This window comes from Streptosporangium nanhuense (assembly GCF_059358815.1).
The window spans coordinates 227,803-281,066 of sequence record NZ_JCADBG010000007.1; the positions used below are offsets into that span (position 1 = coordinate 227,803).

Consider the following 53,264-nt stretch of genomic DNA (forward strand, 5'->3'; position numbering starts at 1 on the left):
CGTGACGGAGAAGGAACTCGGCGGTCTGGAAGCCCTTGGGCAGCCGCTGGCGGATGGTCTGCTCGATCACCCGCGCCCCGGCGAAGCCCATGCGCGCGCCGGGCTCGGCGATCACGATGTCCGTCAGGGTGGCGAACGACGCCGCGACCCCGCCGAACGTCGGATCCGTCACCAGGGTGAGCGTCAGGACGCCCGCCTCGTCCAGCGCCGCCAGTGCCTGGCTGGTCTTGGCCATCTGCATGAGGGCCAGTACGCCCTCCTGCATCCGCGCGCCTCCGGAGGCGGTCACCAGCAGCAGCGGCACGCGGTCGGCCAGGGCCGCCTCCGCGGCCTGGACGATCAGGTCGCCCACGGCCGAGCCGAGGCTGCCGCCCATGAACCGGAAGTCCATGGCCGCGACGACCAGCTCCCGCCCCTCGATGGTCCCGCGGGCGCACACCACCGCCTCGTCCAGGCCGGTCCGCTCGCGTGCCTCGGCGAGCCGGGTCAGGTACGGCTTCGCGTCGGCGAACTCCAGCGGGTCGGCCGGCGGCGGCGAGACGCCCAGCGGCACCCGCGAACCGGGGTCGAGCAACATGTCCAGGCGTTCGTCGGCGGTGAGCCGCTCGTGGTGCCCGCAGTCCGCGCACACCTGGAGATCCCGCTGGAACCGGCGGCTGTAGATCAGGTTCTTGCAACGGCCGCAGGTGCCCCAGGCACTCTCCGCTCCCGCCGCACTATCAGTGATCACGGTCATGCTGGGATCTCCTTTTCTTCCCTTTCCTTTGTGGTCCTGCCGGTCGGCCGACGAGTGGTCTTCGAACAGCCACTGGCTCAGTTCGACGGGAGCGAAGGGGTAGGTGCAGAAAGCCATCAGCGAGAGCGGCTTCCACACCCCGCTCATCGCGACCCGTCTGCAGAACCGCTCCACCTGATCTCGTTTCGTCATCGCAGGACTTCCCTCTCAGACCAGGAATCCGACCGCGACCACGTTGAGCACCAGCCCCACCATGGCGAGGGAGGTGCGGACCAGGTTCCAGTTGCGCCAGCGAACCCGAGGGTCGAGCCGCTCCCAGTCGTCGGGCAGCTCGCGCGGATCCAGGCTGTAGATCCACTTGTTGATCGGGACGTTCTTCAGCACCGAGACGGCCACGGTCGCCACGTAGAGCGCGGCCGCCAGGCCGAACAGCACGGGTGGCGTCCCGGCCGGTGCCACGACGGCCAGCACGACGTCCAGGACGAGCGCGCCGCACAGGCACAGTGGCATGAAGGGGTCGAAGCGCCGGACGAGGAACTGGTGCACGGGCACGTACTCGTTGGTCGGCAGCGCCAGCAGGAGCGGGGCCCCGCCGAGCGCGGACACCATCAGTCCGCCGGCCGCGAGCCCTGAGCAGAGCAGTGCCAACGGCACCAACACCGCGATCATTTCGTCCTTCCCATCCTTCGCCTCCCCGTCCCCCTCCCACCGCGCCGGGGGAGGGGGACGAGATACCTACCGTTGTTCGATGACCGCCTTGATGTGGCTCATCTCCGTCGCGGTCTGCCGGTTGAGGTGCTCCTCGGCGCCGGCGTTGTCGACCGGCGCGTCCGGGCGTACCTCGAACTCCTGGATCCAGCGCAGCCGGGTGCCCTCGGGCACCTCCTCGTACTCCCAGCGCAGGTTCATGTACTGCAGGAACGGCCCGGTCTCCACCCGCCTGGCCAGCACCACCCGGGTCTCGGGGTCGGGGGTGCGCTCGGAGACCCAGCTGTACACCTTCCCGTCCTCGTCCGGGTGGGTGGCCAGCCGGAACCGTACGGTGTTCCCGTCCCGCTCCAGGATCTCGGCCGAGGCGTACTCGGTGAACAGCCGCGGCCATGACTCGATGTCGTTGGTGATCTCCCAGACGGTCTCGAGAGGGGCCGAGATGATCACCGAGTTGTCCGTGTGGCCGGCCACCTCAGGCCGCCGCCTTCCGGTCCACGTAGTTCAGCACGGCCCGGGGAGTGGTCATCTCCGCCACGTCGTCGTCGGGGATGCGCACCCCGATCTCCTGCTGGATGCGCGTGGCGAGCTCCAGGACCGCCAGGGAGTCGAAGTCGAGGTCCTTGAAGGTCACGTCGAGGATGTCCTGCGAGAGGTCGACCTGGTTGCCGTCCTCGTCCGCGCAGCTCTGCATGATCTTCTGTAGGTTCTCAACCGTGAACGTGCTCATGTGATGCCACCTCCGGGCTTTGTCATGACATGGCGCGGACGACGATCGCCGCGTGGAAACCTCCGAACCCGCGCGCGACCACCAGGGCGGTGCGCACGGGCGCGTCCCTGGGCTCGCCCAGGACGAGGTCGAGTTCGTAGTCGGCGACGGGGTCGACCACGTTGACGGTGGGCGGGATCACCTGGTCGCGGATGGACAGCAGCGCCGCCGCCACGTCGAGGGGCCCTCCCCCCGCGTACAGCCGGCCGACCATCGTCTTCGGCGCGGTCACCGGCACGCCCCGCGGGCCGAACAGCGTCTTCAGGGTGTCCGCCTCGTCGCGGTCGGCGTCGGGCATGCCGAGCGCGTCGGCGAAGACCACGTCGACGTCACCGGGACCGACGTCCGCGTCGGCGAGTGCCTGCAGGATGACGCGGCCCAGCACGCCTCCACGGCCGGAGTCGAATCCCGACGCGTAGCCGGCGATCTCGCCGTAGAGGCGCCGCGCGCCGCGCGCCACGGCCGACTCCAGCGGTTCCAGGATGAGCATGGCCCCGCCCTGGCCGGGCACGTAGCCCGCGGCGGCGCCGTCGAAGGGCAGGTAGGCCCGGAGCGGGTCGCTCGACTGGCTCAGCATCCGGGTGCTGATCTGGGCGGTGAGTCCCGCGGGGGAGAGCGACGCGTCCGTGCCCCCGCTCACGACGAGCTGGAGCCCTTCCTTGCGCATCTGGCGCCTGGCGTGCCCGAGGGCGTCCAGGCCGCCCGCCTGCTCGGCGGCCAGCACCCCGCACGGGCCGCGCATCTTGTGCTGGATGGAGATCTGCCCGGTGGTCGCCGCGTAGAACCACGCCACCGCCATGTAGGCGCCGACGTGCTCGGGCCCCTTGCGCCAGAGCTTCTCCAGCTCCTTCTGGCCGAAGACGGTCCCGCCCGAGGAGTTGGCGGTGATGACCCCCATCTCGTACTCCCCGACCGTCGCCAGGTCCACCTCCGCGTCCACCAGCGCGGCGTCGGTGGCGGCCAGTGCCAGGTGGGTCATGTGGTCGGTCTGCGCCCTCAGCTTCCCGGCGATGTGGTTCTCGGCCGCGAAGCCGGGCACCTCCCCGGCCAGCCTGCAGGGGTAGCCGCTGGCGTCGTAGAGCGAGATCGGGCCGATGCCGCTCTTGCCTGCCAGCGTGCTGGACCAGTAGTCGTCGGTGCCGTTGCCGTTGGGGGCGAGCACGCCGAGACCGGTCACGACGATGCGGCTCACGCGGCCACCGCCTCGTCGGCCCCGATCACGACCGCGGTCTGGAACCCGCCGAACCCGCTGCCGACGCTGAGCACCACGTCCACGTTGGTCTCCCGCGCCGTGTTGGGCACGTAGTCCAGGTCGCACTCGGGGTCGAGGTTCTCGAGGTTGGCCGTCGGAGGCACCACGTTGTGCTCGATGGCCAGGATGCTCGCGGCGACCTCGATCGCGCCGATCGCGCCGAGCGAGTGGCCGATCATCGACTTGATCGAGCTCATCGGCACCTCGTAGGCGCGGTCGCCGAAGCTGCGCTTCACCGCGGAGGTCTCGTGCCTGTCGTTCTGCCGGGTGCCCGACCCGTGCGCGTTGATGTAGTCGACGCGCGAGGTGTCGATGCGGGCCCCGTGCAGAGCGGTGTCGATGGCGGCCGACAGCTCCCGGCCGTCCTCCTTCAGACCGGTCATGTGGTAGGCGTTCGCCCTGCTGGCGTAGCCCATGATGGCGGCGCGCACCCTGGCTCCGCGGCGGCGCGCGTGCTCCCGCTCCTCCATGACGAACATGGCCGAGCCCTCACCGAGGACGATGCCGTTGCGCTTCTGGTCGAAGGGCCGGCAGGCGTGCCCGGGGTCGGCGTTGTTCGGCGTGGTGGCGCGGAGCGCGTCGAAACAGGCCATGGTGATGGGGGAGATGGGGGCGTCGGCCGCTCCGCCGATGACCACGTCGGCGCTGCCCTCCTCGATGAGCTGCGCCGCGTAGCCCACCGCGTCGAGCCCCGACGTGCAGCCGGTGGATATCAGGGACACCGGCCCCTCGGCGCCGGCGATGGTCGCCACCTCGCAGGCCAGCGAGCTGGGGATCATGTAGTTGTAGCTGTACGGGACCGCGTACTCCCAGTCGGTCAGCCATTTGCGGCCGCCGTCGCTGACCACCGAGTACTCCCGCTCCATCATGATCGTGTTGCCGACGGCGTTGCCGACCGTCACCGCGACCCGGTCGGGCTGGACGCTTCCCAGGTCCAGGCCGCTGTCCGCGAGAGCCTCGTGCGTGGCGACCACCGCCATCTGGGCCACCCGGTCCATGCGCCGCACCTCCTGCGGCGTGAGGCCGAGCGCCACCGGGTCGAAGTCGCACTCCGCCGCCACCTGGCAGCGGAACCCCTCCGGCTTGAAGAGCGTGACCGTGCGGGTGGCGGTGCGACCGGACGACATGAGGTCCCAGAAGGGGGTGACGCCGAGTCCGCCCGGCGCCACCACCCCCATCCCCGTGACCACGGGGACGCGCCTGCCGGCTCTGCTCATCTGGCTCCTCCCACCTGGGGGTCGCCCTCGTCGGTCAGGGGCTCCTCCAGGTCGACGTGGCCGAGCTCGGGCCTCGGTGCGAGGGGGCTGCTGTGGAAGACCACCCGCGCGGGCACGTCTCCACGGTTGATCAGCCGGTGCGCGGCACCCTTCGGGATCATGCAGGCCTCGCCCGGCCCGACGACGATCTCCTGCCCCGCGACGTCCAGGGTCAGTACACCGTCGACGACGTAGACGAACTCCTCCGAGTAGGGGTGGTAGTGCTCGATCACGCGCTCACCGGGATCGAGTGTTCCCACTCCGCCGAACCCCGAAGTGGCCTCGACCGATCGGGGGCTCAGCACGACTCGGATGTCACCGCCCCTTTTCCGGTTGGGCGGCACGTCATCCACGGCTATCTTCTTGACAGGGCCGGATGGAACGACCGGGGACTGCGACATGGTGGGTCTCCTCTCCTACTCCGGCTGCCACGTGTAGAAAGGCGTGGCCATCGAGTCCTTCGGTTCGCGCCAGTTCGGGTCGTACGGCGTCATGTAACGCGCGAGCTTCTTGTTGATGTCGTCGTAGAGCTCGTGGTCCCGCGCCGAGTACAGGCGTGGAGTGATTTCCTCATCCGCCTCGACGAGGTGGAAGTAGAGATCGTGAAAGCGAAATAGGGTTCGCCTTGTAACGCCTATCATTTTGGGCAGTTCTGTGGCGTCGGACTCTGCGAAAATGTCGGCGACCGCCGGCGCATCCGCCGGTTTCATATGCGCGACGATTAGAGTTCTGTGCATCTCATCTCCACGACTCGGCTTGTACGGAGTCTCACCGGGGGTCCTCAAGGACTGCTTGAGAAACGCTGGACCGAAAAAGCCTGCCGCATTCTTGGAAGACGAAATATCATGCGAACTGTTTCCCGTCGCCCAAGTGAGTGGATGAAATGTACGACGTCGTTGTGATCGGGGCCGGACCTGCCGGCCTGACGCTGGCGGTGGGCCTCGGACACCGGGGGCTCTCCTGCCTCGTGGTGGAGCGCGGCGAACACCCCGCGACCGGCACCCGCTGCGCGGTCGTGCAGGAGGAGCCCCTGGAGGCGCTCGCCGCGCTCGGCGTCCACCTGACGGATCCTCGGTGGAGCTTCCCGCTGCGCAACCGGGTCTTCCACGTGGGCCGGCACGCCGAGACGCGCCCGGTCTCCCGGAGGGCGCTGGTGCTGAGCCAGGAGCGCACCGAGCTGCTGCTGGAGGAGGCGGCCCGCCGGTACGGCGTGCCCGTCGAGCGGGGCGTCGAGGCGGTCGGCGTCCGCCAGGGCGCGGATCACGTCGACGTGGACGTGCGCCACTCCGGCGGCTCCGCCGTGCTGCGCGCCCGCTGGCTCGTCATGTGCACCGGCGCGGACGGGCGACTGCCGGCCGCCGCGGGCCTCGGCTGGACCGCCGAGCGGCCGAGATCCCTGTGGTGGACGGCCGTGGACGCCACGGTGACCGGCCTGCCCGGCCTGGAGGACGGCGAGGAGCACATCTTCCACGGCCCGCACGCCAACCTCGGGCTGCTGCCCCTGCCCTCGGGCGGGTGCCGGATCTTCTCCGCCTCCGCCGTGGAGCCGACGCACGACGCGGGCGGGATGGAGGCGTTCGCACGGCGGATCACCGGCACCCGGGCCGGGCTGTCCCTGGAGGGCGAGCCGTGGCTGACCCGGCCCGCCTCGGGCCGCGGCCGACGGGCGCGCGACGGCCGCTGCCTCGTGCTCGGTGAGGCGGCGCGGCGGCTGCCGATGCCCGTGCAGAGCGTGAACACCGCGATCGAGGAGGCCGCCGAGCTCGCCGGCGAGCTGGCGGCCGTCGCGCTGGGGCGATCGCGGCCCGGCGCCCTCGACGCGTACGCGGCCCGGCGGGCCGAGGCCGCCGACCGGCTGATCGCCGACGGCTGGAACATGTTGGACCGCGGGACCACGCCCGATCCGGAACGGTGGCTCGTCGGGCCACGGAGAGGCACGGCATGAGGCTCTACCTGCTCAGAACCGGGACGATCCGCGCGATCAAGGCTCCCGTCCCCGTCTACCTGATCCGCACGGAGGAGGGCGACGTGCTGGTGGACACCGGCTACGCCCCCGTTCCCGGTGGCCGCATCGACGTGGCGCCGGAGGAGGAGCTGCTGCCCCAGCTCGCGACGCTCGGCGTCGACCCCGGCCAGATCGCCTACGTCGTGTGCACGCATCTGGACCCCGACCACTGCGGCAACCACCGGGCCTTTCCCTCGGCCCGGTTCGTCATCCAGCGTGTCCACCACGAACTGGCGATGTCCGGCTCGCTCGCCCGGATCGAGGAGTGCCGCGAGAACTGGGACCTCCCGGCCGACCGCTACCTGCTGGTCGACGGTGACACGCGGCTGCTGCCGGGCATCGAGCTCATCGAGACCGGCGGGCACGTGCCCGGCCACCAGTCCGTCCTCGTCCGGCTCCCCGAGACCGGGCCGGTGATCCTGGCCGGTGACGCCGTTCCCATGGAGATCGCGCTCGATCCCGAACGGCGGCCGATCTTCCCCTTCGACACCGACGCCGAGGAGACCAGGAAGTCCACCGGCCGCCTGGTGGAACTCGCCCGCCACGAGGACGCCCTCCTCGTGTGCGGGCACGACGGCCGGCAGTGGGCGCGGCTGCGCACCGCCCCCGACCACTACCGCTGAGCCTTGGGTTGAGTGCTGGTGCGGCTCTGGGACACTTCCGGCCACTACTGCTGAGCCTTGGGTTGAGTGCTGGTGCGGCTCTGGGACATTTCCGGCCACTATCGCTGAGCCTTGGGTTGAGTGCTGGTGCGGCTCTGGGACACTTCCGGCCACTACCGCTGAACCCTGGGGCGGCTCTGGAACACCCAGCCGCGCATGAGGACGAACCTCAGCGCGGTGCCCACCAGCGCGGCCCCGAGGAGCACGAGCGTCTCGGAGACCACCCCGCTCTCCGGGTGCAGCCGCTGCCAGACCAGCGCGCTGAGCGTGGTGAGCAGGTAGTACAGCCCGAAGACGACCAGTCCCCTGAAGTGGATCCGCAGCCTCCTGCGCCCACCGGCCGGACGGCGGAAGGTCCACCTGCGGTTGGCCTCGGTGTTGGCCAGCGTGCACAGCACCAGCGCCGCCAGGTTGGCCGTCATGACAGGCCACCACTCCCGGAACAGCAGGTAGAGCAGGCCGTGCGCGACCGTGGAGACCACCCCGATCGCGCAGAACATCAGCACCTGCCAGACCAGCTCGACACGCCCGAGACCCGGGCGGGCGTCGGGGTGGACGGAGACGGGCTCGGCCCGTTCGCGCACCACCACGTCGGCCCCGCCGCTGATCCGCGCGTAGGCGACCCTGACCAGGCCCTTGATGTCGTCCCAGGCCGTACCGGCGATGGCGACCCTGGTGTCGACGTCCTCGACCCAGTCGACGGGCACCTCGTACAGCCTCAGCCCGTTGTGGTGGGCGAGCAGCAGGAGTTCGGTGTCGAAGAACCAGCCGTCGTCCTCGACCTTGTCCAGCAGGGGCAGGATCGAGTCGCGCCTGGCGGCCTTGAACCCGCACTGCATGTCGGTGTGACGCACGCCGTGGGTCATCCGGACGAGCACGTTGTAGGCGCGTGAGACGAGCTCGCGCTTGTGCCCGCGTATCGTGCGCGCCCCCTCGGCCAGGCGCGAGCCGACCGCTATGTCGGAGTGATCGCTGATGAGCGGCGCCACCAGCGGCAGGACGGCCTCCAGCCCGGTGGACAGGTCGACGTCCATGTACGCCAGGACGTCGGCGTCGCTGGAGGACCACGCCGCGCGCAGCGCTCTGCCCCGGCCCTTCTCCTCCAGCCTCATGATGCGGAGTCCGGGCATCTCGGCCGCCAGCTCCTGGGCCACGTCCCAGGTGCGGTCGATGCTCGCGTTGTCGACGACGGCCAGGTTCCACTCGTAGGGGAGGTTCTCCTCCAGGTAGGCGCGAAGGGTGCGGACGCATCCGGCGAGCGTCCGCTCCTCGTTGTAGACCGGGATGACGATTTCCACCCGCGCGCCGCGCAGTGTCGGCGCGATCGCGCCACTCGCGCTGTCGGGTGTCCCGGCGCTGCTGTCCAGCATGGCCGCTCCAGAGGGGTCAGAGGGTGAGGGACCGGTTGAGCCGGGCGCCGCCGACCATCAGGCAGATCGCGGCCAGCGCCACCGACGCCATGAGCGCGCCGAAGAAGACGGAACCGGGCAGGACGGTCCACAACCGGGCCACCTGCGCGCCGAACGCGGCGCCGAGCGCCGCCGAGAGCCAGAAAAGGCCCATCATCCGGCCCACGGCCCGCTCGGGGGCGAACTGGGCGCTGGCACTCAGGCCCACCGGGCCCAGGACGATCTCACCGCAGGCCAGCAGGAAGAACGACAGCACCAGCCAGAGCGGTGACACCGGCGCGGGAGTCACCGACGCCACCGCCATGACCAGCAGCGAGGCGGCCATCGCCATCAACGCGAGGGCGTACTTGCGGGGCACGTCGACCCGGTCGCCCAGCCGTAGCCAGAGCCAGGCGACCCCCGGCGCGAGCAGCAGGATGAACAGCGGGCTCAGCGACTGGAACCAGCTCGCGGGGACGACCATCCCGAAGAGCACGCGGTCGGTGAGGCGGTCGGCGAACAGGGCGTAGACCGAGCCCGACTGCGCGAAGCACATCCAGAACAACGCGGAGGAGGCGAACAGCCACCGGTAGGCGCGCAGGCGGGTCCGTTCCGCCGCCGTCAGCCCCTCCTGGCGCAGGAACGCCCTGAAGTACAGGATCGGCACCACGATCACGCACAGGCCGACGGCGGCCAGGATGTGCTCGATCGTGAACCACCCCGCCGCCACGTCCACGGCCAGCAGCAGGACCACGGCCGCCGTGGCCGCGCCCACTCTCCGGCGCAGCGTGCGCACGAGTTCCGGGGGCGCCGGGGCCTCGGGGTACCTGCCCAGGTCGCCGAAGCGCCGGCGGCCGATCATGTACTGCAGCACGCCGAGGGTCATGCCGAACGCGGCCGCGCCGAACCCGAGGTGCCAGTGGACGCGCTCGCCGAGGAACCCGGTGATCAGCGGCGCGAGCAGCGCGCTGAGCTGCACGCTCATATAGAAGATGGAGAAGGCGGATTCGCGCTTCCCCTCCTCCCCGGGACCGTAGAACCGGCCGAGGATGGCCGCCATGTTGGGCTTCAGCAGCCCCGTCCCCACCGCGACGAGAAGCAGGCCCAGGTAAGACGTCACGTCGGTCGGGATCATGAGGCTGTAGTGACCGAGCGCGATGACCAGCGCCCCCCACAATGTCGCCCGCTGGGCGCCGAGCACCCGGTCGCCCAGCCACCCGCCGGGCAGCGGGAGCACGAAGGCCAGCGCCATGTAGGTCCCGAACAGCGCCGCGGCCGCTCCCGCCTCCAGCCCGAGCCCTCCCTCCGAGCGGGGCGCCGCCGCGTAGATCACGAGCAACGCCTGCATGCCGTAGAAGCTGAACCGCTCCCACATGTCGGTGAGGAAGAGCGTGACGAACCAGCGGGGGTAGCCGAAGAAGCTCCGTTCCCCGGCCTCCGGCGCGGAGACGGCGGCCGGACCGGTCACGTCTCCTCCCAGGTGACCGGCAGCGCGTCGAGCGTGCGGTGGGTCTGCCCGCCCGCCCACGTCAGCTCCGACTCCGGTACGGCCAGCCGCATGCCGGGCAGCCTGCGCAGCACCGCGCCGATCGCCACCCCCAGCTCCAGCCGGGCCAGCGGCGCGCCCAGGCAGTGGTGGATCCCGTGGCCGAACGTCAGGTGCGGGTGGTGCGGGCACCGCCTGGCCAGGTCCAGTTCGTCCGGGTCGTCGTAGACCTCGATGTCCCGGTTGGCCGCGACGATGCCGGGAAGCACGCCCTCCCCCGCGCGGATCCACACCCCGGACAGTTCGATGTCCTCGGTGGCGATCCGCATGAGCCCGCCGTTGGCGGCGGGCACGGCGTAGCGCAGCAGTTCCTCGACCGCGGTGGGCAGCCGCCCGGGTTCCTCGCGCAGCGCCCGCGCCTGGGCGGGGTGGCGCAGCAGGGTCAGCAGGCTCGCCGCCATCTGGCCCGCGGTGGTGTGGTGACCGGCCGTCAGCAGCGTGTTCCCGAAGGTGACCAGCTCCCGGTCGCTGAGCACGTCGTCTCGCTCCTGGACCGCGATCAGCGCGCTCAGCAGGTCGTCGCCGGGTTCCTTCCGCTTGCGCGTGACGAGTTCGGCGAGGTAGGCGCTGAGCTCGATGCTGGCCTGCCGCACCTGCTCGCGGCCGTGGGCGGTCATGGTGAGAATGCGTTCGGTCCACTCGCGGAAGCGCTCGCGGTCCTCGTACGGCACGCCGAGCAGGTCGCAAATGATGATCATCGGCAACGGCTGGGTGAGTCCCGCCACGAGGTCCGCGGGAGGACCGGTGCGCACGACCTCGTCGAGCAGCTCCTCCGTCACGGCCGTTATGCGCGGCCTGAGCGCCTCCATGCTGCGCGGCGTGAACGCCTTGACCACCAGCCGCCGCAGCCGGGTGTGGTCGGGCGGGTCCAGGGAGAACAGGGACGCGTCGGCGTCGGGCCTGGCGGGACGGATCCGCGGCGCGTCGGGGGCGTTCGCCAGCTGCCGGCTGAACCTGCGGTCCGACAGCACCCGGCGGACGTCCTCATAACCGGTGACCAGCCAGGCCGTGTCGCCGGTGGGCAGGCTGACCCGCGTCACGGGCCCCTGCCGGGCCAGGGCCATGAACCCGGCGGGCGGCTCGACGGGATCGGACGCGGGGAAGGGGAACGGCGTGGTCATGGCAGCCTGACCACCTGACTGGCGTAGACGACACCGGACCCGAACCCGATCAGCAGGGCCAGGTCGCCCGTGGAGACCTCGCCCTTGCTCAGCAGCGTGTCCATGGCCAGCGGGATGGACGCGGAGGAGGTGTTGCCGCTCGTCTCGACGTCGTAGGCGACCGCGACCTCCGGCGGCAGCTCCAGCGCCTTGACCATCGAGTCGGTGATCAGCCGGTTCGCCTGGTGGGGGATGAAGGCGGACAGGTCGGCGGCGGTGACCCCCGCGGCGTCGAGCGCGCGGGAGCACACCTCGGAGAGGTCCTCCACGGCCCACCGGTAGACCTTCCAGCCGATCATCCCGAGCACCGGCCATTTCCTCTCCGGGTCCTCGCGGAGTTCGGGCACCCAGAACCCCGTCATGCCCACCGCGTCGGCGCGCTCCGCGTCCGAGCCCCAGACCACGGGGCCGATGCCCGGGGTGGACGAGGGGCCGATCACCACGGCGCCGGCGCCGTCGGCGAAGAGGAACGCCGTGGCGGGGTCCTGGTGGTCGAGGATGTCGGTGATCCGCTCCGCCCCGATGACCAGGACGTGGTCGGCCGTCCCCGCCCGCACCATGTCGCTGCCCACCGCGAGCCCGTAGGTGAACCCGGCGCAGGCGGCCAGGATGTCCAGGGAGCCCGCCCGGGTCGCCCCGATCCGGTGGGCGACCCCGCTGGCCAGCGACGGCATCTGGGTCAGGTGGGTCGTCGTCGCGACCAGCACGAACCCGATCCTCGCGGCGTCGACACCCGCGTGCGCCAGCGCCTTCTCGGCCGCGGCGACCGCCATCGCGGTGAGGGTCTCCTCCGGGCCCGCGTAGCGTCTCGACCGCACGCCGGAGCGCCGCTCGATCCACTTCTCCGCCAGCCCGAGCCCTCCGGCGATCTCGGAGTTGGGCACCGACCGCGCGGGCCGGTACACGCCCAGCCCGATGATCTGACTGTGACGGGGCTCGTTGCTAGTCCTGATGCTGGGTGCCATCTGAGCGGTCTCCTCGCTGGTGATCGGTCTCTCCCCACGTGATCGGCAAAGCTGTCAGCGTGCGCAGGATCCCGCCGCTGCTCCACTGCAGCTCCTCCTGCGGCACGGCGAACCGGATCCCGGGGAACCGGTCGATCAGCGCGCCGAACGCGACGGTCAGTTCCATCCGGGCGAGCACCCGCCCGAGGCAGTAGTGGATGCCCGGCCCGAAGGCGACGTGCGGGTTGTCGGTCCGCGTCACGTCGAAGTCGTCGGGGGCCGGGAAGACGGCGGCGTCACGGTTGGCCGAGGTGGTCGACGGGATGACCGCCTCACCCGGGCGGATGGTGACCCCGCCCAGCTCCACCTCCTGGAGCGCCACCCTGATGGTGCCGCCGCTGGCCGGCCCCGGCGTGTAGCGCAGCAGTTCCTCCACCGCGCCGGGCAGCAGCGACGGGCGCTCCCTCAGCAGGGCGATCTGCCCGGGATGGCGCAGCAGCGTGGCCGCGCCGTTCGCGACGGCCGTGGCGACGGTCTGGCACCCGGCCGTCAGCAGGGTGGAGGCCATCGCCAGCAGTTCCTCCTCGCTCAGGCGGTCGCCCTCGTCGTGCGCGGAGACCAGGGCGCCGAGCACGTCGGAGGACGGTGCCGCGCGCTTGAGCTCCACCAGTTCGCGGAAGTACTCGCGCAGGTCCGCGCGCGCCCGCTCGACCCGCTCGCGGTCGCCCGGCGAGACGCTCAGCGCCACCTCCAGCCAGCCGCCGAACCGCGCCCTGTCCTCGAACGGCACGCCGAGCAGCTCGCACATCACCTGGACGGGCAGCGGGCGGGCGAGCCCCTGGACCAGATCGGCCGGCGGACCGCCGGCGGCCATCGCGCCGATCAGGTCCTCGGTGATCCGGACGACGCTCGGACGCATGGCCTCCAGGCGCTGCGCCGAGAAGGCGGGCATGACGAGCCTGCGCAGCCGGGTGTGTTCCGGCGGGTCCATCGTGGTGATCGCGGAGGGTTCGGGGCGGGCGGGCCCCAGGCGTGGCGCCCCCGGCGCGGTGGCGGCCGTCCGGCTGAAACGCGAGTCGGCCAGGACCTGGCGCACCTGCTCGTGCGCGGTGACGAGCCACGCGGTGTCGCCGCTCGGCAGCCGGACCTTGGCCACGGGAGAGTTCTGCCGCAGGTGGGCGAACTGTGGTGGTGGTTCGAACAGTGAAGGGGTGTCGAACGGAAACGAGATGTCTTCTCGTACCTGGTCGATCGCCATCGGCGGTGCTCCTCAGCGTATGCCCGTGCGGCCGGATGGGCGTCACGGCCGGTACGACGCTGACAAGCGCGGCTTGAGCGCTGATCGAAGAACGCTCGAACACCGAAGGGAGGCGATGCTCTCGAATGGTTCTCCAGTGGATTTCGAGCAGCGTGGGCGATGCTCCGAACCAATGCCCTGAAATCGGAGAAGGGATGTCAGAGGTGGATCTTCGCCTCAACGGAAAGCGTGCGCTGGTCACAGGAGGCACACGGGGAGCCGGACGCGCGATAGCCCTCGCCCTGGCGGAAGCCGGTGCGACGGTCGCGGTCTGCCACCGGAGCGACGGCGACTCCGCCGCGACGATGGTGAAGGACCTGGACGAGTACGGGCCGGGGCACCGCGTCGTGCGGGCCGACGTGGTCGACCCGGTGGACGTGGCCGAGCTGCGCCGTCGCTGCGAGAGCGACCTGGGCGGGCTGGACATCGTGGTGAACGCGGTGGGCGGCTTCGGCCTGAGCTCGATCGGCGACCTCGACCCCAAGACCTGGCACACCCTGCTGGACTCGAATCTCACCTCCGTCTTCCTCGTGCTGCGCGAGATGCTGCCGCTGCTGTCCGACGGCGCCTCGGTGGTCAACGTGGGCGGCGCGGTGGCCATGCGTGGCCTGCCCGGCGGAGGCGCCTACACGGCGGGCAAGGCCGGTCTCGCCGGACTGGGCCGCTCCCTGGCCAGAGAGCTGGGCGGACGCGGGATCAGGGTCAACACGGTGGATCCCGGCGTGATCGAGAGCGACGCCCGGCAGCGGCTTCCCGCGTCGTTCAGGAAGAAGCTCGTTTCTCTCACCTGCCTCGGCAGGTTGACCTCGGAAGAGGATGTGGCCGCGGCCGTACTGTTCTTCGCCGCGGACCTGTCGCGTTCCATTACCGGCGCGACGCTGACCGTAGATTCCGGTTTCTAAGGAGACGCCATGCCTTACGCCGCCATCACCTACAGGGTCAAGCCCGGCTATGAAAAGGAGATCACCGAGATCTTCGCCGACTACAAGAGGCCGAAATCCCCCTTCCTTCGCGACGAGAGCGGCCGGCAAATCGGGATCTTGCTCGGCACCGCGCTTTTCGTCAAGGACGAGATCGTCGTTCGCGTGATCCACTATGACGGCGGGACGACCGACGACGTGGCCAGGCACATGTCCACGCAGGAGGGGATGCGGGAGGCCGAGCGCAGGATGGCCCCCTACCTGGTCGGTCAGCGCGACACGCAGACCCCGGAGGGCTTCCGGGAGCACTTCGCCCAGAGCACGATGACCTGCGTTTCGACGCACTATGTACCGACGGAGTTCCTCCCCAAAACGGACAAGAGATGACAAGTGCTGATATAGGGTCAAGAAATGCTAGATGGCCCTTACGGTCCGAAAAGTGACCTCTTGACATGTTTTGATGTTATTTATTATTGTCCGATGTGACGGGGAATTATGAACCATCTGTACGGGACCACAGAAGGCGCTGGGAATTAGTTAATTAGGGGGAGACAGTTGGATTTCATGATCTTGGGCCCACTGGAAATAATCGACGGCGAACGTCGAATCGCGCTATCGGCGCCGAAGCCCAGCCGCATCCTCTCTCTCCTCCTCCTCAACCACGGCCAGGTCGTCGCGACCCGCACGCTTATGAAAGAGCTGTGGGGCGACAATCCTCCTATCAGCGCCTCCACCACCCTCCAGACGTACATTTATCAGTTAAGAAAACTCCTCGTAACATCACGTTCACATGATTCGCAGGTGCTGCAGACGCACAGCTCCGGATACTGCCTCCAAATCGCGTCGGGCTCCTTCGACCTGGACGCCTTCACGAAGCTGGTGAGCCAGGGACAGCGCGAGCTGACGCGCGGCGAGCACGCCAAGGCGCGGACCAGCCTCACCGAGGCGCTGAAACTGTGGCGGGGACAGGCGCTGGCGGGCCTGGAGCTGGGACCACAACTCCAGGCCAGGGTCACCGGGCTGGAGGAGCTTCGCCAGCGAGCGCTGGAGATGCGCATCGAGGCGAGCCTGGCCGCCGGCCTGCACCAGGAGACCATCGGGGAACTGCGCCTGCTCACCACCGCCGAACCATACCGGGAGGGCCTGGCGGCGCAGCTCATGCTCGCCCTGTACCGCAGCGAACGGCGCAGCGAGGCCCTGGAGGTGTACCGGCGGCTGCGCATGCTCCTCATCGACGAACTCGGCATCGAGCCCTCGCCCAGGGTCCGCAAGCTGCACGAGGCCATCCTCAACAACGACGCGTCGATCGACTTCCAGCCCCAGCCCCAGGCCGCTTCGGTGCCCGCGCGGCCGGAAACGTCCATCAAGCCCGCTCAGCTGCCTCCGGACACCCCCGACTTCGCCGGCCGTACCAAGGAGGTCGCGCACGTCATCTCGGCCCTCCTCCCCAGCAGCGCCTCCACCAGGTACGCGCCTCCCCGGGTGATCATCACGGGGATGGCGGGGGTGGGAAAGAGCGCCCTGGCCGTACACGCGGCACACGCGCTCAGATCGCACTATCCCGACGGCCAGCTCTACGTCCAGCTGCGCCGCAGGAGCGGGCCGGTGTCGCCCGAGGCCGCGCTGGCCGCGATGCTCCAGGCGGTCGGGGTGCCGCACGACAGCATCCCCATGGACCTGGAGGGACGCAGCCAGCTGTTCCGCTCGTGGGTGGCGGACCGCAGGCTGCTCGTGCTGATCGACAACGCGACGAGCGTCGACCAGGTACGCCCGATGCTTCCCACCGGCCCCCACAGCGCGGTCCTCATCACGAGCCAGATGTCCATCGGCGGGCTCGGCGGAGCCGAGACGATCACGTTGTCCCCGATGAACATGGAGGAGGGAAAGCACCTCCTCACCCTGCTGGTCGGCGACTGCAAGGCCGCCATGGAACCCGACGTGGCCAGGGCCCTCGTCCAGATATGCGGCGGCCTTCCCCTGGCGATCCGCGTCTGCGCCGCCCGGCTCACCAGGCGCGGCTGGTCACTCGGGCAGATGCTCGTCAGGCTGGCCGACGAGAACGAGCGCCTCAACGAGCTGTGCACCGACGGGCTCGACGTGCGCAGCTCCCTGGAACGCGGTCTCAGTCTCCTGACGCGCGAGGAGTCCCTCGCCTTCCAGCGACTCGGAACGATGAAGGCCGACACCTTCACCACCACCTACGCCGCGTGCGAGCTCATGTCCAGCGTGCGCGACACCGAACGTCTCCTCGACCGCATGCACGAGGCCAGCCTGATCCAGTTGCTCGGAGAGGACAGGGGCGGTGAGCCGCTCTGGCACTTCCACCCCCTGCTGTGTGTCTACGCCGCCGAGATGGAGCGCGGCCAGTACGTCGACGTGCGCTGCTCGGTCGCCTGATCGGAGGATCTTCTGTGAACGCCAATGAGGAAACCGACGTGCTGATCGTGGGCGGGGGTCTCGCCGGTCTGGCCACCGCTCTCTTCCTGGCCTGGCACGGGGTGGACTGCCTGATGGTCGAGAGGCACGGTGGCACCTCGACGCACCCCAGGGCACGAGGCATCAACCCGCGCACGATGGAACTCCTGCGCTCGGTGGGCGTCGAGGACCAGGTGCGTTCCACCGTCTCCGCGCGCGCGCTGGCCGGCAACGCCGGGGTGATGGCGGTGGAGACCCTGAACGGCAAGGAACTCGGCCGGCTCCAGCAGGCGTACCACATGGACCCCGGCGCCGACTTCAGCGCGCTGACCCCGACGCCGTGGTGCATGTGCCACCAGGACGAGTTCGAACCCGTGCTCCGGGCGCGTGCCGAGGAACTCGGCGCCAGGATCGTGTACGACACCCGGGTGCGCGACATCCACGACACCGGTGACGAGGTCGGGGCCGTGCTCCACGGGCCGTCCGGCACCCGGGAGGTGCGGGCCCGCTACCTCGTGGCGGCCGACGGCGCGTCGAGCCCGATCCGCTCCTCCCTGGGAATCCCCTTCGAGGGGATCGGGACCCTCGGCCACTACATGAACATCCATTTCGAGGCCGACCTCCGCGCCGAACTGGGCGACCGGCGCTTCGTGCTCTGCTACACGATCAATCCCCAGGTCAGGGGCGCTCTCCTGCCGATCGACAACGCCCATCGCTGGCTGCTGCACGTGCCCTTCGACGCCGAGCGGCCCGGTGACGCGGACTTCGGCGACGAACGGTGCGTGAAGCTGGTCAGAGCCGCCGTCGGACGCGACGACCTCGACGTCAAGCTGCTGGGCGCGCTGGGCTGGGAGTCGGCGGGACGCACCGCCGGCAGGTTCCGGGAGGGACGGACCTTCCTGGTGGGGGACGCGGCGCACGTCATGCCTCCCAGCGGCGCCTACGGTTCCAACGTCGGCATCCAGGACGCGCACAACCTCGCGTGGAAACTGGCCGCGGTCCTGAACGGCCATGCCGACGACAGCCTGCTCGACAGCTACGACACCGAGCGGCGCCCGGTCGCGGCCGCCACGGTCGAACAGGCGGTGCTGCGTTCCAAGGACCGTCCCCGGCTCGCGCAGGGAAGGCCCGCGCCTCCCAACCCCGCGATCATGCCGGACCCGGTGGTCATGTTCGGCGGCAGGTACGACGCCGAGTCCGTCTGGGAGCCCCGGCCGAGCGGCCGTCCCGGGACACGCGCCCCCCACCTGCCGACGAAGGAGGGCTCCCTCCTCGACCTCTACGGGAAGACGATGGTGCTGGTGGCCGGCACCGACGGAGCCGGCTGGGGGGAGAGGGCGGGCAGGGCCGCCAGGGAACTCGGGGTGCCCCTCACCTGCCACCGGGTGGGCAGCGGGCCCCTGGCAGGACTGGGGAGCGAGTGGGCCTCCGCGCACGGTACCGGCGATAGCGGCGTGGTCCTCGTACGGCCGGACGGCTACGTGGCGTGGCGGTCACCGAACGACGCCGGCCCCGAGGCGGGGGAACAGATCAAGCACGCCCTCCGGGAGACGCTCGCGCCTTCGGCGGCGCTCTCCTGAAACTCGCTCTCGTGAAGGTCGCTTCTCCTGAAGGTCGCTTCTCCGAAAGGAGTGTGGTGGCGTCTCCGCCCGGGAAATCCGGTTCCACGAGAACACCTCGTGCGAGGTGAAGCTCCGGACATCCGGATCGACAAAGGCGTCGGAACGGGCGGGACGCGGGCGCATGCGCCGGCTGGTGTGGTGACCCGCGATCCAGGGCGATCACCCGATCGGGGTGAACCGGGCGTTCCGCGTATGTTCCGGATCTCGTTGACGAGTCTTGTTGACGAGGGACCTACGGCCGTTGGAGGCATCCAGGTCTTGCCTGCGCAGGCTCGACCGCGCCCAAGCAGGCGAGGCAACCGATTCGATTGTCAGGCCGGCGCTGGAAAGGTGCCTTCGGGGCTTTCGTAGTAGCGGGCGATGGAGGCGCGGTGAGGCAGGGCGCCTGACTGGAGGTGGCGGGGTTCCAGCCGGACGCCGGTGCGTCGTTCGGCGAGCGCCAGAGCACCCTCGATGTAAGGCGGGAAGACCTCGCGTTCCGGGTCGAAATCCCAGATCATCCCCAGTTCTTCGAGGTCCTCCTTCAGTCGTTCGGGGGCGGTGCTGTCGCTCCAGTCGGCGTACATCGGGTCCAGCCGCGCGACGACGTGGCCGTCGACGGCGTGGACGAAGTGGGAGCGGTGATTGACATCGCGCTCAACGCCGGCGATCGACGTACCGGGCGAAAGGTCGCGCACCACGTCGCGCAGAATCCCGGCATGGCCGTACTCCACCATGATCGATCCACCGGCGGCGCGGCCGATCTCGACGGTGGCGAAACCCTGCTGTTCGGGGTCCTCGGTCAGTCCCAGCCGGCGTAGCACCTCTTCGGGCGTGAGGTCGGCGATGAAGGTGAAGCAGAACGCCGCGGGTGCCCATCGAGACTGACTCCACCACGCGTAAACGTCCGTGGTCGCCCCACGGTCGCCGGCGACGATCACCGCCTCCTCGGAAGGACGGCTCGTTCCGTCGATGACCGGGTCGACGGGAATTCGGTGACCGCAGCCCTCTTCCGTCTCGTCGTACAGGGCCAGGTGCGTGGGACACGGCCACACACGACAGGTGGGACACGTCCTTACGTCGTCGAATGTGCAGTCGTCGCAGCCACGGGGGTATCGCCGGTTCCTGACATGGCGAGAGCAAGGGCGCCACTGGGCGAGGGCGCCCAGCCGGTGGAGGGCATCGACCCGAGCGACCGCTTGCGCGGCCTTTTCTGACGGTTCCGGCACGGAAACCTCTCGACGGCTCTGGAGGGGTGCAAGACGACCTTCCTGATTATCCAGGGGCGGATGGAGTCCCCGTGGTTTCCCGTGAACGACCGTGGTTCCCCGCCTGTTCCGGCACGCGTCCGGCAGGCGACCAAGATCTCCGTACCGTGGCACTGTCAGCGCAGCCTGACACCATGCACCATCGTGGATATCGATGAGTTCTGGCTCTTCCTGCAACGATCCCGGCAAGTGACCAGCGATCCAGATGAGCGCCTGAGATGGCTCTCCCTCCACCTCGCACAGCGTCCACCAGCCAAGATTGTCGACTTTCAGATCCTTCTTAACCAAGTACGGCGGCGATCCGACACCTACGACATGTGGGAGGCCGCCAACCTCGTCTTCGGTGGCTGCTCCACCGACGGCTTCTGGTACTTCCAGGCATGGCTGATCGGGCTCGGCCGCGACACTTTCGAACTTGTCGTGACCGACCCCGACAACCTGGCCCAGGTTCCGGAGGTGCAACGGCTGGCAGAGCGCCCGATGGAAGAGTGGGCCGATGACGGGTGGCCGGACCGGGAGGCGTTGAGCTACGTGGCCGCCGGCGCGTACGAAGAGGTGACCGGCGAAGAGGACGGCGTCCACGACGCCATGGAAGAACGCGGACACACCGACCAGAGCGACCCCGAGCCCACGGGGCCGGCATGGATGCTCCGCGATCCCGAAGCGGTGGCGCAGAGGTTGCCCCGGTTGAGCCGGATGTTCCAACGAGACGAATCGTGACCGGTGCGGGGAGACGCGGTCACGTACCTGCGTACGCTCCGCCCCCTTCTCCTCAGCCCTCCACAGGCTGACGGTGATGGGCACGCCCTCGGTGGGCATCCCGGAGCCGGAGCGCCCCGCGGGGAGCGAGTGCCCCTGACCAGACTCGTCCGCGGGGTCACCGTAAGTTCAGTGATCGCGGCCTGGGAAGGATCTCCGTGTTCGGTCTGGGGTGGCCTGAGCTGTTGTTCCTCGTGTTCTTGGCACTGGTCGTCGTGGCTGTGATCTGGCTGGTACGAGTCCGGCGCCGATAGGTGGAGGCGGCGGCGGTGTGGCCCCATGCCCGAAGGACCGCCCCAGGGCCAAGCGCACCTTTGGACGGGAAAAGGCCGACAAGAACAAAGGTCCAGGTCAGAGCCTAAGTTCCTGATCGGGAGTGGTAGGGCGCCTGGGACTCGAACCCAGAACCTACGGATTAAAAGATCGGCCTTGAGCTGTTCCGGGTAGTTCAATGCAGGTCATGGGGTGTATGCGGTCCATCCTGGACGGCTCTGAACGCCCCTGTATTGCAACCCGAAGTGCAACCCGGCTGGTGGGTCAGAGTCGAGGAGTGAGGCTCCGCATCGACGACGTAGGGGCTATCGAATATCCATCGATGATGGGTGAAATCTCGCTTCCCAGGATTCGGGGGGCAGGAGACACTGTGGCATGCGTCCCTACGAGCAGGCCGATGAGCTCGACCAGGCCGTCGACGAGTTGAGTGTCCGCATCTACACGGCGTTGCGTGATGGTGGTCTCGACGCCGAACCCCTCGTCGAGTTGGCCTGCCTAGTAGAGGAGTGGGATGTGTCCACCGCTGTCACGCGGGAACTCCTCGAACGTCCCACCATCGAGCTGACGGCCGCCGACCTGGCCCGGCTAGGTGAGGCCCTTCTCGATGGCGTCGGCTTCGGGCCGACCTTCGCTATGGAACCGGGCCTGCTGGTGCCGCTGAAGGAGGCGTTGGAGGTCGTGGAGCGCGACGTTCGCGCTGCGGGCATCACCGGGACGCTTCGTGTGATCCTGCCCGACTGGGACGACATGGGTTTGGCATGGGTGGAGTTCCAGGGCATCTGCCATGGCAACGGCCTCGGGCCTGGGAGCGGGGTCGGGTGTGTGGCCGACGCCACCCAGGACGTGGTCGTGGAGGCGACGTGGAAGATGTGGCCCGTCTGCCCGGTGCACGACCGGGGCCTGCGTGTCGAACCAGAAGACGGAATCGTCGTGTGGCGTTGCACAGGCAGCGGGACGCACACCGTCGCGCCAGTGGGTGAAATGCCGCCTCAACGCCGTTAGCAGTTGCTGATCTGCCGCCTTGCCCCAACTCTCAACGGATTAAAAGAGGAGGGCTTCCTATGCGACGTGTGGTGCCGTGACCTGAAGTTTCGCGCCGCATCGGGTGTGACGTGCCGAGACCGTTCCGCCTATGTTCCGGATCTTCATGAGCCAGGAGCGTCAGCGGTAGGGATGGAGGTGGTCGGTGGATCCGATCAGAGCCGGACGGGCGAAACGGGCGGGAGACAGGTGGACGCCCGTGGCGCGTTCGGCAAGGGCCAGAGCGCTGGAGACGGGGTCGTCGAGGAAGTCGGGCTGGTCGCCGTTGATGTCCATGCCGAGGTCTTCGATATCCGCCTGGAGCCGGTCAGGGTCGGCCCCCTCCCGGAAACGGTAGGAGTACAGACTGAACGTGGTGATCAAGCGGCCGTCGACAGAGTGGGTGAAGTCCCGGTTATTGATGGTCGCCCGCACCGCAGCCGCGGCTGTGCCCTCCGACAATTCCCTACCACAGTTATAGATGATGCCGGCCCAGCCGTATTCGATCAGAGCGGTTCCGCCGTCGGCCGCATAAGCCGCGATGCCGAATCCGGATTCTCCCAGGGACCTCGGGATGACGCCGATGCGTTGCAATGCCTGCTGAGGGGACAAGTCCCGGACGAAGCCAGCGAAGAGCCATATCTCTCCGACGCCGTCACTGAACTCCTGGCAGAGCCACTTGTAGGCTGCCGCCGTAGCGCTGCTCATTCTCATGCCTTCCCGCGAGAGCGATGGACGCGAAGATCATGGCAGCGAGGTCCGACAACTTCATTTGCTCGGTCCGTGCGCTGTCAGCTTGGGAAGTGCATGAATCACGCCCTGTAGAGCGGCTGAGCTGGGCATTCGGCCGGTCGTGAGTGACCGTGGTTGACCCCTCGTCACCCTGGTTAATGGCCCGCTAATGGCCCGGCGATCAGAGGTGCATGCCGTGGGGGTGCTGGTCGTGACGGCCGGACAGCAGGATCTCCCGCAGGCTGCTTCTGAGCAGTTCGACGCTGCCCTCGTCGATCTTGAGATCGATCTGGACGACGGGTTCCACGTTCAGTTCCTTCGCGGCCTGTGCGGTGAAGTGGAAGGTCAGGCGGCCGGAGTCGATCCCGCAGTGAGTCACGCCGCCGTAGGTGGTGCCCGCCTGGTCCTCGCGGACGACGCAATACGTGTCCATACCAAGTCCGATCTCCTGCTCGTCCGGTTCCTCGGTGGACATCATGAAGATCAAGGCGTTCCCGGTGCCGTCCTCGTGTTCGGCCACTCCGAAAACGATCGTCTCCGAGTCCTCGTCTCGGCCGACGGTTCGCGCGACCATGGTTCTCAGAGGAGGCCAGGCCGAGCCGGGTTCGCTGTCTGCCGGTGAGGTGGGGGCGGAGCCGCCCTCAGGCAGGGACACACCTTCGGGCCAGGCGGCGAGTATCCACGGCGGGATGAGGTCCGGCCTGCGCGGGAACCTGGTCAGTTCCTCCACGTAGGCCCAGGCGGGCACCTCGATGGCCTGGGCAAAAGGCAGCTCCATCCCGAAGGCGAGCGGCATCATGGCGGTGTAGTCCCGGGAGAAAGGCGACTCCATGCTGAAGGTCTGCATCATGGAGTTGTACGACTTCCCGCGCAGGCTGTAGCCGAGCCGACAGACGAACCATGTCCCCTCACTCGGCTTGTACTCGGCCACTTTCAGCTGATGGAAAAGGTCACCGAGGTCCTCGCCATCTCGAACCTGCTGGGAACCGTCCGCCATCCGATAGGTGATCCCGGTTATGCCGAAGGTGCCGAGTTGGCAGCGAAGGACGTCGACCTCCTGCCATCCGTCCGGGGCGCCATCCCGCACGGTCCGCCCGATCTCGACACAGAGTTCATGGGTGCGGTCGGATGACATGCTCACCGGGCCTTTTCCGTCGTGCGAATGAGAACAGGAGTTTATTGGGCGTATTTGCAGGTGGCTATGTCCGATCATTGATGCGCTCAAGCGCATGCTTCGCCCGCTGGATCTTCCCGTCTGCCTCGTCCCATCCCGGAGGGGCAACAGCTCGGGGACGGAGGGGCAAGGCCGTCTTCGCGTGTACGTCAGCCGGTAGACGTTCCTCGGTCATGCGATGCCAACGGTCACAGACGGCCTTGAGCCGGAGGAGTCGAGCTGTTGGGCTTGCCTGGGACGTGGCAGGCGGGAAGACCCAGCCCCACCTCAGCCAACTACGGTCCTTGTGGTCGGCAGTCTCAATCATCCCGGAGCGGAGTCCCCCGCCGGAGGCGTCAGTTCCGAAAGAGCCGGATAAGCGCGATGGCTATCACCACGGGGATGACGACCGCTGATACGAGCACGAGAAGAATGAAGATCCCGAACGGAGAGTAGATCACGGTCTGCTCCTGTCGACAGGCTGATCATATGCCTGGCCAGAAAGCGGAGCGGCGGCGGGCCGGTGGTCGGCGAGTGCCTTGGGTACGGCGGGCGCGCGGGTCGGTGGACGGCCCGGGGCGCCGCCGGCCGGGACCGGCGCCCACGCCGCACGCCCGGTCGGCGTGCGGCAGAGGGTCGGATACGGCGGCGCGGCGCGCCGCCGCTTGAACAAGGGGTGGACATCCGGGTGATTCAGGCAGTCCTCGGACACTCCCAGCTCACCACGACCAAGCGGTACACCCACATCACGGAGACGCTCGCGATCGAGGCGGCGGGCCGGATGGGGCGGGCGCTGTGGGACGACTGATCGCAACCTGAGGGCGACCGTTGCAACCCTTATTGCAACCCTGGGCAGACTTCCCGAATAGAAAATGGGGAGTCTGCCCAGGTCGTTGAGGTAGGGCGCCTGGGACTCGAACCCAGAACCTACGGATTAAAAGTCCGAAGCACCCCATAACGGAAATACGAGAGGATATGAGAGGTTCCGCAGAAGTCCCAGGTAGATGCCGGTTCGTGATACGGAAATACGCGAGGATGCGAGAGGTTCCGCAACCTCTCAAGCTGTCACTGAAGCTGTCACTTCGATCAGCTAAACAGCGCCTTGCCGATCTTCCTCGCCGCCGTCTTCTGCAGCTTCGGTGTCACGTGCTGGTAAACCTGCTGTGTAAAGGCCGGGGTTGCGTGGCCGAGCATCTCCTGGACGACGACCACGTCGACGCCCTCCTCCAGCGCCGTGGTGGCGCTGAAGTGCCGGCCGTCGTGGATCCGGTAGTGCGGCACGCCCAGCTCCTCCAGCAGATCGGCCCATTCCTGCCAGTCGCGCCGGGCGTCGATCGGCTGTCCGTTCGGCTGGGTGAACACCAGCGCGTCCCGCTTCACCGGCCGCCTGCACGCCGGACACACGGTCTCGCGGGCCTTCGGCCGCCGATCACAGGTGTCGTCGTGTCCCCACCCGCGCCAGTCCGGGTGGGCCAGGCGCGCGGCGATCTGCGCCTTGTGGTGTGCGATCAGCAGCTTCGCGACCGGCTTCGGCAGCGACGCCGTGCGCTTGGACTTCCGGCTTTTGGGCTCGGTCAGCACCAGGCCGCCGCCCTGCCTCTTGGGACAGGTGCTCGCGTGCTTGGTGCAGTCCGGCGGACAGAACTCCGGGCACTTCTCGTGCTCGCGGCATGCCGGCGGGCAGCGGTACTTGCAGATGTGCCGTCGGCCGGAGGTCCGCTGGGCCGGGCGGCAGTCTGCCGGATCCGGGGGGCACGGCATCTTGTGGCGCTTCGCGCCGCAGGCGTGCGGGTCGTCGCAGCCGTGCCGCCACGGCACGCGGGCCAGCTCCCACATGATCCGCACGCTCGCGTTGTCCGGGTCCTTCAGGTCCAGGTGCGACCACATCAGCCCGAGGGCCTCGCCCTGCCGGGGGCCGACCGCCAGGCCGAGCGCCCAGCGGGCGCCGTTGCGTCTGTCTCGCACCGCGGCCAGGATCAGGGCCGCCTCGTCCCGCTCCGGCGGAAGGACTTCCGCGGTGTCAGGGCTGGGCGGGGTGACGAACTGGCAGGGGTTCCTCGCGATGAGCCCGCGCTGCGCGGCGACCTTCAGCGCCCGCGACAGGATCCGGTGGATCTGGAGGATGGTCGCGGGCGCCAGCTTCGCGTTCTCTCGGAGGTGGACGTAGAACTTCTCGATCTGCTGCTCGGAGCCGACCTTCGACAGGTGGTTCATGTAGAGGCGGCCCAGGCCGGGGATGATGTGCTGCTCGGTCTTCTGGCGGTAGGAGCGGTTCCAGGTGTTCTCTCGGACCTCGTTCTTGACGATGAAGTGCAGCCAGTGGCTCATCCACTCCCCGAGCGTCTGCCCTCTCCCCTTCGCCGGCACGAACCCGTCATCGGCGCTTCGGCGGAACTGCTTCCGCTTGTCGATGACCTCTTGGGCCGTTTTCCCGTATAGCCATCTGCGGTCCGGTGTCCCGTCGGGTTTCGTACCTAGGAAGATCTGGCATGTCCAGCGCCCATCGGTGCGCTGGTAAATGGAGTCCTCGCCGCGCTGACGGCGCCGCCCCTTAGGACGTCCACTTTTCGCCATAGTGATCAACCTAATTTTGACTAGGGGATGATTGCGGTATGTCTCTCGATCGCCCTCCCGCCATCGAGAGCGCCAGTTCCTTCGCTTGCCACCCTTGTTGCCATCCGGTCTCGTGCACTTTCACCAGTACCAGAGTCGAGATCGTGACCTCGGGATAGTCGGGCGTTTCTGCTTTCGCAGCATCTTCGGGATTTTCATTCGAGTTACTCGATGAAAGGGACTTGTCCTTCATCAAGCTCAGGGTGAGCAGGGCCGCAGCCGCTACGAGCAGCGCGAAGACCTTGTCGATGTCGGCGTGGGCGATCGCGAGCGAGACCGCTCCGACCCAGGCGCATACAGCGGTCACGGCAACGGTGGATTTCCGGGCAGACATAACCTCTCCCGTAATCATTTAGATCCTGGAGCACCGTTTTACCGTAATTCAAACGGTCCAAAATTCAACCGCTAATAATCGTTGATACACAAACGTGATATTTAGGTAGACCTAACTCACGGGGGCGGATCTGGGTATTTCCGTCAAGACGAGTCCAAAACGGTCCGAATCTGGTCGATCTGGGTTGTAATGTTCTGTCGAACATTGCGGATCAAGGACGCCTCCAAGGCCGCCGCCTGAGCGGGCGACAACCCCAGCGCCCGGATTTCCTCCAAGCCTTGGATGATCAGCTGCAACACCGCCTCGGGCGTGTCCTCTGTGTTGTCCAGCGCCGGCTCCTGGCCGGCTCGTCGTCGGATCTCGTCCCGGAGCATCTGTGCAGCCTCGGACGCTCCCGCCTGCTCCAGCTCATTGGCGGTGACCCCCACGACCATCGCCATGATCACCAGTCGGTCGGCCGGCGGATCGTGTGAACCGCCTTCGAGCTTCGTCCAGGTACTCGTGCTGAACGAGCCGCCGCTGAGCTGCTCGGCCAACTGGGCGGCTTTGGCTTGGGACATGCGCGGCACGCTCGCCAGCCGTCTGTCGCGGATGAGCGTGATCGCCGCAGGTAGCGCCTCGGGCCCTCGCACGATGGCATCCCCTTCGGAACTATGCGGATCTACGCGGAACTACGCGTAATTCTGCGTAGCTACGCGCAACGTACCAGCCGGTCGGCGGGCCGACTAGCACCTTTCGGCAACAAGTATCTGTCGGGTTTCTCCACACCTCAGAGTGATGCAGAATTCCGCGTAATTCTCTTGAATTCCGCGTAATTCCGCGTAAGGTTGCCGCCATGAAGCAGACCGACCCTCCCGCCGGAGCCGCCGACGTCGTGGAGATCGACGAGCTCCAGCTCATCAAGATCGACGACCTCGCCGACCTCTGGGACGTCTCCAAGCGCACCATCGAGCTCCTGATCCGCCAGGGCCACCTCAAGAGCAAGCGAATCGCTGGCGCCCGCCGGGTGCGACGCCTCGACGCCCTCGCCTACCTGGAGAGCGAAGAGGCCACCATCCCCGCCGCAACGGACAGGCGGTTCCACCACGCCAGCAACTACGCCAACGCCTGACCGGCTCGGCTTCTCGGCATCCACATCACCCCTGGTCCGCGAGGAGAACATCCGCATGCCCGAATCCACGGCCCGTTACTACCGCACGACCACCCCGGCCGGACGCACGGCCACGGTCCGGGTTGGTACGACCACGGTCACCCTGTACCTGCTCGACCACCGCCCGGTCGTCCTGACGCAGGATGACGCCTGGGCAGCGTGGGCCGCGCTCTGCGACGCCCTGGGTTTCCCCGAGGACGTGCCCGACTGGGTTCCGGCGCTGGTCGAGCCGACCGACGCTGACGGCCGACCGCTGCCCGCGGCCGCGCCCGCCGTCCCGGCCTGAGATGCGGATCCGCCTGCAGCTGACCGGCCCGCGTGAGGTCGTGGACGAGGAGATCGACCGGCTCGGCTGGCTGTACGAGGTCCTCGACCGGTCCGACCCGACCCCGCTCCCCGGCGACCCGCACCGGTACGTGACCCGCATGACGCTCACGCCGTACCACGGCGAGGACGGCGAGGGTCTGGTCCCTGTGCGTCGCGACGACGCCCGCCTGGCCGCCGAAGCACTGCGCGTCATGGCGCAGGTTGGCGCCGATGTCGACCCCGAGCGCTCGGCCGTCCTCGCGGCGGCCGCCGACCGCATCACTCCTGAAACGACGACTCTCCCGGCGCGGCCGCACCGGGAGAGCTCACCGTCCATCCCCGGAGGGATAACCCAGTGACGACCGTACAGCGCCCCGCTGACAAGACCGGGCGCCGAGAGAAGGTCCACTATCGCGTCGCCCTGCTGCTGGCCAACGGCGCCAGGATCCGCGCGGTATGCCGGGTCACCGGCTGCGACTGGCGAAGCGAGGCCTACCTCTACAAGCCAACCGCCGAGCTCGCCCGTACCGACCACCAGCTCGACCACGCCAAGCGCGCCGAGCGCGCTGCTTCTTCCCGTCCCGTCACCCCCGCCCAGGGAGCAACCTCATGAGCCACATCGACGAGATCATCACCGCGCGCCTCGGCGAGGCCACCCCCGGCCCGATCGAGCAGGTCGGCGCCCACCGCCGGGCCGCGATCCAGTTCGGCCACGCTGCGGACCGGCCCGACCGGCGGACCCTGTGGCTGGAGAGCCGCGCCGAGCTGCTGGCACTGATCAACGCCGCGTCCCACCAGCTCTCCCGGTGGGACGCCCTGGAGCACCAGCGCGCCCAGGACGCTCACCCCTCCCAGCCCACCCCGGCCCCGGCTCCCGAGCCCGCCCCGCCCCTCTCGGATCTGCTCGCCCCGCCGCCCCCCACCCTGCCGGTCCTCGCGGCCCCGGCCGTCCCGCCCGCTCCGGCGCCGGTGGAGCGTGGCCCCTTCCAGCCCGCGCACCCGGGCCAGCCGATGCCGCCCATGCCGCCGGTCTCCAGCGCGGTCCCGGTGCCGCCGAGCGCCGCCGCGCTGGCCGACCCCGAGCCCGCGCCGAGCCGGGGCGTGCGTCCGTACCTCATCGCGGACCCGCAGGAGCCCGGCCGCCAGCAGGAGGCGGTGGTGCCGGACCCTCACCGGGGGTGGTAGCCCGCGCAGCAACCGGCCGCCACCGCCAGCCCCGTGTCCCCGTCCCCGCCCAGGCCCGGCAGCGAGCCCGCCAGATGATCGCGCGGGCCCAGCAGCTCACCCAGCCGCGCGTCGTCACCGAGCCCGGCTGGCCCACCCACTGGCCGCTGTGGTGACACCTCCTCAACTCCGCCCGTCGGCCCACCCCTCCCAGGGCCGGCGGGCGGGCGCACGTCGCGACGAGCCCTTCTCGCCGCGGCGCCGGTCCCTCCGCCCGCCGTTCGTCACCACCCGGGATTGCCCATGACCGACCTGTCCACCGCCCCGGCCGACCTACCTGAGATCCGCGTCCAGTTCACCGACACCAAGATGCACGCCACCCACGAGCTCGTCACGGTCTACGCCGGAGACGAGCACTGTGGCCTGCTGTTCCTGCCCCGCCGCCTGGCGTGGGAGTTCGCCTCCCGCCTGACGGACTCCCCGCCGCGCGTCGCCGACATCACCCCCGAGGTCGTGCGGCACGTGCGGTACGTCCTCGATGAGGACTACTTCCCCGACGTCGACGAGCTGCCCAGCCCGCACCTGCGCAAGGTGATCGAGCTGCTCGCCGAGGCCACCGAGGGCGAGCGGAGCGCGATGGGCCGGGCTTACCCGGCCTACGCCGTGGCCGTCGCGATCGCCACCGGCGGCCCCATGGGCCTCGTGGCGCTGCGCGAGCTGCACACCATCGTGATCAACACGGCGGCCAGCGGATGAGCACGAGCCTCCGAGGCATGATCATCTTCGTTGTCTGCGCCCTCGCCGCCGGGCTGGTGGCTCGCGCCGGTAACCGGTGCGTGCGCGAGGGGCGCCTGGACGCCGCCGCCGTCGCGATCGCCGCCAGCACCGGCCTGATGGGCATCGGCCTCTTCTGCCTGACCGTCGGGCTCCTGTCGTGACTCCGCAAGAGCAGAAGCAGACGCACGCCGAGATGGATCGGATCCGGCGCAGTCACCCCGTACGCACCTACTGGTGGCAGATCGCCATCCAGGCCGACGTGTGCGAGAGCGACCTGAAGCGCCTGGCCCGTGGCCGCGCCGGTGCTGGCGCGGTCGCGCGCGCCGCGGCCTGGGTGGCCCGACATACCGCCCCGCCCTCGAACCCCTCTCAGCACCACCAGGAAGGCGATGTAGACGATGACGGCGGTCAAGGTAGGGCAACCGATCTTCTGGGATTGGATGAGGCTTCTACGCCGCGCTGAGCTCGGTTTCGGCACGGGCAAGAAGCGGGTCGCGAGCGACACCGTGCAGCACGTGGCGCTGGTCGCGTGCACCTACGCCAACCCCGACGGAACCCGGATCCACCCCGGAGAGGAGCGGCTGGCCCGGGTCTGCCGCAAGAACCTCACGACCATCCGCGCGTGCCTGAAGCGGCTGCGCGATGTCGGCCTGCTCGTACGCGTCTTCGAAGGCTCCAAGGCCGGACGAGGCAGCGGGCTGGCAGATGAGTACCACCTGGCGATCCCCGAGGACATCGCCGAGCGGGTCGCGATGCTCGACCCGGACGAGCGCGACCTGGTCGTGCCCGACGGGGTCGAGCCGCCGCCGGTGAACAAGCCCCGGGCCAAGACCCCGGCTCCCGCTGCGGACGTATCACCGGGTGCTGCACCCGCTGATAGCCCTGTGGATAACCCCGTATCACCGGGTGCTGCACCCGCTGATGAGGAGGTTGCGCAGGAAGAGCACCGGGTGCTGCCCGCCGTATCACCGGGTGCTGCCCCGCGTATCACCGGGTGCAGCACCCGGCCACCTACACATGCACCTCCCATGCACCTCCCACACACATTGAGCTCGCCGTACGGGGCTGGACTGGAAGGCGCTCCGGCGCGGCGCGAGGAGCCTCCGGCGGCGGATGTCACGCGGCCCTCGGCAACCCCGTCGACGAGCCCGGCGTGGATGCTCGCCGCCCTCGGCCAGGCCGACCTCGACGCCGCCTACGCCAAGGCGTTCGCCGCCCTGAACCGGCTGCCCGACTTCGGCGTCAACTGGGTCGGCGCGGCCCGCGCCGAGCTCGGCGAGGACACCCCCCGAGCGCACCTGGTGATCCGAGCCCACCAGCTCGCCGCGCTCGGCCAGTCCGCGTGACCACCCCGAAAATCGAACAGTTGTACGCATGCGCCGCGTAGCGTTGATCATCAGGCGGATCTTCTGCCCCCACACCAGGTGGGAGGAGGTCAGCCGACGCAACTGGATCACGATCACGCGCTGCACCCGGTGCGGCCGAACCGCCCGCCACCGCGACTGACCCGACCCGACCGCCGACCGAGCTGGAGGTGCCCATGATCCCCACCCCCCACGACCTGGAGGCTTGCCCGTACGGCTGCCGCCGGGACGTCCTGGTGACGATCACCGACCACGGCCGCCGCCTGGCCGTCGACCCCGCCCCCGACGAGCGCGGCAACACCGCCGTCTGGCGCGACGGCATGGGCACCTGGCGCTCACGCTCCCTGTCGGGCACCGACGCCATGTCGCTCCTGAGCTACGAGGACCGGTTCATGCCGCACGTGGCGACCTCGCCCAGCTGCCACCCGGCGCCGCCCGCCCCTACGCCGCCGCCGAACCTCCTCGCCTTCGTCCCCCGAACCCGTCGGCGCGGCCGCCTGCCGTACCCGCGCCGCAACCGCTGAGAGAAGAACCATGATGATCACCAATATCCGCGCCTGGTGGAGGCGCCAGCGCGACCTCCTGCGCGACCCGTTCGACGTTTGGGACGACGAGCCCGCGGCCGCCGCCCCGGCCGAGGACTGGCAGGCCCGCGCGCTGCACGCCGAGGCCCTCCTGGCCTCCACCGGCAGCGCCCTGACCCAGCTCGGCCAGACCTGGCTGACCCGGGCCGCGACGGCCGAGACCGAACTGGGCACCTACTCCCTCACCCTCACCAGCGAGGTCAACCTGCGCTGCCGCCTGCAGACGTACACCGTCGCCGCCCGGGAGCTGCGCGAGATGCTGGACATCGCCGCCGCTGCCACGCCCTGGCGCAGCCCGCGCCCCTCGATCGCCCACCTCCGCGAAGTGGTGGCCCACCTCGGCGCCCCGGAGCCGGAGGCCGACCGTGGATAACACCGCCACCCTGCAGCCGCCAGCCGAACCCACGACGACCGCCGACAGCCCGCCGCAGCCGCCGATGGCCATGGTCTCGATCGCGATCGAGCAGCCCGACGGGGGCATGATCACCGTCATGTGGAACCTGTCGGTCAAGGCCGCCGAACAGGAGATCACCCGCATGCGTGACCGGCACGGCCCCAGCACGGGCTCGGCGATCTACTCACCCGAGGAAGCCGAAGCCGCCGCGGCCTTCATCGTCGAGCAGGGCCTGAGGATCGACCTGTGAGCCGCCCCGCCCCCGCTCTGCGGCTCCTGCACCTGGACGTCGCCACCTACCAGGTCACGCTGGGAGACAAGCCGGTCCAGCTGACGCCCACCGAGTGGCGCATCCTGGCACTCCTGATCCACCACGCCGGAACCACCGCCACCTACCGGTCCCTGATCGACGCCATGTACCCCGGATCTCGCAGCCCCATGAAACGGCTGCAGCAGGACATCGCGGCGATCCGCGCGAAGCTCGGCCAGGACGCCACCCGCTACGTGCAGACCGACCGCGCGGCCGGCGGCTACACCGTCCCCACCGCCGTCCTGGCACCGCGCCCCGACCCGCTCGCCGGGTACATCGTGGCCACCGACCGCAATCGCGTGACCCTGCGCTGCCCCTGGTCGTCGTGCGCCACCAGCAACTTGTTGGCGGTCGAGATGATGCCCGTCACGGTCAACCGGATCCGTGAGCTCGCCGCCTGGCACGAGTTGGAGCACAGGGCGGCACCCGATGAGGACTGAACGCCCGACCGCCCCGGCACCTGCCCCGGCCGAGCCCTGCGCCTACGGCGCGGAGTGCCGCCCGTCGACCGGCTGGCGCTGGTACCCCTCCACGGGATGGGCGCGAGCCTGCGACGGCCACCGCGGCGGCCGTCGCGTGGTCTTCGTGCCCGACGTCGCCAACATCGCCCAGGAGCAGACGACGTGAGCAAGCCAACGACGCCCCGCGGCGAGGCCAGCCGTCTGCTCGCCGCCAACATGAAGCGGCTGCGCGAGGCGCAGCGAATCCCCTTCCGTGAAATGGCCAAACGGCTCGCCGAGCTCGGCTCCCCGATCTCGCCCGCCTCCATCTGCCGTATCGAGGCTCACATCCGCGTGGTCACCGTCGACGAGCTCGCCGCCATCGCCACGGTGCTCACCATCCCCGCCGGAGACCTCCTCACCCCGAACCCGACGTGCCGCCACTGCGAAGGCGAACCCCCGGCCGGCTACCAGTGCCGCACCTGCGGAGCCGAGAGCGCGAGGACCTCATGACCTGGCCCGCCCTCGTGGTCATTCTGCTCGTCTACGCCGTCATCGGCGCCGCCGTCGCGGCCGCCGCCCACGCCCCGGTGTGGAACCACGTCGTCGACCGCGGCACCCCCGGCAGCCCCCACGACGGAGGCCTGGGCACCGTCTGGGTCTGGGCCTGCTCCCTCGGCCTGTGCCTGCTCGCCGGGCTCGGCTGGTTCGTCGTCGTTCCCGCCTGGCACTTCTACCGACGGAGGACCTCGTGAGGATCCCCATGCCCCCCGGCGCCGTCTACGACAAGGAGGCGCTGCTGGCCGGCGTCGACCTGATCGGCCGGACCGGCGCCCGCCAGTTCGAGGTCGGCTACCTGCACGACGGCGTGCCCTCCGAGGAGGCCGGCTGGTATGCCCACGCCCAGTGGTCCGGCACCCGCCTCATCGCCGAAGACCATCCCGGCCCCGTCGAGGCGGTCGAAGCGCTGGCTGCCCGGGTCCTGATCGGCGGCCAGTGCCAGCACTGCCACGGCATCACCAGCCTGACCGACGAGCGGCCCACCCAGAGCGGTCGATTCATGGCCAACGGCACCGTGTGGACCGCCGAGGAGCAGCGGACGGCTCCGCTGTGCCGATGGGCCCGCGTCGGCCCCCGCTGGGTCCGCGGCTGCGAGCGGCCCGCCCTGTCTGCCGTCCCGGAGGCGCGGTGAGCGCTGCGCTCGACGTCGGGATCCTGGTCCAGGAGCTCCTGCAGCTCCTGGACCAGCTCCGCGCGCTCGTCCCCGAGGAGGTCCGTGACCCCTCCCGCGGCACCACCGGCCACCACAAGGCGACCGGGTCGCCCGCGCCGTGGCACGCGGAGGCGGGCACGCTGCTGTACCTCATCAGCGAGGAGGCCCGCCGCCTGGAGGCGAGCCTGCGCCGCGACGTCGCCGGCAACCTCGGCGCCCGGCGCGGCGGGAGCGACGCGAACACCACCCTGGCGCTGGAGTCCATCGCCCGCCTGGTCCACGGCGTCCCCGAGGAACGGGCCCACACCGCGGCCCGGATCCTGAACGGCTGGATCCGGGCGGCCAGGCAGGTGCCCGACATCGGCCTGGAGGAGCGGTGGGTGCCAGTGCCGACCCCGCCGAACACCCTGCCGCCGAAGTGCCCGTACTGCCGCACCTACGGGCTGCGCGTCGCCGTCCGGGCCGGACAGGTCATCTGCATCAACAAGGCCTGCGTGGACTCCAAGGGGGAGCGTCCACGCGGGTCCATGGGCCGCAGCTCGTTCACCGGCGACCCCCTGATCAGCTGGGCCGACGGACGATCGGTCACCTACGGAAGGGACTGGGCATGAGCGTGGGATGGACCGTCGACGAGGCCGTCGAGCAGCTGCACCCGCCACTCTCGGCCGCCGAGGTGCGCGCCCTCATCCTCGTGTGCGGCATCGAGCCCCTCGGCACCCGGAGCGGCGGCCGCGGCCGGCCCGCCGCCGAGTACGACCAGGGCGCGATCCTGCGGGCCCACGCCGCGGTGGTCACCCTCCGGCCGGTGGACGGGATCCCCTCGTGAAAGAGATCGACCGCTGATACCGACCCCCTGGAGAACACCTATGAAGGTCTACCTAGCCACCCAAGGCTCATACTCCGACTTCGAGGTGGTGCGCGTCTTCGCCCGCCACGAGGACGCCGAAGCCTACGAACTGTCCGACAACGTCGAAGAGTTCGAGGTCGACGAAGGCCCGGTGGAAACCCGGCTGTGGCACACGATCCGCTGGTTTACCAATGAGCCAGACGGCGAGCATCAGCAGACGATCCACAGCGGTGACACTTTCACCCTCACCAACCCGCGACACGAGCACTCGCGACCCCGTGACTATGACGGCCGCCCCAGGCACGTAGAGCACACGTGGGATTCAAGACACAGTCTCACCGTCGGGGGTTGGGACATAGAGCGAGTCCGCAAGGTGTACGGGGAACTCCGCGCCGAGTGGTTGAACTGCAAGGCGCTTGGCATGGTGTGGGATCCGAACAAGGCGGAGTGGACGCCCGGCGAAGTGGATGCGTGATGGATTTCAGTGCGGCCCTCACCTGTCTCAAAAGGGGCGAGAAGATCACCCGCGACACCTGGCAGCCGTACGGCCAGTACGTCGTCCTGCAACCCGGATACCCGAGCGGGATCCCGCTCAATGCCAACACGGCGGCAGCGACCGGCATCCCCGAGGGCACGGTCCGGGTGTTCCGCCCGTACCTGATGCTGCACTCGGCGGACGGGTCCTTCGTCCCGTGGCAGCCGCCCGTCTCCGATGTGCTCGCCGAGGACTGGCTGTCCGCCACCCCTGACGGGAACATCGACTGGCCTGACGGGACACGGGCATGACCGCCGAGGCAGTGGTCGGGTTCGAGCCCATGAGTTGACGACTGATCATTTTTCTGGCGTAATTCTTCACAGCAGAGCTATGCGAAAACCCGGCCAGGAGCGCGACCCAGGCCGGGTTTTCCTGCGTCTGGGGGCAGAATGCCGACCCGCGCACCCCGCCGCTGCACCGCCGCCGGATGCGGCTCCGACGCCGAGTTCGACGGCCGATGCGAACGCCACCGCCACCCCACCCGGAGAGGCAAGGCACAGCCCCGGCCGAGTTCCACCGCCCAGGGGTACGACCGCACCTGGCGAGCCCGATCCGAACGCATCCGCCGCGAGAGGCCCTGGTGCGAGACGCCCGCCTGCGGGCAGCCCTCGGAGCACGTCGACCACATCGACGGCGACAAGACCAACAACGAGGAGTGGAACCTGCAGGCGCTCTGCCGCCCCTGTCACTCCCGCAAGACCGTCCTGCACGACGGCGGGTTCGGCAACGAGCGCACCCCCCGGTACTGACCCCGCACAGCAGATGGAGGCCCCCATGGTCAAGGACTGGCCGCACCCCACCGCTCCCACCCTCGGCGACTTCGTCCTCTACACGCTCACCGAGCAGGACGCCTACGCGATCAACCAGCGCCGAACCGACGGGGACCGAGCCCGCGCCTCCAGCGCGCACAACGGAGTCGTCATCCACTTCGGTAACTCGGTCAACCCGGGCGACGTCTTCCCGGCCCTGGTGGTCCGCGTCTGGCAGTCCTCCTTCAACAGCGTGAACCTGCAGGTGTTCCTCGACGGGGTCGACACGTACTGGGCCACCTCGAAGTCGGAGGGAGACGAGCCTGGCACGTGGGCCTGGTCTCGCTCCGATGCAGACGCGAGCGGCATCGGCCCTGATCACGCGTCGTGATCGAGCCCCGGGGGAGGGGGGTCAAGATCACCATGGGAGGGGGTGGCGAACGCGCGGGGGGGAGCCCGCAGAGAGCGTGACAGGTTTTCGACTCCGTTTTTCCGGCTGATCTTGAGGGGGTGGTGATCGTGGGTGCTCGTGGCCCGGCGCCGAAACCGACGCCTCTTCGGCTGCTGCACGGCGACCGCAAGGACCGGACCAACACCAGCGAGCCGGTGCCGGCTGACGTCGACATCACGCACCCGACGTGGCTGAGCGCGGCGGCCCGCACCGTGTGGAAGCAGTACGCGCCGGACCTCCAGCGGACCGGCGTACTCACCGGCTGGGACGTCGAGGCCTTCGCGATCCTCTGTGACGCGGTGGTCCGCCGGCGGACCGCCGTCAAGAAGCTGCGCGCCGAGGGCGAGGTGGTCGGGATCCCGCTGCTCAACGATGAGGGCGACGTGGTCCGGATGCCGGGCGTCGGCGACAAGCCCGGCGCCATCGTCATGCGGCGCTGGATCAAGAACCCGTGGACGCTCGTGCTCTCCGAATCGGACGCGCAGATCCTGCGCTGGGGCTCCCGGTTCGGCATGACGCCGTCCGACCGTGCGCAGCTGTCCCTTGAGGGAGGCGGGCGACGTGACCCGGCGGAGGACCTCCTCACCTGAGCGGCGGCCGCCGAACCACGACAAGCGGTGGCGGCCGTCCGACCGGCGGGGCCCGGTGTGCGGGTTCACCCTGCGCGGCAAGACCTGCTCCAAGAAGGGCGCGCACTACTGCGAGCCGCGCGCCGACCGGTTCGTGTTCTTCTGCGCCGAGCTGCTGGTCCACACCAAGGGCCCGCACCGGCGCCGCCCGTTCCTGCTGAAGTTCTGGCAGGAGCACGAGATCGGCCGGCCGCTTTTCGGCGAGGTCGTCTGGTCGGCCGAGTGGGAGCGCTACGTCCGCCGGTACCGGATCGCGCACATCGTCGTCGCCAGAAAGAACGGCAAGAGCGAGATCGCCGCGGCGATCCAGCTGTACATGCTGATCGGCGACGACGAGGAGTTCGCCGAGGTCTACTCGGCGGCCAAGGACAAGGGCCAGGCCGGGAAGGTCTTTGAGCCGGCCATCCGGATGGTGCAGCTGTCGCCGGTGCTGCGGGCCCGGCTGAAGCACCTGAAGGACGCCCAGCGCCTGGTCGACGAGAAGAGCCACTCGCACTACGAGGTCATCACCTCCGACGCCAAGAGCGAGCTGGGCCACAACCCGCACGCGTTCAACCTCGACGAGGTCCTCAGCCAGCTCGACGGGTCGCTGTGGGAGGCGATGACCACCGCGGCGGGCGCCCGCGAGCAGGAGCTGATGTTCACCACGACGACCGAGACGAACGACTCGGCGTCCTTCGGCGCCGTCATGATCGACGACGCTGAGAAGGTCCAGGAGGACCCGGCCCGCGCACCCCACGTGTTCACCTTCGTGAGGAAACTCCCGGCCACTCCGGAGGCTCTGGAGCGGCTGCAAAGGATCTTCGCGGGGCACCCGGACCTGCCGGTCAGCACGGATCCGTGGGACGAGGCGAACTGGAAGTGGCCGAACCCCGCGCTGGACGACTTCAAGAGCCGTGAGGCGATGCGCCGCCAGGCCCTGGAGGCCCGGGGCAGCAAGATGAAGGAGAACGGCTTCCGGCAGTTCCAGATGAACTGCCGGGTGCAGCAGGCCACCCGCTACATCTCGATGGACCTGTGGGACGCCTGCGTCGGCGAGGTCGCCCCGACCCCGGACTGGCTGCTGCCGCTCATCGAGGGCCGCCGCTGCTGGGGCGGCCTGGACCTGTCGAGCAAGTTGGACCTCACCTCCTTCTGCCTGGTCTTCGACAACGGGTGGGCGCGGTGGCGGCACTGGCTGCCGGAGTCCATGGCGCCGATCCTGGCCGAGCACACCGGCGGCCTGTTCGACGAGTGGGTGGCCGACGGCTGGGTGGTGCTCACCGAGGGCGACACGATCGACTACGACGCGATCTACGACGCGATCGCCGAGGACAACGACCGGTTCCGCATCTCCGACATCACCTATGACAAGTGGTGCGGTGAGCCGGTCCGCCAGGCCATCGAGAAGCGCACGAACCTGACCATGCACGAGTCGAACACCACCTACGAGCGGATGACCGACCCGATGAAGGAGCTCGCGAGGCTCCTCAAGGCGAAGGACGGCACGCTCCTGCACGGCGGCGACCCGGTAGCCCGGTGGATGGCCGACTCCTTGGAAGCCAAGACCCCGACCGACGACCCGGACCGCTACCGGCCGGTCAAGCCCGACCGTGACAAGTCCGGCAAGCGCATCGACGGCATGGTGACCCTGCTCTACGGGATCGACGGCCGCCGCCGCCAGCCCGCCGCGAGTGTGTACGAGACGCGCGGCCTGACCGTGCTGTGAAGGGGGGCGCATGGACGACGTGCTGCCGAGCCGGCCGAGCCGCTGGACGGCCGTGGCCGAGGTCGTAGGCCAGGCCGTGATCGACCTCGACCTGGACCGGTGGGACGCGATCTGCACCCTCGGCGTCGTGGCCCTGTTCTCCGGGCTGTGGATCGCCCTGGGCCTGGGCATCGCGCTGAGCGTGTGCGGCGCGCTGCTGCTCGCCCTCGGCATCGCTGGGGCCCGCGCGTCGGCGGCCGCCGACGTCCGCGAGCTCGCCCCGCACACCCAGCCGACCACCCAGCTCGCCGCGGCCCGCCGGAGCGTGTGATGGGACTCATCCGCTCCGCGGTGCGCGCGAGCGTCCTGCCGTCCTACGACCCGTCCGACACCCCGGGCCACCCCTCGGAGACGGCGCTCGCCGGGGGCTGGTGGGCGGGCGGCGGGGACACCTCGGCCGGGGTGTTCGTCTCGGAGGAGACCGCCCTGCACTACTCGCCGTTCTTCGGCGGGGTGCGGGTCCTGGCCGAGGACGTCGGTTCGCTGCCGCTGATCACGTACGAGCGCCTCGCGCGCGGCAAGCGGCGGGCGGCCGAGCACCCGCTGTACGGCGTGCTGCACGACCAGCCCAACCCCTACATGTCGAGCGTGAAGTTCCGCGAGACCCTGCAGGGCCATGCGATCACCTGGGGCGACGGGTTCGGCTCGATCGTGCGCAACGGCGCCGGCGACGTCACCGAGATCTGGCCGCTGCACCCGGGCCGGATGCGGGTAGAGATCACCCGGCTCGGCCGGGGCCGGATGACGCTCATGTACCGCTACACCGACCTGGTCAACGGGATCTCGGCGCTGATGCTCCCCGACGAGGTGCTGCACGTCGCCGGTCTGGGCGGCAACGGCATCCGCGGCTACAGCATGGTCGGCCTGGCCCGGCAGTCCATCGGGATGGGCCTGGCCACCGAGGCCTACGGCGCGAAGTTCTTCGGGTCCGGCGCGCGGCCCGGCGGCGTGCTCAAGCACCCCGGGACGCTCGGCAAGGACGCCTCTTTGCGGCTGCGTGAGGGCTGGGAGGACATGCACCGCGGCCTGGACAACGCCCAGCGCGTCGCCATCCTCGAAGAGGGGATGGAGTGGGAGAGCATCGGCATCCCGCCCGAGGACGCCCAGTTCTTGGAGACCCGCCGCCACAACGTGACGGAGATGGCGCGGTGGTTGCGCCTGCCGCCTCACAAGATCGGCGACCTGGAGCACGCGACGTACTCCAACATCGAGCACCAGGCATTGGACTACGTGACCAGCTCGCTGCGGATCTGGCTGGTGCGCTGGGAGCAGGCCATCACCACCCGGCTGCTCACCTCGGCCGAGCGCGGCAAGTACTTCGCCGAGCACCTCGTCGACGCGCTGCTTCGCGGCGACATCAAGTCCCGGTACGAGGCCTACGTCCACGGGCGGAACTGGGGCTGGCTCAGCGCGGACGACGTGCGCGAGCTGGAGAACATGAACCCGCTGCCCGACGAGCGCGGCTCGGTGTACCTGATGCCGCTCAACATGGGGCCGGCGCCCACGCCGAAGGAGATCGAGGAGGCCAAGGAGGCGGCGAAGACCGCGCCGCCCCCGGCGCCTGCTCCGGAGCCGCCGGCACCGATGCCCGAGGACGACGACGAGGCCGAGGAGCCGCCGCGGCGGCTGGGACTGCGCGGCCGCGGCATCGCGGGCCGCCAGCGCATCGCGGCCCGGTTCGCCGAGCTCCTGGCGGCCGCCGACGTCGACCTGGCGACCTGGGAACAGACCGAGGTGGGCGCGCTGGCCGAGCAGCACCTGCCCGCGAATCGGTCGGCGTTCTTGAGCGCGCTGGAGGAGCTGTACAGCGTCGGCGGGCCGGTCGCCGAGCGCACTACGAGCGTCTGGGCGCCGCTCCTCGCGGCGTTCGCGGCCGAGATCGCCGAGGACGCCGCCGCCGACGTCGCCTACACCGAGCCGGTCGACCTGACCGAGTGGGTCACCTCCTACGTCGCCAGCCACGTCGGCTACCGGATCGCCTCCGAGCTCGGCCAGCTCGCCGCGGCGGCCGGGACCGCCGACTCGGTCGCCGCGGTGCTGGCCCGGCTCGCGAAGTGGGTGGCCGAGCGGCCGGAGCAGATCAGCCGGTGGCAGGGCACCCAGATGGCGGCCGCCGCCGCCCGGGAGGCCTGGCGCGCGGCCGGGGTGACGTCACTGAAGTGGGTGACGTTCGGATCCGACGACTGCCCGTTCTGCAACTCCCTCGACGGGGCGGTGGTCGGCATCGCCGAGCCGTTCGTGGCCAAGGGCGCCGAGGTCGGCGACGGCGAGGAAAAGCTCAAGGCGGCCCGCGCCATCCATCACCCACCGCTGCACGTCGGGTGTGACTGCCAGATCGTCCCCGCTGGCTGAAGGAGGAAATGTGAAGACTGTTCACGTACGTGGCTACGCCGAACTCGAGCGCGCGGCCGGCGACGGCCCGATCCCCTTCACCGCGGCGACCGCCGGGCCGAAGGCCGACGGGCTGGACCTGCAGATGGGTGGCATCGACCTGGAGCGCTACCAGGCCAACCCGGTGATCATGTACGACCACGAGTACTGGGGCCGCGAGGCGCTGCCGATCGGCCGCGCCGAGAACGTCCGTGTCGAGGACGACGCGCTGAAGATGAGCATCGTGTTCGACCTCGAAGACGACTTCGCCCGCCAGGTCGACCGCAAGATTCGCGGCCGGTTCCTGAACGCCGTCAGCATCGGGTTCGGGGCGCACAACATCGACGAGTCGGGCGTGCCCGAGCGGTGGGAGCTGTACGAGACCAGCGTGGTCCCTCTCCCGCTGGACCCCTCCGCGGTCGCCGACCCTGACCGGGCCGGGCAGCTCGCGCTCGCCCGCGCCCTCGGCCTGGCCAGCGGCCGCGGCCCAGCACCGGCCGACCTCGACCCGGACGCCGTACGACAGGCGATCGCCTCTCTGCAGGCGCTGCTGCCCACCCCGCCGGCGCCGCAGTTCGCGGCCGTCGACCGGGCCCGGCGGCTGCGCCTCCTTGAGGCATCTCTCTAACCCACCACGATCTCCGCCACAGGGCCCACCTGGTCCTGCGCTGGCGGCTGTCCGCAGAAGACAAGGAGACACGGCGTGGACATCAACGCCATGCGGCAGGAGCGCGCCAGGCTGGCGAGGCAGGCGCGCGACCTCATGGACGACGCTCAGCGGGCGAACCGCGGCTTGAGCCCTGAGGAGGAGACGAAGTTCGACGCCCTCATGGCTGACGCCGACACCATCGAGCGGACCATCGAGCGCGAAGAGCGGCTGCGCGAGCGGGAGCGGATCATCGCCGACCTCAACCCGCCGACGGACCCCGGCGACCAGGGGCCCGGCACGCGGACCGCGCAGGAGCTGCAGACGGCCGCCTGGCGCGCCTACCTCCTCAACGGGCGCGGCCACCTGAGCGACGAGCACGCCCGCGCGCTCAACATGGGCTCAGACCCCGAGGGCGGCTATCTGGTCGCCCCGCAGCAGTGGGTGCAGCAGCTGCTCAAGACGCTGGACGACCAGGTCGTCATCCGGCGCCTGGCGACCGTCCACCAGCTCACCGAGGGCGAGTCCCTCGGCGTGCCGACGCTGGACACCGACCTCGCCGACGCCGAGTGGACCTCCGAGGTCGGCACCGGCTCCGACGACGACGCCCTGCGGTTCGGCGGCCGCGAGCTCCGCCCGCACCCGCTGGCCAAGCGCGTCAAGATCTCCCGGACGCTGCTGCGTCGCGCGGCGATCGACCCCGAGTCCATCGTCCGCGATCGGTTGAGCTACAAGTTCGCGGTCAGCGAGGAGAAGGCGTTCCTGACCGGGCACGGCAACCAGCAGCCGCTGGGACTTTTCACCGCGAGCTCCCAGGGCATCTCCACCGCCCGCGACGTCGTGGTGGGAGACATCTCCTCCGACGCGTGGGACATCAACGCCGAGGGCCTGGTCGACGCGAAGTACTTCCTGAAGGCTGGCTACCACGCGCGGGCCCGGTGGCTGTTCCACCGGTTCTCGATCGCGCGGATCCGCAAGCTGCGCACCGACGCCGGCGCGGGCCCGGGGACGGGTGACTTCATCTGGCAGCCGGGTCTGACGAGCGACAGGCCGGACACGATCCTGGAGATCCCGTACGAGATCAGCGAGTTCGTGCCGTCGACGTTCGCCGACGGCGCCTACGTCGGGATGCTGGCGGACTTCAGCTTCTACTGGATCGTCGAGGCCCTGCGCCTGGACGTGCAGCGCCTGGTGGAGCTGTACGCCGAGACGAACAGGGTGGGGTTCATCGGCCGCGCCGAGGTCGACGGTATGCCGATCTTCGAGGAGCCGTTCGTCCGCCTGAAGGTCCAGGCCTGATCCGGTCATCACGAATCTCACGACGTAGGAGGACAGACACGTGTCCAGGCTGGACCTGAGGAACAACATCGCCATCAGCCGGTCGCTGGCGCCGGCCTCGGTGGCCGACCCGAGCGTGCCGGTCAACGGCACGTCCGTCGACCTGGCGGGCTACGACGACGCACTGGTGGTCATCAACGCCGGCACCATCTCCGGCTCGTCGGCGACGCTCACCTTCGAGGTGCAGCACAGCGACGACAACTCCACGTTCGTCGCGGTGCCCGACGCCGAGCTCGACGGCGCCGAGCCGGTCGTGGCGGCCGCGAACGACGAGCAGATCCACACCGTCGGCTACAAGGGCATCAAGCGCTACCTGCGGGTGTCCATCACGGCGAAGGCCGGGACCACGCCCACGATGATCTGTGACGCCTCCGTGCTGCGCCAGCGCGGCCGCAAGCTGCCCCGCACCTGAGTTCCCCGCGGCCGGGCGGGCCCCTGCTGCCCCGGCCGCGGGCACCACCGATCACGTACGAGGAGGCACCCATGTGGGTGGAGATGATCCAGACGTTCGCCGACGCCGAGCGCAGCCTGGCGCCCGGCCAGCGCGGCATGTTCCCCAACGACGTCGCCGAGAAGATGATCGCCGACGGTGCGGCCGTCGAGGTCGACGGGCCCGAGGGCGAGCGCACCGACCGGACCGAGGTCCGTACCCGGCCGGTGCCGCAGCCGCCGCGCGGCGGCCGCCGCACCACGGCGCCGAAGAAGGTCGACGGCCAGGGCGACGGCGGCGGTGACGGCGCGGGCAAGAAGGAAGGCCAGCAGGGCCCGAAGGATCCGGCCGGCCAGACCCCGCCGCCGGGCGAGTAGGCCCCGATGGCCTACGCCACCGCCGAGCAGCTCGGCCGGCTCATGGGGCGCGGCGCCGAAGGCCTCGACGCGGACGAGACCGCCCGCGCCGAGCTGGTGCTGCAGCTGGCCACCGGCGTGATCGACGCCGAGACCGGCCAGTCCCTGGCCCTGGCCTCTGGTGAGGTGGTGCTGGACGGCACCGGCGGCCGCCGCCTGCTGCTGCCGCGCTGGCCGGTGGTGGCGATCGCCAGCGTGACCGTCCTGGACGCCGACGAGGAGCCGACCGAGCTGGTGCACGGCGTCGACTACCGGTGGACCCGGTACGGGCGGCTGCGCCGGGTCGGCGGGGCCTGGCCGTGCCAGGAACAGTCGATCATCGCCGACGTCACCGCGGGGTGGGACCCGGTGCCGGACGACGTGGTCGGTATCTGCCTGCGCCTGGCCCGCGCCGGGTGGGAGAACCCGACCGGTCTGAAAGCCGAGCGGCTGGGCGACTGGAACGCCCAGTACGAGGTCCCCGGGATGAACCCGACCTCCGCGGAGCTGCGGACCCTGTCGGTCTACCGGGCGCGCACGTGATCGCGCACCTCCTCAACCGGCGCCTCGGCGTCGAGCGGCGCGAGGAGACCGACGACGGCGGCGGCGGCCGCTCCGTCGCCTGGCTACCGGCCGGGACGGTCCGCGGCCGCCGCTCCCAGCCCACCAGCACCGAGCGCGAGACCGGCGACCAGCACGGCGCCGATCTGACCGACGTGGTCTACCTCCCGCCCGGCGCCGACGTACACCGCGGCGATCGGCTCTTGGACGGGGACGAGGTGCTGGAGGTCCTGGCCACCTACACCCCGTCCGCTCCCAAGTACCTGCGCGCCGACTGCAGGTCCCGCGACCGGGAGGAGGAGACGTGAAAGTCGAGGTCGACGCCCGCGCGCTGCGCAAGCAGATGTACCGGATGTTCCACGACGTCGACGAGGCCGGCGCCGACGTCGCGACCGAGTGGGCTGAGCACGTCCAGGCCCACGCCGTCGCCGACGTCGCCGTAGACACCGGGTTCCTGCAGGAGCACATCGACAAGAAGGTCAACAAGGCGCGGATGGCGGCCCAGGTCGGCGTCTTCGACCCGCGCGGCTACTACGGCGAGTTCATCGAGAAAGGCACCGAGTCCATCACCGCGGACCCGTTCCTGGAGCCCGCAGCCGAGGACGGCAACCGGCGTCTGCCCGAGCTCACTCGGCGGGCGCTGGATCGGCACCTGCCCTCATGAGCGCGCTGTGGCCGGTGCAGCAGGCGATGTACGCCCGGATGAAAGCTGACGAGCCGCTGGGCGCGCTGGTCTCCGGGATCTACGACGAGGTGCCGGAGAAGGTGTCCCCCGACCGGCCCTACATCGCGTTCGCCGAGCTGACCGAGAAAGACATCGGCGACCACGGCCGCCGCGCGTTCGAGGTCATCGCGGTACTGAACATCTGGTCGGCCTACCGCGGGTTCGCCCAGAACGCCCGGGTGCTCGCCGAGCTGGACCGGGTCCTGCACCGGGTGCCGCTGACGGTCGAGGGCTGGGAACTCATCAGCATCGCCCGGGTGACCGACGGGGTCCGGCGGGTCAACGACCCCAACATCCGACAAGGCCAGGCGCGATTCCGCGTCTGGGTTCAGGAGCCAGAGGAGTAGAGATGGCCGGAGTGGACGGGTACGGCTGCCAGCTGCAGCGATCCGACATGGAGGTGAGCCCGGCGTTCACCTCGGTGGCCGGGGTGACGAACATCGGCGGGCCCGAACTGGAGCGGGAGCCGTACGAGACGACGCACCACGGATCGCCGGACGGCTGGCGCGAGTTCATCGGCGGGTTGAAAGACGGTGGTGAGGTCAGCTTCGAGGTGCGCTACGACCCGCGCGTGCACGACGCGCTCGTGGAGGACTTCGAGGATGACGCGCCCAGGGACTACCGCTTGGTGTGGCCGGCCATCACGGGCGCGCAGTGGGACCTGACGGCGATCATGACCGGGTTCAACCCGGAGGGCCCGCACGACGACCTGCTGGCGGCCGAGATCACGCTGAAGGTGACCGGCAAGCCGGTCATCACCTGAGAGGCGCGAGCTGATGACGCTGCAGACCAAACTGATCGTGTCGCTGACCGGGCTGCTGACCGGCGTGCAGGACCTGGCCCAGGCCGAGGTGCCGCTGTCGCTGCGCCAGGCCGTCGTGCTCGCCGACGGCGCCGCCGCCGGGCAGGCTGACCGCATCTTCCACGACCGCCGTACGATCAGCGCCTCCAGCTCCGAGAGCCTCGACCTGGCGGGCGGGCTGACCGACCCGCTCGGCGCGTCGCTGACCTTCGCCCGGCTCAAGCTGCTGCTGGTGCGCGCCTCCTCCGCGAACACCAACCAGGTCCTCGTCGGCGGCGCCGTCTCCAACGCGCTCGCGTCGCCGTTCGGCGACGCCACCGACAAGATCAAGATCCCGCCGGGCGGCACCCTGCTGCTCGCCGCCGGGCAGGCCGACGCCACCGGCTACGCCGTCACCGCCTCAACCGGAGACCTCCTGCTGATCGCCAACAGCGGCGCCGGGTCCTCGGTCACCTACGACATCGTCCTGATCGGAGCATCCGCCTGATGGCCACCACCTCCACCCCCGCTGACACCCCGGCCTTCCTCACCCGCGACCAGATCCTGGACATCTCCGACCGCCGGGTGGAGTCGGTGCCGGTCCCCGAATGGGGCGGCACCGTGCGGGTCCGGTCCCTGACCGGCCGCGAGCGCGACAAGTTCGAGGCCTCGCTGCTGGACAAGCAGGGCAACGCCCGCCGGACCCTGGACGCCCGCGCCAAGCTGGCCCAGCTGTGCATCGTCGACGAGCGCGGCCAGCTGCTGTTCGGCGAGGACGACATCCGCGCCCTGTCGAACAAGAGCGCGGCCGCGCTGAACCGGGTGTTCGAGATGGCGCAGAAGCTCGCCGGTCTCACCGAGGAGGACCTGGAGGAGCTGGAGGGAAACTAAGGCGCCGTCCCGAGCGGCGCTTCTACTTCCGCCTGGCGAGCCACCTCGGGAAGACCGTCGGTGAGCTGCTCGCGCAGATCGACTCCCGGGAGATCACCGAGTGGATCGCCTACGAGCAGATGACCGGGCCGCTCGGCCCGGCCCGCGGCGACTACCAGGCCGCGCAGATCACCGCGAACATCCTCAACGTCAACCGCGGCAAGAACCGGCGGCCGCGGACCATCGGCGACGTGCTGATGCGCTGGGACAGCCGCGAGCCGGTGAGCGCTGAGGAGCTGTACGCGAAAGCTCAGCAGCTCAACGCGGCGATGGGCGGCACCCACCGCGAGGCCGTCCGGGAGGACGACACACCTTCATAGCAGGACCCGAGAGGGGGTGACCCATGGCCACCCTCAAGACCCTGCTGGTCAAGCTCGGGATGGACACCAAGCAGTTCAAATCCGGTGTGAACCGGGCCTTGACCGGGCTGGAGCAGCTGGCCGCCGGAGCGCAGAAGCTCTCCAGCGTCGGCAAGGGCACCAGCCTGGCGCTGCTGGCCGGCCAAGCCGTCAACCTCGGAGCGGCGCTCGCCCCGGCGGCCGGCGCGCTGCTGGCGCTGCCCGCGGCCATGGCCGCGGTGAAAGTCGCCAGCGCTACCGCGAAGATCGCTGTGGCCGGGGTCGGCGAAGCGATGGCCGCGGCCGCCGAAGGTGACGCAAAGAAGCTCGCCGAGGCCATGAAGGAGCTCTCCCCGGCCGCGAGGTCCTTCGTCACGGCGGCCGCCGCGATCAAAAAGCAAGGGCTCGACCCGATCCAGAAGGCGGTTCAGCAGCGGTTCTTCGAGGGCCTCACCGGCCCGCTGAAGGCCGCCGCCACCAGCGTCCTGCCGACGGCGAAGGCCGGGATGACGGAAGTCTCCGGGGCCCTGAACAGCATGGCTACGGAGGCGCTCCGCGTCGCGGCCACGCCCATGTTCAAGGGCGAGATGGCCAAGGTGTTCGGCAACACCGCCGGGGTGCTGAACACGTTGCGCGACGGTGTGGAGCCGCTCATCACCAGCGTGCTGAAGCTGGCCAACGCGGGCGCTCCGCTGATGCAGCGGATGGCTGGGTGGGCGGTCGAGGGGCTCAAGTCCGGCGCCGCCTTCCTCACCTCCGAGCAGGGGGCGGCGAAGCTCGCCGGGGTCGTCGACCGGGCGGGCAACACCCTCGCGACCCTCGGCACCATCGTCAAGAACGTCGGCGTCGGCCTGGCCGGGATCTTCAAAGGCGCCAGCACGGACGGCGCCTCCCTGCTCGGCACGATCGAGTCGCTGACCGCGCGGTTCGCCGCCTGGGCGCAGTCCGCGCAGGGGCAACAGCAGATCGGCAACGTCTTCCAACTGCTCGCGCAGACCGGCGCCGCGCTCGGCCCGGTCCTGTCGATGCTGTCCGGGCCGCTGACCACGCTCGCCAGCATCATCACCTCGATGCCGCCCGGCGTGCAGGAGGTCGTCGCCAAGTTCCTGGCGTTCTCGATCATCGCCGGAGCGATCGCGGGCAAGGTCGGCCCGGCCATCACCGGCCTCCGCCTCCTGGCGACCGGCATCGGCAACATCCCCGGAGCAGTCGCCAAGATCGGCCCCGCCGCCACGGCCATCGGAGCCTTCGGTACGAAGCTCGCCGCCACGGCGGCCACCGCGGCCGCGGCCGCTGGCCGGATGGTGCTGTCCATGGCGACGGCGGCGGCCGGGATGGTCGCCTCGGCGGCCACGATGGTCGCGACCATGGCCATGACCGCCGGGCGGGTGGTCGCGGGCTGGGTGCTGATGGGCGCCCAGGCGCTCGCACAGGCCGCCCGGGTGGCTCTGGCGTGGGTGATCGCAATGGGGCCGATCGGACTGATCATCGCTGCCGTGGTCGCCCTGGTCGCGTTGATCGTGGCCAACTGGGACACCATCCGCGAAGCCATCGGTGCCGCCTGGGAGTGGGTTTCCTCCAAGACGAGCGAGGTCTGGAACTCGATCGTCTCGTTCCTGACCGGCCTGTGGGAGGGCATCAAGTCCACGGCCGCCGCCGTCTGGCAGTGGATCAAGGACAAGATCTCGGGGTTTGTCTCTGGCGCCATCGCGATCTTCCAGAACTTCACTCTGCCGGGCCTGATCGCCAAACACTGGGAAACGATCAAAGCCGCAGCTCAGACCGCGTGGAACTGGGTCGTCACCCAGATCAAGACCGCGGTCACCAACGTGATCGCCGGAGTTCAGGCGCTCGCCGAGCTCCCGGGCAAGGTCAAGCAGTGGTTCCTCGAACTCGTCCAAGGCGCCATTAACAAAGCCGTGGAGCTGGTCACCTGGGCCAAGCAGTTCCCGCCCAAGATCGTCGCCGGGCTCGGAAACCTGGCCACCCTCCTGCTGCAGGCCGGAAAGGATCTGATCCTCGGCCTGATCAACGGGGTCAAGGCCATGGCGAGCCAGGCGATCGACGCCGCGAAGAACGTGATCAAGGGTGCCACCGACGCGGTCACCGGATTTTTGGACTCACACTCGCCGTCGCGGCTCTACCAGAGCATCGGCGTGAACACGATCCAGGGCTGGATCGACGGCGTCCTGTCCAAGGGGGGCGCCGCGGTGGCCGCGGCGAAGAAGGTCATGAAGAACGCCTCGAAGGCCGCCATGGCGGAGTCGTTCGGTGACAACAGGGCCGCCATCGACGAGGCGATCTCGGCAGCGGAGCGGAAAGCCGCACAGCAGAAAACGGAAATCCTCGGCGCCACGTCCGGCACGGCCGGGGTGGCGTTCAACGGCCCCACGTACGGGGGCGGCGGTGCAGCGGCGGCCGGCGGGGGCGGCACGGTCGTCAACGTCGACCTGAGCGGCAGCGTGATCCGCGAGGAGGCTGACGTTCCTCGGCTGGCCCGCCAGTTCGGCTACGAGCTCGCCGTCCAGGCCTGATTCAACATCGACAGGAAGGTGGTTCGGCATGTCCAGACTCCAGGCGTACACCGCCGCGGACCTGGCTCGGATGCGGTCTGTGGCGGTCCGCCCTCAGGGCTGGTCCTACAGGGTCAAGGCCCGGCGCAAGACGATCCGGCACCTCATCACGGGGGAGCTGATGCAGATCACGCTCGACGAGCTCGGCAACCGCATCCGCGAGCGCCAGCACGGCCAGGACGCGCACGTGTTCCTGCCCCACCTGGTCATCCACGCCGCCTCAGGCGAGGTCATGAAGGAGCTGCGCGGATGAACGGCCTCGGACTCCCCGCCACACCCACGCCGCTGTCACAGCTGCGCGCCGAGCTCGCCCTGGCCGAAGCGTGCGAGCCGATCTGGCAGGCCCACCAGGCCGCGAAGGCCGCGTACCGGAAGGCGGTCGAGGGCGGCACCATGGCCGAGGTGCGCGCCGCCAGCGAGGCGAAGAACGCCGCGGCGGTCGCGCTGAACGACACCAGGACGTGGCTGCGCCGGGAGAAGCGCATCGCCAAATTCGGCGTCGAGCTCCCCGCGCTGGCCCAGCGTCTCAAGGGGCAGATCCTCGACCAGGACGGCCGGCCCGACGCGAAGCTGCGTGCCGAGCTGGAGGCCCAGTTCACCGCCTGGCGCCAGGAGCTGGATGAGGCAGAGGCCGACGCAGCGCCGCTGCGGGAGTTGTTCGGCGCGCAGCCACCAGGCCCGGCGGTGGTGGTCGAAGACGGGTCCGCGGACGCGACCGGCCAGCCCGTGACCGTGCGGGCCCGGCCCCGCACCGGCAAGACGACCGGAGGTAAGTAACCATGGCATCCGGCCTGTACGCAGCCACCTTCATGGACATCTTCGACACCACCCAGCTCGGCGTCGACTTCGATCTGGAGACCCACCAGTGGGCGCTCTACACCTCCAGCAAGAGCCCGAACTACGACTCCGACACCACCTACAGCGCGACGAACGAGATCAGCGGCACGGGCTACACGGCGCGCGGCAAGGTCGTCACCGGCACCGCACTGTCCAAGGCCTCCGCGCTGATGAAGTACAGCTCCGACGCCGTCCAATGGGCCAGCTCCACCCTGACCGGGGTGCGGCATGTCGACATGTTCGCCGAGCCGGTGTCCGGTGATCCGCTAATCATGGGCATCGACCTCGGCAGCAACTACAACACCTCCGCCGGAACCTTGCTGATCACTCCGCACGCCAACGGCCTGTTCACCATGGACTTCACGCCCTGATCTGAGAGGCGGGTCATGCCCAGCGTCGACACCTCACCCGCAGTCGTCTCCGCCGCCGACGTCACCACGGTCACCACCGCGTCGTTCACCCGCCCCGCCGCGGGCGGGCTGCTGGTCGCCGAAGTGATGTGCACCAGCAACGGGGCGACCGCCCTGTCCGGCGGCAGCCTGACGTGGACGCGGCGCTCCAGCATCGTCTCGGAGACAGTGGCGCGGGCCGAGGTGTGGACGGCCCCGGTCACCGGCAGCGGAACCATGACCGTCACGCTGACCGTCACCGGCACCGACCAGAGCCTCGGTCTGAAGGTCCTGGCGGTCAGCGGACAGCACCCCTCCTCACCGATCGGGCAGACCGGCAACGGCACGTCCACCACGAACGCCGTCACGATCAACGGTTACACCAGCAGCGCCGCCGGTAGCCGAGGGTTCTGCGCGGCATTCGATCTGATCGGGGGCGGCGTCCCGACCTCCACCGACACCGGGTTCGGGTGGTACGTCGCCGGCGGCTACTACGCGTCCGGCATCGGCATCCATAAGGCCTCTGATACGCCGTCGTCGGGCACCGTGGTTACGTTCAACCTGGACGCGTCAGGGTCGGACGCCGCGAACTGGAAATGGGCGGCGCTGGAGATCCTCCCAGCGTCCACCGGCGCCTCCGTGGACATCACCACCGTCGATGTCGTCACCACCGTCCCGGCCCCAGACGTGTCTGCAGGTGCGAGCTCGACCCCGGCCGCGGTCGATGTCGTCACCACCGTCCCGGCCCCGTCCGTGTCGGCGGGCGCGTCCACCGTCCCGGCCGCCGTCGCCGTCGTCACGACGGTGCCGGTGCCGGCCGTGACGGTGGACACCGCCGAGGTCGTCACCCCCACCACTGTCGCCGTCCCCCTCACCATCCCCACCCCGGACGTATCCACCAGCTCGGCCATCCAACCGGGCACAGTCTCGGTGGCCACGGCGGTCTACACGCCGGACGTCGACGCCGAGTTCAACGCCGACGTCACCCTCACCACCGTCGCAGTTGGTGTCACGGTGGACGGGGCCGTCGCGACCGTACCCGTCCTGCCCGGAGACCAGCTCGACGGCCTGGCGAGCCAGATCGAGTGGAACGGCTTCATCATCGGCCGCGGCACCCCCTACCGATGGCAGGACCTGGAGGGGTGGCGCGGCAAGGACTCCCCCGACAGCGGGAACGCGCCCAGGGCCAATCGCCGAGGGTCTGCGCCGGGCCGGCCGCTGTCTCGCGAGCGCACCCTGCGGATGATCGGACTGATCACGGCACGCCGCGACGAGGTCGAGGCCGTGGTCCTGGCGCTGGAGAACGCGACCCCTCACGAGCGCGACGCGAGGCAGTCGCCGATCGTGATCAACGATCTCGGGACGCCCTACCTGGCGTATGGCCGCATCGACCAGGTGTACATCCCCGGCGATCTCCTGCTCAGGATGGGCGTCGGAAAGATCGTGCTCCAGTGGATCCTCGCCGAACCCCGCCGCTACAA

The 53,264-nt window shown here is 69.6% G+C and carries 73 protein-coding genes (2 of these 73 only partly in view); 54 read left to right on the forward strand and 19 right to left on the reverse strand.

Annotated features, from left to right (window positions below; genetic code table 11):
• The 8 genes from AC5L38_RS16220 to AC5L38_RS16255 all read right to left on the reverse strand — a co-directional run.
• Positions 1-928, reverse strand: the 5' portion of a protein-coding gene (locus AC5L38_RS16220) for an acetyl-CoA carboxylase carboxyltransferase subunit alpha (protein ID WP_495243618.1). Its footprint begins 929 nt before the window's first position; only the first 928 of its 1,857 coding nucleotides appear in the window; its start codon is at positions 926-928; its stop codon lies beyond the left edge, outside the window.
• 15 nt (positions 929-943) lie between these two features.
• On the reverse strand, positions 944-1,405 hold the full coding sequence (locus AC5L38_RS16225) for an anthrone oxygenase family protein (RefSeq protein ID WP_495243619.1): 462 nt from the start codon (positions 1,403-1,405) through the stop codon (positions 944-946).
• Positions 1,406-1,471: 66 nt separating this feature from the next.
• Positions 1,472-1,918: an SRPBCC family protein gene (locus AC5L38_RS16230; RefSeq protein WP_495243620.1), complete on the reverse strand. Its 447-nt coding sequence runs from the start codon at positions 1,916-1,918 to the stop codon at positions 1,472-1,474.
• A 1-nt stretch (position 1,919) separates the two neighbouring features.
• Positions 1,920-2,174: an acyl carrier protein gene (locus AC5L38_RS16235; protein ID WP_495243621.1), complete on the reverse strand. Its 255-nt coding sequence runs from the start codon at positions 2,172-2,174 to the stop codon at positions 1,920-1,922.
• Between the two features lie 22 nt (positions 2,175-2,196).
• A complete protein-coding gene (locus tag AC5L38_RS16240; protein WP_495243622.1) occupies positions 2,197-3,405 on the reverse strand; it encodes a ketosynthase chain-length factor in 1,209 nt (402 codons plus the stop codon).
• The gene (locus AC5L38_RS16245) at positions 3,402-4,682 is read right to left on the reverse strand and encodes a beta-ketoacyl-[acyl-carrier-protein] synthase family protein (RefSeq protein WP_495243623.1); all 1,281 of its coding nucleotides are present in this window, start codon (positions 4,680-4,682) and stop codon (positions 3,402-3,404) included. Before AC5L38_RS16245 ends, AC5L38_RS16240 begins: the two co-directional genes overlap by 4 nt.
• Positions 4,679-5,026 (reverse strand): cupin domain-containing protein, encoded by a 348-nt coding sequence (locus tag AC5L38_RS16250; RefSeq protein ID WP_495243624.1) that lies wholly within the window; start codon positions 5,024-5,026, stop codon positions 4,679-4,681. Before AC5L38_RS16250 ends, AC5L38_RS16245 begins: the two co-directional genes overlap by 4 nt.
• A 111-nt stretch (positions 5,027-5,137) precedes the next feature.
• A complete protein-coding gene (locus AC5L38_RS16255) occupies positions 5,138-5,458 on the reverse strand; it encodes a TcmI family type II polyketide cyclase (RefSeq protein WP_495243625.1) in 321 nt (106 codons plus the stop codon).
• Between the two features lie 146 nt (positions 5,459-5,604).
• Here AC5L38_RS16255 and AC5L38_RS16260 point away from each other — a divergent pair, with 146 nt between their 5' ends.
• The gene (locus AC5L38_RS16260; RefSeq protein ID WP_495243626.1) at positions 5,605-6,666 is read left to right on the forward strand and encodes an FAD-dependent oxidoreductase; all 1,062 of its coding nucleotides are present in this window, start codon (positions 5,605-5,607) and stop codon (positions 6,664-6,666) included.
• Positions 6,663-7,349: an N-acyl homoserine lactonase family protein gene (locus tag AC5L38_RS16265; protein WP_495243627.1), complete on the forward strand. Its 687-nt coding sequence runs from the start codon at positions 6,663-6,665 to the stop codon at positions 7,347-7,349. Before AC5L38_RS16260 ends, AC5L38_RS16265 begins: the two co-directional genes overlap by 4 nt.
• Before the next feature lie 152 nt (positions 7,350-7,501).
• On the opposite strand, the gene AC5L38_RS16270 is transcribed toward AC5L38_RS16265, so the two are convergent.
• Genes AC5L38_RS16270 through AC5L38_RS16290 form a run of 5 tightly spaced genes read right to left on the reverse strand, consistent with a single transcriptional unit; the run spans position 7,502 to position 13,684 of the window.
• Entirely contained in the window at positions 7,502-8,758 is a 1,257-nt protein-coding gene (locus tag AC5L38_RS16270) for a glycosyltransferase (protein WP_495243628.1), read from the reverse strand.
• Positions 8,759-8,774: 16 nt separating this feature from the next.
• A complete protein-coding gene (locus AC5L38_RS16275) occupies positions 8,775-10,244 on the reverse strand; it encodes a peptide MFS transporter (protein WP_495243629.1) in 1,470 nt (489 codons plus the stop codon).
• Positions 10,241-11,443: a cytochrome P450 gene (locus AC5L38_RS16280; RefSeq protein ID WP_495243630.1), complete on the reverse strand. Its 1,203-nt coding sequence runs from the start codon at positions 11,441-11,443 to the stop codon at positions 10,241-10,243. The genes AC5L38_RS16275 and AC5L38_RS16280 overlap by 4 nt, the downstream gene beginning before the upstream one ends.
• Positions 11,440-12,447, reverse strand: coding sequence for a 3-oxoacyl-ACP synthase III family protein (locus AC5L38_RS16285; protein WP_495243631.1), 1,008 nt, complete (start codon positions 12,445-12,447; stop codon positions 11,440-11,442). Before AC5L38_RS16285 ends, AC5L38_RS16280 begins: the two co-directional genes overlap by 4 nt.
• Complete coding sequence (locus AC5L38_RS16290) at positions 12,425-13,684, reverse strand: cytochrome P450 (RefSeq protein WP_495243632.1); 1,260 nt, start codon at positions 13,682-13,684, stop codon at positions 12,425-12,427. Before AC5L38_RS16290 ends, AC5L38_RS16285 begins: the two co-directional genes overlap by 23 nt.
• Before the next feature lie 203 nt (positions 13,685-13,887).
• Here AC5L38_RS16290 and AC5L38_RS16295 point away from each other — a divergent pair, with 203 nt between their 5' ends.
• The 4 genes from AC5L38_RS16295 (at position 13,888) to AC5L38_RS16310 (ending at position 18,638) form a co-directional block, all read left to right on the forward strand.
• On the forward strand, positions 13,888-14,625 hold the full coding sequence (locus tag AC5L38_RS16295; protein WP_495243633.1) for an SDR family NAD(P)-dependent oxidoreductase: 738 nt from the start codon (positions 13,888-13,890) through the stop codon (positions 14,623-14,625).
• A 9-nt stretch (positions 14,626-14,634) separates the two neighbouring features.
• Positions 14,635-15,030, forward strand: a complete 396-nt coding sequence (locus AC5L38_RS16300) for a SchA/CurD-like domain-containing protein (protein ID WP_495243634.1) — start codon at positions 14,635-14,637, stop codon at positions 15,028-15,030.
• Between the two features lie 177 nt (positions 15,031-15,207).
• Positions 15,208-17,040 (forward strand): AfsR/SARP family transcriptional regulator, encoded by a 1,833-nt coding sequence (locus tag AC5L38_RS16305; RefSeq protein ID WP_495243762.1) that lies wholly within the window; start codon positions 15,208-15,210, stop codon positions 17,038-17,040.
• A gap of 14 nt (positions 17,041-17,054) precedes the next feature.
• Positions 17,055-18,638 (forward strand): FAD-dependent monooxygenase, encoded by a 1,584-nt coding sequence (locus AC5L38_RS16310; RefSeq protein WP_495243635.1) that lies wholly within the window; start codon positions 17,055-17,057, stop codon positions 18,636-18,638.
• A 353-nt stretch (positions 18,639-18,991) separates the two neighbouring features.
• On the opposite strand, the gene AC5L38_RS16315 is transcribed toward AC5L38_RS16310, so the two are convergent.
• On the reverse strand, positions 18,992-19,600 hold the full coding sequence (locus AC5L38_RS16315; protein WP_495243636.1) for a DUF6461 domain-containing protein: 609 nt from the start codon (positions 19,598-19,600) through the stop codon (positions 18,992-18,994).
• Between the two features lie 471 nt (positions 19,601-20,071).
• On the opposite strand from AC5L38_RS16315, the gene AC5L38_RS16320 reads away from it, so the two are divergent.
• Positions 20,072-20,647, forward strand: coding sequence for a DUF4240 domain-containing protein (locus AC5L38_RS16320; protein WP_495243637.1), 576 nt, complete (start codon positions 20,072-20,074; stop codon positions 20,645-20,647).
• 687 nt (positions 20,648-21,334) lie between these two features.
• Complete coding sequence (locus AC5L38_RS16325; RefSeq protein WP_495243638.1) at positions 21,335-21,961, forward strand: hypothetical protein; 627 nt, start codon at positions 21,335-21,337, stop codon at positions 21,959-21,961.
• 159 nt (positions 21,962-22,120) lie between these two features.
• Here AC5L38_RS16325 and AC5L38_RS16330 read toward each other — a convergent pair whose 3' ends face one another.
• Both AC5L38_RS16330 and AC5L38_RS16335 read right to left on the reverse strand, forming a co-directional pair.
• Positions 22,121-22,687: a DUF6461 domain-containing protein gene (locus tag AC5L38_RS16330; protein ID WP_495243639.1), complete on the reverse strand. Its 567-nt coding sequence runs from the start codon at positions 22,685-22,687 to the stop codon at positions 22,121-22,123.
• 205 nt (positions 22,688-22,892) lie between these two features.
• On the reverse strand, positions 22,893-23,642 hold the full coding sequence (locus AC5L38_RS16335) for an Imm10 family immunity protein (protein ID WP_495243640.1): 750 nt from the start codon (positions 23,640-23,642) through the stop codon (positions 22,893-22,895).
• Between the two features lie 9 nt (positions 23,643-23,651).
• Here AC5L38_RS16335 and AC5L38_RS16340 point away from each other — a divergent pair, with 9 nt between their 5' ends.
• The gene (locus tag AC5L38_RS16340) at positions 23,652-23,843 is read left to right on the forward strand and encodes a hypothetical protein (protein ID WP_495243641.1); all 192 of its coding nucleotides are present in this window, start codon (positions 23,652-23,654) and stop codon (positions 23,841-23,843) included.
• A gap of 697 nt (positions 23,844-24,540) precedes the next feature.
• On the forward strand, positions 24,541-24,672 hold the full coding sequence (locus AC5L38_RS16345; protein WP_495243642.1) for a hypothetical protein: 132 nt from the start codon (positions 24,541-24,543) through the stop codon (positions 24,670-24,672).
• A gap of 278 nt (positions 24,673-24,950) precedes the next feature.
• Here the strand turns inward: AC5L38_RS16345 and AC5L38_RS16350 are convergent, their stop codons facing one another.
• The 3 genes from AC5L38_RS16350 to AC5L38_RS16360 all read right to left on the reverse strand — a co-directional run bounded on the left by AC5L38_RS16350 (position 24,951) and on the right by AC5L38_RS16360 (position 27,443).
• The gene (locus tag AC5L38_RS16350) at positions 24,951-26,438 is read right to left on the reverse strand and encodes a tyrosine-type recombinase/integrase (RefSeq protein WP_495243643.1); all 1,488 of its coding nucleotides are present in this window, start codon (positions 26,436-26,438) and stop codon (positions 24,951-24,953) included.
• 10 nt (positions 26,439-26,448) lie between these two features.
• Positions 26,449-26,811 (reverse strand): hypothetical protein, encoded by a 363-nt coding sequence (locus tag AC5L38_RS16355; protein ID WP_495243644.1) that lies wholly within the window; start codon positions 26,809-26,811, stop codon positions 26,449-26,451.
• A gap of 143 nt (positions 26,812-26,954) precedes the next feature.
• Positions 26,955-27,443 carry a hypothetical protein gene (locus tag AC5L38_RS16360; RefSeq protein ID WP_495243645.1) on the reverse strand — a complete coding sequence of 163 codons (489 nt, stop codon included), beginning with the start codon at positions 27,441-27,443 and terminating at the stop codon, positions 26,955-26,957.
• A gap of 203 nt (positions 27,444-27,646) precedes the next feature.
• Here AC5L38_RS16360 and AC5L38_RS16365 point away from each other — a divergent pair, with 203 nt between their 5' ends.
• The 44 genes from AC5L38_RS16365 to AC5L38_RS16580 all read left to right on the forward strand — a co-directional run.
• The gene (locus AC5L38_RS16365) at positions 27,647-27,922 is read left to right on the forward strand and encodes a helix-turn-helix domain-containing protein (RefSeq protein ID WP_495243646.1); all 276 of its coding nucleotides are present in this window, start codon (positions 27,647-27,649) and stop codon (positions 27,920-27,922) included.
• Between the two features lie 55 nt (positions 27,923-27,977).
• Entirely contained in the window at positions 27,978-28,247 is a 270-nt protein-coding gene (locus AC5L38_RS16370) for a hypothetical protein (RefSeq protein WP_495243647.1), read from the forward strand.
• A gap of 1 nt (position 28,248) precedes the next feature.
• Positions 28,249-28,626, forward strand: coding sequence for a hypothetical protein (locus tag AC5L38_RS16375; RefSeq protein WP_495243648.1), 378 nt, complete (start codon positions 28,249-28,251; stop codon positions 28,624-28,626).
• A complete protein-coding gene (locus tag AC5L38_RS16380; RefSeq protein ID WP_495243649.1) occupies positions 28,623-28,880 on the forward strand; it encodes a hypothetical protein in 258 nt (85 codons plus the stop codon). The genes AC5L38_RS16375 and AC5L38_RS16380 overlap by 4 nt, the downstream gene beginning before the upstream one ends.
• On the forward strand, positions 28,877-29,452 hold the full coding sequence (locus tag AC5L38_RS16385; RefSeq protein ID WP_495243650.1) for a hypothetical protein: 576 nt from the start codon (positions 28,877-28,879) through the stop codon (positions 29,450-29,452). Before AC5L38_RS16380 ends, AC5L38_RS16385 begins: the two co-directional genes overlap by 4 nt.
• Entirely contained in the window at positions 29,446-29,607 is a 162-nt protein-coding gene (locus AC5L38_RS16390; RefSeq protein ID WP_495243651.1) for a hypothetical protein, read from the forward strand. Before AC5L38_RS16385 ends, AC5L38_RS16390 begins: the two co-directional genes overlap by 7 nt.
• A 127-nt stretch (positions 29,608-29,734) precedes the next feature.
• A complete protein-coding gene (locus tag AC5L38_RS16395) occupies positions 29,735-30,187 on the forward strand; it encodes a hypothetical protein (RefSeq protein WP_495243652.1) in 453 nt (150 codons plus the stop codon).
• A gap of 17 nt (positions 30,188-30,204) precedes the next feature.
• Positions 30,205-30,369, forward strand: a complete 165-nt coding sequence (locus AC5L38_RS16400; protein ID WP_495243653.1) for a hypothetical protein — start codon at positions 30,205-30,207, stop codon at positions 30,367-30,369.
• 279 nt (positions 30,370-30,648) lie between these two features.
• Positions 30,649-31,554 (forward strand): hypothetical protein, encoded by a 906-nt coding sequence (locus tag AC5L38_RS16405; RefSeq protein WP_495243654.1) that lies wholly within the window; start codon positions 30,649-30,651, stop codon positions 31,552-31,554.
• 194 nt (positions 31,555-31,748) lie between these two features.
• Entirely contained in the window at positions 31,749-32,096 is a 348-nt protein-coding gene (locus AC5L38_RS16410) for a hypothetical protein (protein WP_495243655.1), read from the forward strand.
• 10 nt (positions 32,097-32,106) lie between these two features.
• Complete coding sequence (locus AC5L38_RS16415) at positions 32,107-32,529, forward strand: hypothetical protein (protein ID WP_495243656.1); 423 nt, start codon at positions 32,107-32,109, stop codon at positions 32,527-32,529.
• Positions 32,522-32,800 carry a hypothetical protein gene (locus AC5L38_RS16420; protein WP_495243657.1) on the forward strand — a complete coding sequence of 93 codons (279 nt, stop codon included), beginning with the start codon at positions 32,522-32,524 and terminating at the stop codon, positions 32,798-32,800. The genes AC5L38_RS16415 and AC5L38_RS16420 overlap by 8 nt, the downstream gene beginning before the upstream one ends.
• Positions 32,797-33,300 (forward strand): winged helix-turn-helix domain-containing protein, encoded by a 504-nt coding sequence (locus AC5L38_RS16425; protein WP_495243658.1) that lies wholly within the window; start codon positions 32,797-32,799, stop codon positions 33,298-33,300. The genes AC5L38_RS16420 and AC5L38_RS16425 overlap by 4 nt, the downstream gene beginning before the upstream one ends.
• Positions 33,290-33,487: a hypothetical protein gene (locus AC5L38_RS16430; RefSeq protein WP_495243659.1), complete on the forward strand. Its 198-nt coding sequence runs from the start codon at positions 33,290-33,292 to the stop codon at positions 33,485-33,487. The genes AC5L38_RS16425 and AC5L38_RS16430 overlap by 11 nt, the downstream gene beginning before the upstream one ends.
• Positions 33,484-33,813 (forward strand): helix-turn-helix domain-containing protein, encoded by a 330-nt coding sequence (locus tag AC5L38_RS16435; protein ID WP_495243660.1) that lies wholly within the window; start codon positions 33,484-33,486, stop codon positions 33,811-33,813. The genes AC5L38_RS16430 and AC5L38_RS16435 overlap by 4 nt, the downstream gene beginning before the upstream one ends.
• Positions 33,810-34,055 carry a hypothetical protein gene (locus AC5L38_RS16440; RefSeq protein WP_495243661.1) on the forward strand — a complete coding sequence of 82 codons (246 nt, stop codon included), beginning with the start codon at positions 33,810-33,812 and terminating at the stop codon, positions 34,053-34,055. The genes AC5L38_RS16435 and AC5L38_RS16440 overlap by 4 nt, the downstream gene beginning before the upstream one ends.
• Entirely contained in the window at positions 34,052-34,492 is a 441-nt protein-coding gene (locus AC5L38_RS16445) for a hypothetical protein (protein WP_495243662.1), read from the forward strand. The genes AC5L38_RS16440 and AC5L38_RS16445 overlap by 4 nt, the downstream gene beginning before the upstream one ends.
• The gene (locus AC5L38_RS16450; RefSeq protein ID WP_495243663.1) at positions 34,489-35,124 is read left to right on the forward strand and encodes a hypothetical protein; all 636 of its coding nucleotides are present in this window, start codon (positions 34,489-34,491) and stop codon (positions 35,122-35,124) included. The genes AC5L38_RS16445 and AC5L38_RS16450 overlap by 4 nt, the downstream gene beginning before the upstream one ends.
• Positions 35,121-35,339, forward strand: coding sequence for a hypothetical protein (locus tag AC5L38_RS16455; protein WP_495243664.1), 219 nt, complete (start codon positions 35,121-35,123; stop codon positions 35,337-35,339). Before AC5L38_RS16450 ends, AC5L38_RS16455 begins: the two co-directional genes overlap by 4 nt.
• A gap of 40 nt (positions 35,340-35,379) precedes the next feature.
• A complete protein-coding gene (locus tag AC5L38_RS16460) occupies positions 35,380-35,835 on the forward strand; it encodes a hypothetical protein (RefSeq protein WP_495243665.1) in 456 nt (151 codons plus the stop codon).
• Positions 35,835-36,146: a DUF2829 domain-containing protein gene (locus AC5L38_RS16465; protein WP_495243666.1), complete on the forward strand. Its 312-nt coding sequence runs from the start codon at positions 35,835-35,837 to the stop codon at positions 36,144-36,146. Before AC5L38_RS16460 ends, AC5L38_RS16465 begins: the two co-directional genes overlap by 1 nt.
• A gap of 138 nt (positions 36,147-36,284) precedes the next feature.
• Complete coding sequence (locus AC5L38_RS16470; protein ID WP_495243667.1) at positions 36,285-36,644, forward strand: HNH endonuclease signature motif containing protein; 360 nt, start codon at positions 36,285-36,287, stop codon at positions 36,642-36,644.
• A gap of 25 nt (positions 36,645-36,669) precedes the next feature.
• Positions 36,670-37,035, forward strand: a complete 366-nt coding sequence (locus AC5L38_RS16475) for a hypothetical protein (protein WP_495243668.1) — start codon at positions 36,670-36,672, stop codon at positions 37,033-37,035.
• 128 nt (positions 37,036-37,163) lie between these two features.
• Positions 37,164-37,685 carry a phage terminase small subunit P27 family gene (locus AC5L38_RS16480; protein WP_495243669.1) on the forward strand — a complete coding sequence of 174 codons (522 nt, stop codon included), beginning with the start codon at positions 37,164-37,166 and terminating at the stop codon, positions 37,683-37,685.
• A complete protein-coding gene (locus tag AC5L38_RS16485) occupies positions 37,657-39,432 on the forward strand; it encodes a terminase large subunit (RefSeq protein ID WP_495243670.1) in 1,776 nt (591 codons plus the stop codon). Before AC5L38_RS16480 ends, AC5L38_RS16485 begins: the two co-directional genes overlap by 29 nt.
• 10 nt (positions 39,433-39,442) lie before the next feature.
• Positions 39,443-39,742: a hypothetical protein gene (locus AC5L38_RS16490; protein ID WP_495243671.1), complete on the forward strand. Its 300-nt coding sequence runs from the start codon at positions 39,443-39,445 to the stop codon at positions 39,740-39,742.
• Positions 39,742-41,823, forward strand: coding sequence for a phage portal protein (locus AC5L38_RS16495; protein ID WP_495243672.1), 2,082 nt, complete (start codon positions 39,742-39,744; stop codon positions 41,821-41,823). Before AC5L38_RS16490 ends, AC5L38_RS16495 begins: the two co-directional genes overlap by 1 nt.
• A 10-nt stretch (positions 41,824-41,833) precedes the next feature.
• The gene (locus tag AC5L38_RS16500) at positions 41,834-42,469 is read left to right on the forward strand and encodes an HK97 family phage prohead protease (protein ID WP_495243673.1); all 636 of its coding nucleotides are present in this window, start codon (positions 41,834-41,836) and stop codon (positions 42,467-42,469) included.
• A gap of 75 nt (positions 42,470-42,544) precedes the next feature.
• The gene (locus AC5L38_RS16505) at positions 42,545-43,786 is read left to right on the forward strand and encodes a phage major capsid protein (RefSeq protein WP_495243674.1); all 1,242 of its coding nucleotides are present in this window, start codon (positions 42,545-42,547) and stop codon (positions 43,784-43,786) included.
• Between the two features lie 40 nt (positions 43,787-43,826).
• On the forward strand, positions 43,827-44,237 hold the full coding sequence (locus AC5L38_RS16510) for a hypothetical protein (protein WP_495243675.1): 411 nt from the start codon (positions 43,827-43,829) through the stop codon (positions 44,235-44,237).
• Between the two features lie 71 nt (positions 44,238-44,308).
• Positions 44,309-44,632, forward strand: coding sequence for a hypothetical protein (locus AC5L38_RS16515; RefSeq protein WP_495243676.1), 324 nt, complete (start codon positions 44,309-44,311; stop codon positions 44,630-44,632).
• 6 nt (positions 44,633-44,638) lie between these two features.
• Entirely contained in the window at positions 44,639-45,193 is a 555-nt protein-coding gene (locus tag AC5L38_RS16520) for a hypothetical protein (protein WP_495243677.1), read from the forward strand.
• Positions 45,190-45,519: a head-tail adaptor protein gene (locus AC5L38_RS16525; RefSeq protein WP_495243678.1), complete on the forward strand. Its 330-nt coding sequence runs from the start codon at positions 45,190-45,192 to the stop codon at positions 45,517-45,519. Before AC5L38_RS16520 ends, AC5L38_RS16525 begins: the two co-directional genes overlap by 4 nt.
• Complete coding sequence (locus AC5L38_RS16530) at positions 45,516-45,875, forward strand: HK97 gp10 family phage protein (protein ID WP_495243679.1); 360 nt, start codon at positions 45,516-45,518, stop codon at positions 45,873-45,875. Before AC5L38_RS16525 ends, AC5L38_RS16530 begins: the two co-directional genes overlap by 4 nt.
• Positions 45,872-46,282 carry a DUF3168 domain-containing protein gene (locus AC5L38_RS16535; protein ID WP_495243680.1) on the forward strand — a complete coding sequence of 137 codons (411 nt, stop codon included), beginning with the start codon at positions 45,872-45,874 and terminating at the stop codon, positions 46,280-46,282. Before AC5L38_RS16530 ends, AC5L38_RS16535 begins: the two co-directional genes overlap by 4 nt.
• Positions 46,283-46,284: 2 nt before the next feature.
• Complete coding sequence (locus tag AC5L38_RS16540; protein WP_495243681.1) at positions 46,285-46,698, forward strand: phage tail tube protein; 414 nt, start codon at positions 46,285-46,287, stop codon at positions 46,696-46,698.
• Positions 46,699-46,711: 13 nt separating this feature from the next.
• Complete coding sequence (locus AC5L38_RS16545) at positions 46,712-47,224, forward strand: hypothetical protein (RefSeq protein ID WP_495243682.1); 513 nt, start codon at positions 46,712-46,714, stop codon at positions 47,222-47,224.
• Positions 47,224-47,607 carry a phage tail assembly chaperone gene (locus AC5L38_RS16550; protein ID WP_495243683.1) on the forward strand — a complete coding sequence of 128 codons (384 nt, stop codon included), beginning with the start codon at positions 47,224-47,226 and terminating at the stop codon, positions 47,605-47,607. The genes AC5L38_RS16545 and AC5L38_RS16550 overlap by 1 nt, the downstream gene beginning before the upstream one ends.
• 92 nt (positions 47,608-47,699) lie before the next feature.
• Complete coding sequence (locus tag AC5L38_RS16555; RefSeq protein WP_495243763.1) at positions 47,700-47,966, forward strand: phage tail assembly protein T; 267 nt, start codon at positions 47,700-47,702, stop codon at positions 47,964-47,966.
• A gap of 23 nt (positions 47,967-47,989) precedes the next feature.
• Entirely contained in the window at positions 47,990-50,518 is a 2,529-nt protein-coding gene (locus AC5L38_RS16560) for a phage tail protein (RefSeq protein WP_495243684.1), read from the forward strand.
• A gap of 28 nt (positions 50,519-50,546) precedes the next feature.
• Positions 50,547-50,810 carry a hypothetical protein gene (locus AC5L38_RS16565; RefSeq protein WP_495243685.1) on the forward strand — a complete coding sequence of 88 codons (264 nt, stop codon included), beginning with the start codon at positions 50,547-50,549 and terminating at the stop codon, positions 50,808-50,810.
• Positions 50,807-51,334 (forward strand): hypothetical protein, encoded by a 528-nt coding sequence (locus AC5L38_RS16570; protein WP_495243686.1) that lies wholly within the window; start codon positions 50,807-50,809, stop codon positions 51,332-51,334. Before AC5L38_RS16565 ends, AC5L38_RS16570 begins: the two co-directional genes overlap by 4 nt.
• 2 nt (positions 51,335-51,336) lie before the next feature.
• Positions 51,337-51,765, forward strand: coding sequence for a hypothetical protein (locus AC5L38_RS16575; protein ID WP_495243687.1), 429 nt, complete (start codon positions 51,337-51,339; stop codon positions 51,763-51,765).
• A 15-nt stretch (positions 51,766-51,780) separates the two neighbouring features.
• Positions 51,781-53,264, forward strand: the 5' portion of a protein-coding gene (locus AC5L38_RS16580) for a hypothetical protein (protein WP_495243688.1). It continues 382 nt past the right edge of the window; only the first 1,484 of its 1,866 coding nucleotides appear in the window; the start codon lies at positions 51,781-51,783; the stop codon falls past the right edge of the window.

What these genes read in the sequence shown, in the direction of transcription:
- AC5L38_RS16300 (WP_495243634.1), top strand. Translation starts at nt 14,635, where the DNA reads ATGCCTTACGCCGCCATCACCTACAGGGTCAAGCCCGGCTATGAAAAG.
- AC5L38_RS16475 (WP_495243668.1), top strand. Translation starts at nt 36,670, where the DNA reads ATGGTCAAGGACTGGCCGCACCCCACCGCTCCCACCCTCGGCGACTTC.
- AC5L38_RS16545 (WP_495243682.1), top strand. Translation starts at nt 46,712, where the DNA reads ATGACGCTGCAGACCAAACTGATCGTGTCGCTGACCGGGCTGCTGACC.
- AC5L38_RS16560 (WP_495243684.1), top strand. Translation starts at nt 47,990, where the DNA reads ATGGCCACCCTCAAGACCCTGCTGGTCAAGCTCGGGATGGACACCAAG.
- AC5L38_RS16270 (WP_495243628.1), bottom strand. Translation starts at nt 8,758, where the DNA reads ATGCTGGACAGCAGCGCCGGGACACCCGACAGCGCGAGTGGCGCGATC.
- AC5L38_RS16225 (WP_495243619.1), bottom strand. Translation starts at nt 1,405, where the DNA reads ATGATCGCGGTGTTGGTGCCGTTGGCACTGCTCTGCTCAGGGCTCGCG.
- AC5L38_RS16290 (WP_495243632.1), bottom strand. Translation starts at nt 13,684, where the DNA reads ATGGCGATCGACCAGGTACGAGAAGACATCTCGTTTCCGTTCGACACC.
- AC5L38_RS16520 (WP_495243677.1), top strand. Translation starts at nt 44,639, where the DNA reads ATGGCCTACGCCACCGCCGAGCAGCTCGGCCGGCTCATGGGGCGCGGC.
- AC5L38_RS16365 (WP_495243646.1), top strand. Translation starts at nt 27,647, where the DNA reads ATGAAGCAGACCGACCCTCCCGCCGGAGCCGCCGACGTCGTGGAGATC.
- AC5L38_RS16385 (WP_495243650.1), top strand. Translation starts at nt 28,877, where the DNA reads ATGAGCCACATCGACGAGATCATCACCGCGCGCCTCGGCGAGGCCACC.
- AC5L38_RS16410 (WP_495243655.1), top strand. Translation starts at nt 31,749, where the DNA reads ATGATCCCCACCCCCCACGACCTGGAGGCTTGCCCGTACGGCTGCCGC.
- AC5L38_RS16515 (WP_495243676.1), top strand. Translation starts at nt 44,309, where the DNA reads ATGTGGGTGGAGATGATCCAGACGTTCGCCGACGCCGAGCGCAGCCTG.
- AC5L38_RS16575 (WP_495243687.1), top strand. Translation starts at nt 51,337, where the DNA reads ATGGCATCCGGCCTGTACGCAGCCACCTTCATGGACATCTTCGACACC.
- AC5L38_RS16285 (WP_495243631.1), bottom strand. Translation starts at nt 12,447, where the DNA reads ATGGCACCCAGCATCAGGACTAGCAACGAGCCCCGTCACAGTCAGATC.
- AC5L38_RS16405 (WP_495243654.1), top strand. Translation starts at nt 30,649, where the DNA reads ATGAGGCTTCTACGCCGCGCTGAGCTCGGTTTCGGCACGGGCAAGAAG.
- AC5L38_RS16535 (WP_495243680.1), top strand. Translation starts at nt 45,872, where the DNA reads ATGAGCGCGCTGTGGCCGGTGCAGCAGGCGATGTACGCCCGGATGAAA.
- AC5L38_RS16330 (WP_495243639.1), bottom strand. Translation starts at nt 22,687, where the DNA reads ATGAGCAGCGCTACGGCGGCAGCCTACAAGTGGCTCTGCCAGGAGTTC.
- AC5L38_RS16260 (WP_495243626.1), top strand. Translation starts at nt 5,605, where the DNA reads ATGTACGACGTCGTTGTGATCGGGGCCGGACCTGCCGGCCTGACGCTG.
- AC5L38_RS16305 (WP_495243762.1), top strand. Translation starts at nt 15,208, where the DNA reads ATGATCTTGGGCCCACTGGAAATAATCGACGGCGAACGTCGAATCGCG.
- AC5L38_RS16470 (WP_495243667.1), top strand. Translation starts at nt 36,285, where the DNA reads ATGCCGACCCGCGCACCCCGCCGCTGCACCGCCGCCGGATGCGGCTCC.
- AC5L38_RS16495 (WP_495243672.1), top strand. Translation starts at nt 39,742, where the DNA reads ATGGGACTCATCCGCTCCGCGGTGCGCGCGAGCGTCCTGCCGTCCTAC.
- AC5L38_RS16430 (WP_495243659.1), top strand. Translation starts at nt 33,290, where the DNA reads ATGAGGACTGAACGCCCGACCGCCCCGGCACCTGCCCCGGCCGAGCCC.
- AC5L38_RS16540 (WP_495243681.1), top strand. Translation starts at nt 46,285, where the DNA reads ATGGCCGGAGTGGACGGGTACGGCTGCCAGCTGCAGCGATCCGACATG.
- AC5L38_RS16455 (WP_495243664.1), top strand. Translation starts at nt 35,121, where the DNA reads ATGAGCGTGGGATGGACCGTCGACGAGGCCGTCGAGCAGCTGCACCCG.
- AC5L38_RS16400 (WP_495243653.1), top strand. Translation starts at nt 30,205, where the DNA reads ATGATCATCTTCGTTGTCTGCGCCCTCGCCGCCGGGCTGGTGGCTCGC.
- AC5L38_RS16570 (WP_495243686.1), top strand. Translation starts at nt 50,807, where the DNA reads ATGAACGGCCTCGGACTCCCCGCCACACCCACGCCGCTGTCACAGCTG.
- AC5L38_RS16395 (WP_495243652.1), top strand. Translation starts at nt 29,735, where the DNA reads ATGACCGACCTGTCCACCGCCCCGGCCGACCTACCTGAGATCCGCGTC.
- AC5L38_RS16440 (WP_495243661.1), top strand. Translation starts at nt 33,810, where the DNA reads ATGACCTGGCCCGCCCTCGTGGTCATTCTGCTCGTCTACGCCGTCATC.
- AC5L38_RS16255 (WP_495243625.1), bottom strand. Translation starts at nt 5,458, where the DNA reads ATGCACAGAACTCTAATCGTCGCGCATATGAAACCGGCGGATGCGCCG.
- AC5L38_RS16415 (WP_495243656.1), top strand. Translation starts at nt 32,107, where the DNA reads ATGATGATCACCAATATCCGCGCCTGGTGGAGGCGCCAGCGCGACCTC.
- AC5L38_RS16370 (WP_495243647.1), top strand. Translation starts at nt 27,978, where the DNA reads ATGCCCGAATCCACGGCCCGTTACTACCGCACGACCACCCCGGCCGGA.
- AC5L38_RS16280 (WP_495243630.1), bottom strand. Translation starts at nt 11,443, where the DNA reads ATGACCACGCCGTTCCCCTTCCCCGCGTCCGATCCCGTCGAGCCGCCC.
- AC5L38_RS16550 (WP_495243683.1), top strand. Translation starts at nt 47,224, where the DNA reads ATGGCCACCACCTCCACCCCCGCTGACACCCCGGCCTTCCTCACCCGC.
- AC5L38_RS16325 (WP_495243638.1), top strand. Translation starts at nt 21,335, where the DNA reads ATGCGTCCCTACGAGCAGGCCGATGAGCTCGACCAGGCCGTCGACGAG.
- AC5L38_RS16490 (WP_495243671.1), top strand. Translation starts at nt 39,443, where the DNA reads ATGGACGACGTGCTGCCGAGCCGGCCGAGCCGCTGGACGGCCGTGGCC.
- AC5L38_RS16465 (WP_495243666.1), top strand. Translation starts at nt 35,835, where the DNA reads ATGGATTTCAGTGCGGCCCTCACCTGTCTCAAAAGGGGCGAGAAGATC.
- AC5L38_RS16460 (WP_495243665.1), top strand. Translation starts at nt 35,380, where the DNA reads ATGAAGGTCTACCTAGCCACCCAAGGCTCATACTCCGACTTCGAGGTG.
- AC5L38_RS16235 (WP_495243621.1), bottom strand. Translation starts at nt 2,174, where the DNA reads ATGAGCACGTTCACGGTTGAGAACCTACAGAAGATCATGCAGAGCTGC.
- AC5L38_RS16265 (WP_495243627.1), top strand. Translation starts at nt 6,663, where the DNA reads ATGAGGCTCTACCTGCTCAGAACCGGGACGATCCGCGCGATCAAGGCT.
- AC5L38_RS16355 (WP_495243644.1), bottom strand. Translation starts at nt 26,811, where the DNA reads ATGTCTGCCCGGAAATCCACCGTTGCCGTGACCGCTGTATGCGCCTGG.
- AC5L38_RS16565 (WP_495243685.1), top strand. Translation starts at nt 50,547, where the DNA reads ATGTCCAGACTCCAGGCGTACACCGCCGCGGACCTGGCTCGGATGCGG.
- AC5L38_RS16245 (WP_495243623.1), bottom strand. Translation starts at nt 4,682, where the DNA reads ATGAGCAGAGCCGGCAGGCGCGTCCCCGTGGTCACGGGGATGGGGGTG.
- AC5L38_RS16340 (WP_495243641.1), top strand. Translation starts at nt 23,652, where the DNA reads ATGGAAAAGGTCACCGAGGTCCTCGCCATCTCGAACCTGCTGGGAACC.
- AC5L38_RS16350 (WP_495243643.1), bottom strand. Translation starts at nt 26,438, where the DNA reads ATGGCGAAAAGTGGACGTCCTAAGGGGCGGCGCCGTCAGCGCGGCGAG.
- AC5L38_RS16375 (WP_495243648.1), top strand. Translation starts at nt 28,249, where the DNA reads ATGCGGATCCGCCTGCAGCTGACCGGCCCGCGTGAGGTCGTGGACGAG.